Origin of the sequence: Pseudonocardia sp., from assembly GCF_025965585.1 — a bacterium.
Classification (GTDB): Bacteria; Actinomycetota; Actinomycetes; order Mycobacteriales; family Pseudonocardiaceae; genus Pseudonocardia.
On sequence record NZ_JAOPWR010000236.1, the window covers coordinates 1 to 44633 of the forward strand.

Here is a 44633-nt window from a genome sequence, read left to right on the forward strand (position 1 = left end):
CGTCTTCGGCGTCGTGCGCGTCACCCACGCGTTCCTGCCATTGCTGCAGCGGTCGGCCGCCCCGGTCATCGTCAACCTCAGCAGCGGCCTGGCTTCGCTGGCCCGGGTCACCGCTGCGGGCACCCCGACGTACGCGTACCCAGGGATCGCCTATCCAGCGTCGAAGGTCGCGGTCAACATGATCACCGTCCAGTACGCGAAGGCGTTCCCGAACATGCGGATCAACGCCGTGGAGCCTGGTTACACCAAGACCGACCTGAACGGGAACACGGGCACGCAGACTGTGGAGCAGGGCGCCGAGATCATCGTCCGCATGGCCGAGGTGAACCCCGACGGCCCGACCGGAGGCTACTTCGACACCGACGGCTCTCTCCCCTGGTAGGAGGAGGGGCAACCAGGTGGAGGGCACCCGCCTGGTCGGCCCCGCGTGTGCGTTCGGCATCGCCTCCGCTCGCTGATGGAGGTCGACGACCCGTGATCGGGGGTCGATCAGGCGCTGCGTTCGCGCAGCGTGTCTCGCGGGAGCTCGTTGAACCGCTCCTTGTACTGCTGTGCGAAACGGCTCTGGTGGAAGAACCCCCACCGCAGGGCGACGTCAGTGACCCTGGTCAGCCCCGGGTCGCAACGGAGAAGTTCGGATCGGACGTGGTCGAGCCTGATGCGTCGAAGGTAGGCCATGGGTGGCTCGCCGAGCTCCTGCTGGAACGTCGCATGCAAGGTCCGGACGCTCATGTTGCCGACCCGCGCGAGCTCCGGTGGGCTCAGCGGCTCGTCGGCATGCTGTTCCATGTACTCGATCACGGCCCCGAGCCGGCCCTTGCGGACCGGATCCCCGGGAGCCGCCAGTGCATCGGAGTACTGATGGCGTCCGGTGTGGAGCAGCTGCGTCATGACGAACGCCTCGAGCTGCTCACGGGCGATCGGCATGTCGGCCAGCCCGCCGGGTCGATCAAGTTCGCGTGCGAAGAACTCCACGGAAGACAGCAGGGTCATTCCCGCTGCAGTCGAGAGGTCGATGCCGAAGTCGAAGTCGAGAACGTCGTTCACGGGACGGTTGAGGTGTTCGCCCAGGTGGTTCTCGAGGCTCAGCCGCGGGATCTTCAGGATCAGCTGCTCGGCGTCGGGCGACCACCGAACCGTATTCTCCTGGTCGGGAAGCAGCACGATCCCGCTCATGCGGCCGGCGGTCGTCTCACGCTCGCCATCGGTCCGGGTGGCATCCGTGCGCCCGGCGATCGTCAGGTTCACGTGGTAGCAGTCCTCGGTCGGAGGCATCACCAGCTTGGCGCACGACTTGTAGGTCAGGTAGCCGAGGGTGAAGAGCCGGTCCGACGTCGCGTTGAGCGTCATCTCCAGCCGGTCGTCCGGCGCCGACAGGTCGTGGTCGAGATAGACGCGCGTGACAGCATCGCGGGCCTCTTCGAGGCTGCGCGTGCCCAGTACCGGGTAGCGCGCCAGCAATGCGGTTGGGCCGTGCACGAGCGGTTCTACCATCGTCCGACACCTCCACGTGTCGTCGTTCCGCGAGCTCGGCGCACCTCGCTGTCATGTACTACAGCAGTGCGCCCACTGCCCGCGTAGATCGCCGAACGATATTCGAAGCGGCGGCGGCCCACTAGCCGCTGGGAGCGGCGCGCTATCCGCTGAGTGCATGCGGGAGCCGCTGGGCTGTGGCTCGGGTCTCGCTCGCCTCGCGCAGAACGGATGACCAGCTGCCCTGTGCGGATATCCACACCGGTCATACCTGCTTAGCGTCTGCGGTCATCCCCTGCCAGTGAAGGCAGCTGACGGTGGGATCTGACGAAGGAGGTCATGAATGTCCACCTCATCCCCACCGTTGGAAGAGTTCAAGCTCTTCATCAACGGCAAATCGGTAGACGCGCGATCGGGCCGATCGTTCGAGTCGCAGAACCCGTACTCCGGCCAACCGTGGGCCCGCATGGCCGACGGCGGACCGGAAGACATCGACGAGGCGGTGGCCTCGTCCCGCGCGGCGTTCGAAGGCGAGTGGGGAGCCATGACCGGCTTCCAGCGGGCCGCGATCATCCGGAAGTGCGGTGACGCGATCGCCGCCAACGCCGAGCGGCTCGCCCGCCTCGAGGTGAACGACTCCGGGAAGCTTTACCGGGAGATGATAGGGCAGCTCAACGCGCTGCCGAACTGGTACTACTATTTCTCCGGGCTGGCCGACAAGATCGAGGGCCGCACCGTGCCGCCGGTGAACCCGAACTACTTCGGATTCACCACGCGCGAGCCGGTGGGCGTCGTCGGGGCCATCACCCCGTGGAACTCCCCGCTCCTGCTGCTCACGTTCAAGCTCGCCCCCGCACTGGCCGCCGGCTGCACGATGGTGGTCAAGCCGTCCGAGCACGCGCCGGCCTCGACCGTCGCGTTCGCTGAGATCCTGCACGAGGCGGGCCTGCCGGCCGGGGTGCTCAACGTCGTCACCGGGTGGGACCGCTCCACCGGCGAGGCGCTGGCCACCCACCAGGGCGTGGACAAGATCGCGTTCACCGGCTCGTCGGCGACGGGGGCCAAGGTCGCCCAGGCGGCGGTGGCGAACTTCAACCGCGTGACGCTGGAGCTCGGCGGGAAGAGCCCGCAGATCGTCTTCCCCGACGCCGACCTCGACGCCGCTGCGAACGGGCTGATCGCGGGCGTGTTCGCCGCCACCGGGCAGACCTGCATGGCCGGCTCGCGGCTGATCGTCCACGCCGACGTGCACGACGAGCTGATCGCGAAGGTCGTGGCGCGGGCGAACAGCATCAAGCTCGGCGACCCGAACGAGGCCGAGACGGAGATGGGCCCGGTCGCCAACCGGCCGCAGTACGAGAAGGTGCTCGGCTACCTGCAGGGCGCCGCGGCCGAGGGCGCCACGTTCGCCTGCGGCGGCGAGCCCGACGCCGAGCGCGGTGGCCTGTTCGTCAAGCCGACCGTGGTCACCGGCGTCGGACCGGAGAACACCATCGTCCGCGAGGAGGTGTTCGGCCCGGTGCTCTCCGCGTACACCTTCGCCGACGAGGACGAGGCCCTCAAGCTCGCCAACGACACCCCCTACGGTCTTGCCGGCGCCGTCTGGACGAAGGACGTGCACCGCGCCCACCGCGTCGCCGGGAAGCTCCGCGCCGGCACCGTGTGGATCAACGCCTACCGCGTGATCGCGCCGAACATGCCCTTCGGCGGCTTCGGCGCCAGCGGCATCGGCCGCGAGAACGGCATCGACGCGCTCGGCGAGTACACGGAGAACAAGTCGGTGTTCGTGGAGCTCACCGGCGGCACGCGCGACCCGTTCCAGCTCGGCTGAGCGCAGCTTGCGTAGCGAACATCAACGCTGAACCACCCATCCCCGGCAGAACCAGGAGACCATGATGACCGCCACCGTCACCGCCAACGAACGCCTCGGCCTCGCCCCCACCGACCCCCGCCCGGCCGCGGAAACACAGCCCGCGGCCGACCGCACCGAGACCAACCCGCTGTTCGGCGACCAGAAGATGAAGCTGGGTCTGTTCGGCACCAACTGCTCCTACGGGCTGATCATGAGCCACGCCCCCAGCAGCTACGAGATCACCTGGGAGCACACCAAGGAGATCGCGCAGCGCGCCGACCGGCTCGGGTTCGACGTGCTGGTCCCCGTCGCCCGCTGGAAAGGCTTCGGCGGGTCCACGAACTTCAACGGCAACTGCTTCGAGACCTACACCTGGGCCGCCGGGATCGCCGAGGCGACCGAGCGGATCGCGATCGCCGCCACCTCGCACCTGCCGACGATGCACCCAATCGTCGCAGCCAAGCAGGCCACCACGGTCGACCGGATCTCCGGGGGCCGCTTCGCGCTGAACATGGTCATGGGCTGGGTGCCGCCGGAGATGGAGATGTTCGGCTCCGAGCAGCGCGAGCACGACGAGCGCTATGCCTACGGCCAGGAGTGGCTGGACTTCGTGAACCGGCTCTGGACCGAGCAGGGCACCTTCGGCATCCACTCGACGTACTTCGACGCCGAGCTGCTCGAGGCCTACCCGAAGCCGCACCAGGGCCCACGGCCCGCGCTGATCAACGCGGGCAACTCGCCCTCGGGCATCGAGTTCTCCGCGAAGAACGTCGACTTCAACTTCGCCTCGCTGGACACGCTGGAGAACATCAAGGCCTACACGACGGCTCTGAAGAATAAGGCGCGCGAGGAGTACCAGCGCGAGATCCACGCGATGACCTACGGCCTCGTGGTCTGCCGGGACACCGAGGAGGAGGCAAAGGCCGCCTTCCAGCAGGTCGTCGACGAGGGCGACTGGGGCGCGGCCGGCAACGTCATCAAGATCGCCGGATCGGGCGCGAGCCAGTCCTTCGACCACGCCGTCAAGGAGATGCAGGAGCGCTTCATCGCCGGCTGGGGCGGCTACCCGATCGTCGGCACACCGGAACAGGTGACCGAAGAGCTCGGCCGTCTCAACGAGGCCGGGATGGAGGGCATGATCTTCGGGCTCATCGACTACAACGAGGAGCTCAAGTACTTCGGCGACAACGTCATGCCGCTCTTGAAGGAGGCCGGCCTCCGGCACTAATTCCCTCCCGACAGATGGGTCTCCGTACAACGTCGGCCGGGGCGGGGCGATCCGTCCCGGCCGACGACGAACGACATCTCCGGCATCCTGATCCTCGAGCACTGCCGACTCGCCGAGGAGAAAGCATGTGTGACAGCGACAAGATCAAACGTGACGATCCTGCCCACCGGGATCATGCACGCCGACCTCACCTGGCTACTGATCAGCCCAGTCGCGGATACCGGCCAGTGGGATGAAAACCGAGCGGATCGCGGATCACCTCCGGGCCGGCCGCATCACCGTCGACGGTGAGATCGCGCACGAACTGGAACCGCCAGCGCCTGAGCGGATCGTGTTCCACTAGCCTCACGCCCCGCCGCGCTCCCCCGCGGCGCAGCAATGTTTGCGTGCGAGCGGGGAGCCCCATGTCGTCGGATGCGGTGACCACGGCCGAGGAACTGGCCAACCAGCTCGCCCTCTACGCGGGCGACATCCACGTTGTCCTCCGGCAGCACGACGTGCACGCTGAGGAGCTCCTCCCCCACAACATCCTCGACGTGCGCGCCGTGCTCGATCCCGACGGGGAACGGACCAGCCACTCCTCCTGCAACGCCGCCGTTCCAGCCTCAGGCCTGGACCCGTCACACCCCCACGCCGGAGGGAGATCACGCAGGACAGAGGCTGAGCATGTGCCGGTGCCACCATCGGGAGCACGCTCGTGTGCGGGTGAGGCAGTCCGCGCGGTCAGGACCTGGCCCGGCCGGACAGCTCGTCGACGAGCAGCCGCAACGCGGAGTGGTCCAGCGATCCGTGTCCACGCGCACGCAGGGCTCCCATCAGCTGGGCAACGACTGCCCCGAGTGGGATGGCGACGCCGGCCTCGCGGGCCGCGGCGGTGACGATGCCGAGGTCCTTGTGGTGCAGGTCGACGCGGAACCCGGGTGTGTAGTCGCCGGCGATCATCCCGGCCGCCTTGCGGTCCAGGATCCGGTTTCCCGCAAGACCACCGGCGAGAACTTTCACCGCGGCCTCCGCATCGACGCCGTGCGCATCGAGGAACACCAACGCCTCGGCGACCAGCTCGATCGTGCCGGCCACGATGAGCTGGTTGGCGGCCTTCACCGTCTGACCGGACCCCGCGGGACCGACGTGCACGACGGTGGTGCCCATGGCCTCGAGGATCGGGTGGGCCGCGTCGACGTCGGCGGCCGCGCCGCCGACCATGATCGACAGGCTGCCCTCGATCGCCCCGGCCTCACCACCGGAGACCGGCGCGTCAACAGCACGGATGCCCTTGTCGGCTGCTGCGGCGGCCATGCGCACCGTGACGTCGGGCCGGATCGTGCTGGCGTCGATCCACAACGCCCCGGACGCGGCGTGCTCGAGCACGCCGTCCCCACCGGCCACGACCTGCTCGACGTCCGGCGAGTCGGGCAGCATCGTGACGATGACGTCGGCGTCGTGGACCGCGGCGGCGATCGTCTCCGCACCGCGTCCGCCCTGCTCGACGAACTTCGCGACCTTGGCGGGGCTTCTGTTGTAGCCGATGACGTCGTAACCGGCCCTGAGCAGGTTGTTCGCCATCGGTCCGCCCATGATGCCGAGACCGAGGACGGCGACGGCCGTGGACGACCTCATGTCTGGGACCGTTGGTCGGGCAGTGGGCGGTAGAGGCGCGGTTCGCGGCTCTCGAGCAACGGGAACAGCCCGTTGACCGCCAGCGTGGTGAAGTGCGCGGAACTGCGATGCGCTTCGAGTCCGGCGTCGTCGCGGTAGCGCTCGTAGAGCAGGAACTCCTGCGGGTCCTCCTCCGAGCGGTGCACGCGGAACGTCAGGCATCCCGGTTCCTGCGCGCTCGCGGCGGTGAGCTCACCGAACAGCGTGACCGCCTCGTCTTCCTGGCCGGGCCGAACGCGATAGGTGACGACGGCGCAGATCACGCCTTGTCCCACGCGACGAGCTGTTGACGCTGCCGCCCGAGCTTCTCGATCTCGAGCTCGACGACGTCTCCCTCCTGGAGGTAGGGGAACCGGCCGCCGAGCGCGACACCACCCGGCGTGCCGGTCAGGACGATGTCGCCGGGCTCCAGGATCATGTACTGCGACAGGTCCGAGACGAGCCACGCCGCCTTGAAGATCATGTCCTTGGTGTTGGAGTCCTGGCGGGGTTCCCCGTTGACGAAGGACCGGATGTCGAGCACCTGCGGGTCGATCTCGTCCGCGGGCACGAGCACCGGGCCGACGGGGCAGAACGTCGCGGCTGTCTTGCCCTTGGTCCACTGCCCACCGGACCTGTTGTTCTGCAGGTCGCGTTCCGACACGTCGTTGCTGATCGTATAACCGGCGATGTACTGCTGCGCTTCCTCGGGGGAGTCGACGTACTGCGCGCGGCGGCCGATGACCACCGTGAGCTCGACCTCCCAGTCGGTGTGCGTGCACCCGCGCGGTATCGCGACGTCGTCGTAGGGGCCGACGACGGTGTTGGGGTGCTTGAGGAACACCACCGGGTGTTCCGGGGTGGACAGGCCGCACTCGGCGACGTGTGCGGCGTAGTTCTGCCCGACGCAGATCACGGCGCCGGGCCGCGCGACCGGCGCACCGACGCGCTCGTTCTCCCAACCGCTGATGACCGGGAGCGACCCGTCCGCCAGTGCGGTTCGGGTGCGTCCGATCCCGCCGTCGTCGAAGAAGATGCCGTCGATGTCGTTCGTCAGCGAGGACATGTCGTGGACCGTGTCGCCCTGACGGACGACAGGACGCTCATGTCCGAGCGGACCGAGGCGCATGAATTCCATGGTGATCTCTCCGGGTCAGTGGGCAGCGGGGCCGAAGTAGAAGTTCAGCAGCAGGTCGGTGACCTCGACAGGACGTTCGAGGGTGAGCCAGTGCGCGCACCGGGACAGCACCTCGAGGTGCGAGCCCTTGATGCGGTCGGCCAGTGCTCGTGCGACCGGCGGTGGCCCGGTCAGGTCCTCGTCGCCGGTGATCAGCAACGTGGGGCAGTCGATGTGCTCGACCTCGGCGGGCTCACTCGCCGCCGTGGCTTCGCAAATCTGCGCGTAGCCCTCGGGGTCCTGCCGCATGACCAGTTCCCGGACGAACGCGGCGACCTCCGGCCGGTTGGTCCGGGTGCTGGCCGACGTGGCGACCCCGACGGTCGCGTCGGCGATGGAAACCATGCCCTGCTCACGGGCCGTCGTTGCGCGCTGCCGCAGTCCGGCGCGACCCTGCTCGGGCGGGGCACCGAGCGGACCGAGCAGGGCCAAGCTGCGCACCAGGCCCGGATGCCCGACGGCGAGGTGCTGGGCGAGGACCGAGCCGTAGGACCACCCGACGACGTCGACCGCCGCGCCGCCGCCGTGCTGGTCGATCACCGCGACGAGGTCCTCCACCAACGTCGCGGTACTGATCGTGCCGGTCGTCGCGCTGCGGCCGGAGCCGCGGAGGTCGGGCCGGATGACGGTGAAGAACCGGCTCAGCGCGCCCACCTGCGGGCCGAAGATGTTGCCGGTGGCCCCGATGCCGGGGATGAGGAGAAGCCCGGGGCCGGACCCGGTGACCTCGACTGCTACGTCGTGCACTGCCATCGTTCTAGACGATCCTCTCAGCGGTCGCGACGGTCGCGCCACGATCGGCGGCCGCCGGGTCGAAGTAGCGCAGGTCGCGCTTGTGGATGACGCCGTCCTTGAGCACCATCACGATGTTGTCGCGGTCCTGCAGGATGCGAATGTCGTCGAGCGGGTCGCCGTCGACGAGGAGGACGTCGGCGAGCCAGCCCTCCTTGATCATCCCGAGGTTGTCGATACCCATGCACTCGCCGCCCCACTTGGTGGCCGACATGAGCGTGTAGGTGGGGGAGAAGCCGAGCAGCTCGACGAAGTGTTCGAGGTCGCGGGCGTTGTTGCCGATCGGGTTCCAGGCGAACCCGTAGTCGCCGCCCGGCATGATGCGCAGCCCGCGCTTCTGCAGCTCCGCGTACACGCCGGGGCACGTATCGAGCATCTTCTTGTAGCCGATGACCTCGTTCACCTCGGGGGTCAGGCCCCACGGGCTGCCCTCGTGGACCGAGGCGTAGATCATGCCGATCGCCGGCGCGAGGAAGATCGAGTCCTTCTTCTCCTCCAGCAGATCGAACGTCTCACCTTCGATGTAGTCGCAGTGGTAGATGTTGCGGAACCCGTACTTGAGGGCCAGCTTGACCGAGCTGTCCGACCGGGCATGGGCCGCCATCCACAACCCACGCAGCTGCGCCTCCTGCGCGGCGGCGGCGACCTCCTGCTCGGTGTATGCGGTCTGCTCACCGTTGCCAGGGCGGACGAACCCGTCGCCGGACAGGTTCAGCTTGATCACGTCGACGCCCTCGCGCCAGGCCGTACGGATGATCTTCCGCAATTCCAGCTCGCCGTCGGCGATGAGGGAGAACGTGGTGCGGTTCTGGTGGTAGAGCCGGGCGTCGCCGAGCCCCCCGGTGCAGGTGATCTCCGGCGACGCGGCGCGGATGCGGGGGCCGGGGAACTGACCGGAGTCGATCGCGTTGCGCACGACCACGTCGGTGCGCATCCGGGCGGAGGCGGCCGAGTACAGCGAGGTGAAGCCGGACATCAGCATCAGCTCGGCGGCCTTGATCGTGTTGAGGACGTTCTCCTCGGGGGGGATGTCGCCCTGCTGCTCGAGCGTGGTCACGTTGCCGTAGCTCAGGTGCGAGTGCGCCTCGACCAGACCGGGCATCAGGAACGCGCCCTTGCCGTCGATCCGCTCGGCGTCGGGGGCCTCGATGGCGCCGACGGTGTGTTCGACCCGGGTGATGAGGTTGTCCTCGACGAGCACCTCGCCCGGCAGCGCCGGGCCGTCGGAGCCGTCGAAGACCTTGACGTTCGTGAACAACAATCGTGCCACGATGCACTCTCCTTGTTCTGTGGGCTTCCTGATGTGCGCTTACGGTCGTGCTGAGCTACGTGGGCCGCGCTTGGGGGCGACCCCCGAGATCGCTGGTCGAAGATCGGCCGGCACGTCCCACTCGCCGGGATCGCCGGTCGGGGACGCGTCGTAGGCGGCGCATGCCGTCCGCAGGTCGGCGACCCGTTCGGCGGCGAGCCCGGAGAACCGGACGCGCGACTTGCCGATGCCGTCCAGCGCGACATTGCCCGGCAGGTCGCAGGCGCCCAGGCAGTTCACGTACAGCGCCTTGGTGGGTGCCTCGTCGTCGACGGCCGGCGCGCGGGTGACGGCGCGGACCGCGTCTCCGAACGACCCGGTGTCGCGGTGATCGCGGGGGCACGTCCTGCAGACCAGAAGCATGCAGCTCCTCCTTGAGCTTCACTGACGACGACTCCGGCCACGGCCGCACTCGATCGATAGTTCAGAAGGTATGTGGCGGCCGACACGGCGGCAAGCATTTATCGATAATCGATGGTAAGTGATCTTGGGCTACCCTCGAGCCGTGAGCAGTGCAGACGAGACCCCGGGCGTGGGGCGGGAGACGCTCGCCAACCGCATCCGGGACGCCCTCGTCAGGCGCATCACCTCGGGTGGGATCGAGCCGGGCACCCGGCTCGTCGAGACCGCGATCGCCGCCGACTACGGCACCAGCCAGGCCCCGGTGCGGGAGGCGCTGCGCGCGCTCGAGGCCATGCGGATGGTCGAGGTCCGGCCCCGCCGTGGAACCTTCGTTCGCCCTTTCATCCAGCAGACCCTGCGCGAGAGCTACGTAGTGCGCGCAGCTCTCGAGGAGACGGCGACACGCTTGGCGATACTCAGCGGGTCGCTGCCGCTCGATGCGCTACACGCCGACATCGACGCCATGCGCGCCGCGGCGGAGTCCGACGACGCCGACGCCTCCTCGGCGGCGAGTGTCGCCTTCCACCGGCACATCGTGGAGGCGGCGCACAACGGGCTGCTGCTGCACTCGTGGGAAGCGCTCCAGATCGGCATCCGCACGTCGGCGACCATCGTGGCCGCGGATCTCGACCTCGGCGTCATCGCCGACGAGCACCAGGAGCTGCTGGTCGTGCTCGAACGCGGCGATCTCGAGGAAGCGTGCGAACACGCCCGCGACCATCAGTGGCACTACGCCGACCTCCCGCACGACGCGCGAGGACGGGCGAAGGACTCCCCGGCGGGGCGAGTCGGATGACGATACGAGACCCCCTGGTCGACGGCACGCGCACTTCCTCACCCGCGGGTACGTGGTGGCGGCGACCGCAGCCGGGCACCACAGCCCCGACGGGCTGCCCGCCTGGCCCAGGTGATCGATCGACGAGAAACTCGACCTCATGGACCGCACGGGCATCGAGGTCGCCATGCTGTCGATCTCCGGTCCCGGCACGCATTTCGGCGACGATGCCGCTGCCCGGGCCCTCGCTCGGCACGTCAACGACGACGACGCCGCACTCGTCGACCGACATCCGGGACGGTTCGGTCAGGAGGTGGTCGAGCAGGCCCGCGTGCACCGGCTGCATCCGCGGGCCGACGACCACGCCCGCGACCGGCCGACGGGCGTCGCGCGATGAGCCTGCAGATTCTCGCCGCAGTCGCTCTCGTCGTCGCGGTGGCGGCGTTCGTGCAGGGCACCACCCGGGCTGGGGCTCGCCCTGATCACCGCGCCGGTCATCGGCATCGTCGACCCCGGCGCGAACGGCGGTGTGGCGGGCCTTCGGGTCCAGCGTCGGCCCCCGCGGTACGGCCCAGCTAACGAGCACGCCGTCGAGCTCGAGGCGGAAGTCGTAGTGCAAGCGCCGGGAGCGATGGCGCTGCACGACGAACCGATGCCCGCCCCGCTGAGCCGGAACACCGGCGGGCGGCTCGGGGGTCCGGGCGAAGTCGCGCTTGCGGCGGTAGGTCTCGAGGGCCATGCCCATCGAGTACCCGCTCCGACAGGTTTCCCATGTGCCGCAGCGGGCACCCTCCGGGGAAGGATCAATCGACGACGGGAGAGACTGTCATGACCGACAGCGACCCGGTTCCGGACGGCACCCGCACCGACCGGACCAGCCCCAACCCTGCTGGGATCCCTCAACCGGACCCGCCCGTCGGCGGGCCGAACAATGATCCCGACGCCCCGGACCCAGCCGATCTGGCTCCCGGCTTCGGTGGGACATCGGAGACCCGGCCCGAGAGCGAGGCCTGACCGGGCCGGGCCGGGGCGGCAATGCTCGTGACCGCGAGCGCCTGCCGCCATGCCGTCTCGGCCGCGCACATCGCCTGCGTCACCCCGCACGGCGTACGGCAATCCTCGGCAGAGGTGCATCGGCCCATGCTGACGGATCTCGGTGCACCGGAACGCCGGCTCCGGGCCTCCAGTGCCAGCACCACGACGAGCAGGGTGATCTCTCGGCCGTCCGGGTCAGCACATGGCCGCCGTCCCGGCCCTCGACCGCGCTGACCAGGCTGGCCCTGCCCAGGCACTGGAGGTGCTCGGCGAGATGGGTCCGGACACTCCGGGCTGAGGGCGAGGCCGGAACAGCGATCAGAGGCGGTAGCCGTGGTGGCGGTACAGGCTGACGTGGTCATGGCCGTCGTTCGGGTCAAGGCTCCCGCCGAAGTCGACCCGTACCTGATTGGAGCCGAGCTGACCCGCGCGATTTTCAACCAGACGCTCCGGGATATGACCGCGGAGGTGACGCGCCCACATTGACACCACGGGGTTCTTACCGTTCGGCGGTCCGAGCCGTCCAAGATCGCCGGCCTGGCGTCGTTACCGGCGGATCGCGTCCGAGGCGCGACCGGTCTCCTTGTACAGCAACCCTTCGGCCAAGCCTCGGGAGATTTCCTCACGATCAGCCAACATCAACATCACACGCACCGCAGGGATCCTGTTCCACCGAACTCACAAGATCAAAGGCTTCGACCGGCTGAGCCCACGGTGCACCCGCCGAAGCGGATCGCGACAACGGTGACGTCGACGTTTCTCCTCATTGAGACAGAATTTCGATCCGCCTGTTCCGCACGTGCTCGGCACAGCCAGTCGAACGACGGTGGGAAGACGCAGGTAGCTGATGCTGCTCGCTGCGGCGCGGTCGGGCCGCAGCGAGATCGGACGGACTACTTGATGGCCTGCGGGTTGATGGGTGACCCCACGGCCTTGCTGATGGTCAGCGGCGGGGCGACGAACATGAACTCGTACACGCCATCACCTGCACAGTCCTCGGCGAGGGCTTCGAGATCGAACATCTCCCCGATGGTGATTCCGGCGTTAGCGAGCATGATCGCGTGGAGCGGCTGCCACATCTCCGGCAGGCTCTCATTCGGTTGCACCTCAAATCCCCAGGTGTCCGTTGCGACCGCGGCGACGTCGCGAGGGCAGAAGAAGTGTGCTGCGCTCACTCCGAGTCCGGGAGCGTGCCCTCCGGCGTACTCATCGCCCCAGCTCCCCCTGTCGCGCACGAAGGAGAGCCGCCCGGTGCGGACCAGGACGACGTCGCCCTCCCCGACGTCGACACCCTGGCTGTCAGCACATCCCGCGAGGTCCTCGTCGGAGATGGGTTCGCTGAGGTCGAGCCAGGGCTTGCCCTTGTACCGAGCGACGTCGAGCAGGACGCCGCGGGTGACGATCTTGTCCTTCATGCCGGTGATCGAGCACTTCTCCGCGCCTGCACTGGTGACCGAGCCCAGGCCGTGACCGTTGTACATGTGCTCGTCCATGAACACGTGTGCCAGGGCGTCCCACTGGGTGGCGCACTGCAGCACCATGTACACCGCGTCGTCGGTGTAGCCGAGGGGCGCCATGGCGGACTGCGCTCCGGAGGCGATGTCGCCGCCGTCCTGGAGCATGAGGTGCACGGGGTTGGTCCGCCCGAGCGCACCGGTCATCGGGCCGTCGGCGTCCAGCGGCAGGGAGAGCGAGAAGACGGCCCCCCGGCGCACCAGCTGCGCGGCGGCGGTCACCTTCTCCGGGGTGACGAGATTGAAGGTTCCGATCTCGTCGTCCGCGCCCCACCTGCCCCAGTTCCGGTAGCGGGTGCACAATTCCCGAATGTCGTCCAGGGAGTACATCGGTTGCGCGCTCCCCTTGGTTCCTGCGGCCTGCGTCATTGCTCCTCCACAAATTGCTCGTGCGACAGCGTTCCCACCGGGGCCGCCGGTAGCGACCCCGTCCCCGCGACTCGATCAGTGATGGATCTCGGTCGGGCTCTTGACCTCTTGCTCGAGGACGTTCTTCTTGATCTTCCCCGAGGGCGTCATCGGGAAGGCGTCGATGATCTTCACTACGGGTACCTTGTACGTCGACATCTGCGTACGAGCCCAGCTCTGGATGTCCTCGGGACCGGTTGATGAGCCGGGCTCGACCGTGACAAAGGCCAGTGGTCGTTGGCCTGCCTCCGGGTCTTCCACCGGCACGACCGCCACAGCGGTGATGTCCGCGTGCCGGGCGAGGATGAGCTCGACCTCGGCCGGGAAGACGCTCATCCCCTTGACCTTGATCATTTCCTTGGCCCGGCCCAGGTAGTGCAGAAATCCGGACTCGTCGAGCCTGCCGTAGTCACCGGTGTGCAGCCAGCCGTCGATGAGCTGCTCGGACGTGGCCTGCGCGTTGCGCCAGTAGCCGGTCATCACCGATGGGCTGCGCACCACGATCTCCCCGACCTCACCGATCGGCACCGGCTTCCCGTTCTCGAAGGAGACGACCGCGATGTCCGTCCCGGGAACGGGGATCCCGCAGAAGGTCGGCTCCGCGAGCAGGTCTTCATCACCGTCGGCGAGCCCGTAGGGCAGCGCATCCATGGTGTGTGTCTCGGTCATCCCGTAGGCGCACTCGCGCAGCACGCCGCCACCGACAGCCTTCGCCCAGCGGTGGCGCAGCTGCGGAGTCAGCTTGCCGACGAACGACACAACCTGTGGGTCACGCAGCGAGGTGAGGTCGTATCGGTGCAGGTCGAGGTGGTCGAGCAACTCCAGGTAGTTCTCGGCGGTGCCGACCATCGTGGTGGCCCGGTAGCGGTCGATGGCAGCGAGGACCGCGGTCGCGTTCCAGCGCGCCATGAGGACGACGGTCCCGCCGAGGACGAACGGGAACAGGATGCCCAGATCCTCACCGCCGATCCAGAAGATTGGCAGGAAGCACACCGTCACGTAGGTGTCGCCAGAATGCATTCCCGACGCGCCTGTGCCGGTAGCGGCGGTGTAGAGCATGTGCCGCTGGGTGTGCATGCAGCCCTTGGGCAGACCAGTCGTGCCGCCGGTGTAGTTGAGCGCAGCGAGCGCGTCCAGGTCGATCTGGCAGTCGTCCTGCGGCTCATGGGCGATGACGGTCTCCCAGTGCGTGACCGGCAGGCCGACCGCCGGCTCGGCACCTCCCACCAGGATCACGTGCTCGACGGCGATGTCGTTCCACGCCGCCGCGACGACGTCCTGCCAGGCCGCCGCGGTGACGATCACTCGAGCCCCGCTGTCCTGGATCTCGTGGGTGAGCTCGCCCGGGCGAAACATGGGGTTGATCGGGACGTGCACCGCGCCGAGCCGCAGGACCGCAAGGAACGCGATCACGAACTCCGGTCCGTTCCCGAGATGGACGCCGACCCGATCGCCGACCCGCACCCCCGCGTCGTGCAACCAGCCCGCGACGCGTCGGTGTGCGTCGTCGAGGTCGAGGTAGCTCAGCTCCCGCTCCTCATGGCAGATCGCGACCCGGTCCGGGACCGTCGCCGCCCAGTGCGAGACGTGCTCCGGAATGGTGATCTCACCCACCGGATAGGTCACTGTCCTAGGGGTGTCCGTTGGCCGGCGGGTCTCCTGGCGTGCCCGCAGGTCCGCCAGGTGGTCGGTTATGTCCACGTGCGCTCCTCTCACCCTCGTCACCAGGTGTCGATGTAGGACCGGGGCTGCCGGTCGGCATCCGGGCCCTGCCAGGCCGCGAGGGCATCGGTGATGACGCACCGCGTGTCGGCGGGGTCGATCACGTCGTCGATCTCGAATACCCGGGCTGCGTTGATCACCTTGCCGGCCTCGTAGTGCTCGGCGACCAGTTCGTCGTAGCGCCGCCGCCGCTCGTGCTCGTCGGGGATGGCTGCGAGCTCCTGGGAGTAGCCGAGCTGAACGGCTCCTTCAAGTCCCATGCCCCCGACCTCACCGGTCGGCCAGGCGACCGTCGCCAATGTCTCCCGGAAGCCGCCGGCTGCCATCGCCTGTGCGCCGAGGCCATAGCCCTTCCGGAGCACGACAGCGATCATCGGGACGCGCAGATGGGCACCGATCACGAAGAGCCGGGAGAAGTGCCGCACCGTCGCGCTCCGCTCGGAGTCGGGGCCGACCATGAACCCCGGGGTGTCGCACAGCGAGACCACCGGAAGCCCGTGCGCGTCGCACAACTGCAGGAAGCGAGCCATCTTGTCCGCCGCGTCGGCGTCGATCGCCCCGCCGAGGTGTCCGGGGTTGTTGGCCACGAGGCCCATCGGTCGTCCGTTGATGCGCACGAGCGCTGTGATGATTCCATGCCCGAATCCTCGGCGAAGCTCCAGCATTGAGTCGGTGTCGACGAGCCCGTCGATCACCTCGCGGACGTCGTAGGTCCGCATTCGGTTCTCCGGGACCAGGTGCCGCAGGACGCGCTGGTCCGCGTGGGTGTACTTCGCCTGATGGCCCTGGAAGTAGCCGAGATAGCGCTTGGCTACCTCGACGGCCTCGGCGTCGTCTTCCACCAGCACGTCGACGACCCCGTTGGCCACTTGGACCGACATCGGTCCGACCTCCTCTGGGGAGTAGCGGCCCAGGCCGCCCCCCTCGATCATCGCCGGGCCGGCTATGCCGAGCGTCGAGTCCTTCGTCGCGATGACGACATCGCAGCTGCCGAGAAGAGCCGCGTTGCCGGCGAAACAACGCCCGGTCAGCACACCGACGAGCGGAACCTGCCCGCTCAACCGCCCGAGGGCGGCGAACGTCCCGCAGTCCAGCATCGACGAGGTGATATCGGCGACGTCGACGTCACCTGGTCGCCCTCCACCGCCCTCGGCGAAGAGCACCACCGGCAGCCGCTGCCGCCCGGCGAGAGCCAGCATCCGGTCAGTCTTTCGATGCCCGAAGAAGCCTTGAGTGCCTGCGAGGACGGTGTAGTCGTACCCCATCACCACGCAGGGCCGCGGGTCGGCCATCGAGTCACCGTTCACGGTGGCCAGGCCGAGCACCATGCCATCGGCGGGCGTTGCTGCGGCGAGTTCGCTAACGGTGCGCCGCCGGCGCTGCGCGCCGATGGTCAGCGCGCCGTACTCGCGGAAAGACCGAGGATCGGCCAGCTCAGCGAGGTTCTCCCGGATCGTGCGGTGGCCAGTCCCGCGACGGCGCTGCACGGCCCCGGGTCGAGCAGCGTCGAGGACAGCGGCCTGCAGCTCCAGGAGCTCCGCGAGATCCGGTCGAACGTGCGCGAGGTCAACCTCTTCGACCTCCGGCCCAGAGTCGTCCGCGTCAGCGTTGACTTCGAGGTGGACGACGACCTGGCCCTCGCGCACCTGGTCTCCGGGTACGACGTTGACCTCGGTGATGACGCCGGCGGCCCCCGCGGTGACCACGTGTTCCATCTTCATCGACTCGATGACGGCGACCGCGGTCTTCGCTGTGACGGTCTCCCCCACCTCAATGGGCACGACCACCACCGTGCCGCCCAGGGGTGCGTGGACACCGCCTGCAGCGCCACTTCCGATGTGGACGGGTTCGGCTGTCACGTCCACGGGAAGCTCGTCGGCGATCTCGGTCATGAACGACGTGGTGGCCTCGCCGGACACGAAGGTCGGGTGGGTGAGCACCCCCTGCAGCAGGGCGGCATTGGTCGTCACCCCCTCGACGTGAAGCTCGGCGAGCGCACGGGCGGCGTGTGCCGCCGCGGCCGGGAAGCCACCGCAACGGGTGTGCGTGATGACCTTGGCGAGCAGCGAGTCGAAGGTGCCGTCAAGGACGAGCCCGGCCCGGGCGTGCGTGTCCACTCGCACCCCAGGGCCTCCCGGTGGCTCGAACCTGGTCAGGGTTCCGGTGGCCGCGTACGTCTCGCCGTCGGGCGCGCGCCGCTCCGCGTTGAGTCGGCTCTGGATCGCGAATCCGGCCGGGGCCGGCGCATTGTTCCCGGTCAGGCCCACATCCTCCAGAGATGCGCCAGTCGCGATACGAAGCTGTGTGGCGACCAAGTCGACACCCGCCACCTCCTCGGTCACGGTGTGTTCCACCTGCAGGCGTGGGTTCAGCTCGATGAAGGCCGCGTCGAGTTCGCCCGCCCTCAGCGCGTCGGCGTCGACGAGGAACTCCACCGTACCGAGGCTGGAGTAGCCGACCGCCTCCGTGAGGCGAACGGCCAGCGCACCCAGGTTGGCGCGCTGATTGTCGTCGAGCGACGGGCTGGGTGCGACCTCGATCAGCTTCTGATGGCGGCGTTGGACGCTGCACTCGCGCTCGCCCAGGTGGACCACCGTGCCACTGCCGTCGCCCACCACCTGGATCTCGATGTGCTTGGCTGCAGACATCAAGCGCTCGACGTAGAGTTCGTCATGGCCGAAGGCCAGGCTTGCCTCCGAGCGGCTGCGGGCGAACGCCTCGTCGAGTTCTGCGGGGTCGACAACCGCACGCATGCCTCGACCGCCGCCGCCGGCCACAGCCTTCACCATGATCCCACCGGGATTGTCGGCCAGGAACGCTCCCGCCTGCTCGAGCGAGACCGGGGCCGGCAAGGCGTCGAGCACTGGGACGCCGACTGACAGCGCGTGGGCGCGAGCTCTCGACTTGTTCCCGAACAGGGCCAGCACCTCGGGTGACGGACCCACGAACACGAGCCCCGCGTCGCGGCACAGTTCCGCGAAGTGGGCATCCTCGCTCAGGAAACCCGAGCCCGGATGGACGTGCGTGCAGCCCGCTTGCTTCGCGATCGCGACCATGGCCTCGCCGTCAAGATGGCCGGCGACGCCCTTGCCAGGCAGCGGCGACGACTCGTCGGCCAACTGCACGTGGAGGGACCCGGCATCCCCGCGCGTATAGACCGCGACGGTTGCTGCCCCGATACCGGCTGCCGCCCGCATGACACGCACAGCCACTTCACCCCGGTTGGCGACCAGGACCTTCATTCACCCACCCCACTGTCGGCGTCCTGGAGAGCATCGTTGACGTTGGCGTCACTGTCAACGCGGTCAGCCGTAGACTGCGCGAGTGACTGGGAAAGGCTGGGCGAAACGCGAGGCGCACTCACGGGAGGACGCCGAGCGACGCCATCAGCTCGTCGAGGCGGCTCGGAAGGTCTTCGAACGCCGTGGCTACCGGCTCGCCACGATCGCTGACATCACCGAGGAGGCGGGGTCGAGTCGCGCAACCTTCTACGTCTACTTCGCCAGCAAGATGGACGTCTTTCTGGTCCTCGCCGAGACAGTCCGCGCAGACTTCCTCGCAGCGCAGGACATATCCGACATTGACCCAGACGACCTAAAGCTGGTTCTGACGATCACGACTGAGAGGGCGCTCGCCGCGGCCGTGAAGCATCGGACACTGATCACGCTGCTGGATCACGAAGCCATCAGCGATCCGGACGTCAAGCGCATCTGGGGTGGGATTCGGGAGGGCACAATCGAGCGCACGGCGCGCTATCTGGCCGACGCCGGAAGTCGTGGCTTAGCCGATCTGCAGGCCGCGCCACAGACCATTGCGCGCATGGGCCTGGGGAGCATCGAGGCATTCGCGCTGCCCGTTGTCGATGGCCGGCTCGAACACACGGAAGCCGTGGAGGAGATCGTTCGACTGTACGTCCCCCTCGTCGGACTCAAGCGCACTGAGACGCTTCCAACTTGACGTCCTCGCAGGTGAGGCCACAGGGGCTGGGCAGCTGGCCGGTCGGGCGCAATGGCGTAACCTGCGGTCGAGACGGCGCATTCTGGTCGCGGCGCAGGTAGTTACCTACTTCGGATCCCAGCACACCGGACTACACGCTCCTGCACGTCACGGAAGGCATGGTCCCAAGCTCGCCACGGGCAGTCAATTTGCGCAGCCCATGACCGGACCTCATGCCGACAGCCCGCATTCCAACGGGTGACGTTCAAACGTCACCCCGCTGCCCCCGGAACCACCCTGGTGGACTGCAACACTCGGCTTGAGCCCGTCCGCGCCGACGACCTCCTTCCACGCGTCGAAGCCCGTCTGAAACGCGACGATCCCCGCCTCCGGCAGGCTGATCTCGATGGCCTCGAGGATCTCCTCGGGGCTGACGCCGAGGTCGAGCGCCACCCGGGTGTGGCTCTGGATGTGGCCCTTCGACGCCCGCATCACCGTGAGGCTGACGATCAAGATGAGCTCCTTGGTGCGCCGGTCGAGCCGGCGCAGATCCAGGTTGCGGCGCCGACAAGGCCGCACGAACGCGAGCCCAGGATGTCGGATACGACGCCGGCCCCTGAACGACTGGATCTCCAGCGACGGTCAAGCGCCACATCAAGTGCGGCCGCGCTGCGTAGCTACAGGGCGCCTTGCCTCTCGCCGATCTTGGTTGTCCCCCGGTCCGGGTCAGTCGGCGGCTGCGGAGCCCCACGTGGCCGCTTCGACGTGTCGCGCCGCGTCGCGGACACGAGAGCCGTGTAGCGCGCCAGGGCTCGGCGCCAGTCGCTGCAGGGGTCCGGACAGGCAGAGGGCGGCGACGATCTCGCCGTGGTGGTACACCGGCGCGCTCACCGAAGCGATGCCCGGGGTTCTAGTCCCGCTGGACTCGAGCCAGCCCTGGCCGGGTGGGATCGGAGCCCCGACCAGGACCTGCCCTGCAGACCCGTCCGGGAGGTCGAGGAAGCTCCCGACCGGGAGCGCGGTGCGTAGCTCTTCGCGCGATTCGACGCTGACTGCGCACATCCGCTGCGTCCCTCGGCGCACCCAGAGCTGGACCGATTCACCGGTGTCATCCCGAAGTGCCTCCAGCGCTGGGCCCGCGGTCTCGAGCAGCGGTGCGGTCGCGAAACGCGGCCCGAGATGGAAGCGGCCGTCTGCGTCCCGGCGCAACAGCTCGTGGGCCTGCAGTGCTCCCGTGAGCCGGTGGGTGGTGGACATCGTCATCGCGAGGGCTCGTGCGAGCTCGCTGGTGCTCATCGGTCTCGTCTCGACGGCGTCGAGGACCGAGACGGCCTTGTCGAGGACCCCGACACCTGTTGCTCTCGCCCCGGGAGTTGCCATAATACGAATCCTAACTTCCACATAGTGGCAATCGCAAGAGAGGGTCACCCATGGATCAGGACGGCACGCGACTCCCGGTGCTCGGCTGCATCGCTGATGACTACACCGGTGCGGGGGACGTCGCCAGCGCGCTACGACGCGTCGGCCTGCGGGTGGCTCTCCTGTTCGGGGAACCAGGCGGTGAGCTGGAGATCCCGGTCTGCGACGCCCTGGTCGTCGCCCTCAAGACTCGCACCGCACCGGTGCCGGTCGCCCTGGCGAGCTCGGGCCGGGTTGCGGCGTGGATGTCCGAACGTGGCGTGCAGACCGTCTACTTCAAGTACTGCTCAACCTTCGACTCCACCGATGCGGGCAACATCGGGCCGGTCGCCGAAGCCCTGGCCGAGAAGGCCCGGCACGTGACGGTCGTGTGTCCCGCCACCCCGGAGCACGGTCGCACCGTCTACGCCGGCCACCTGTTCGTCGGTGAGCGCCTCCTCGCGGAGACGAGCATGCGGGACCATCCGCTGACGCCGATGACCGACTCCGATCTGGTCCGCGTGCTGGGGCGGCAGGTCCGCGTCCCTCCCGCCCTGATCGGCCTCGACGTCGTCCGGCGTGGCCCCGATGCGGTGTCCCGTGAGCTCGCCGCCCTGACCGGCCGCGGCGTCCGTCTCGTCGTGGTGGACGCGACCGCGGAGCAGGACCTGCGAACGGTCGCCGAGGCCACCCGCGGGCACGCGGTGCTCACCGGCGCGGCGGGTCTGGCCCGCCAGGCAGGAAGCGTCCGTGCAGAACAGCTCGGGTTCGGGGACGGCGTCCCGGTTCGCCCGCTTCCAGGTGGACCATCGGTGATCGTGGCCGGCAGCTGTTCGGCGGCGACCCTGGAGCAGATCGCGCTCGCGCGGGAGCACATCCCGGCGTTCCGTGTCGACCCCCGCAGAGGGGTGGACGTCGGGGGCCTGACCGGTGAGGCAGTCGCCTGGTTGGACCGCAACCTGACCGACTCCCAGGACGCCCTCATCTACTCGTCCGTCCCTCCCGAGCAGCGCCGCGACGGAAGCGCCGACGCCGCCGTCGTCGAGCGGGTCCTGGCGAACGTCGCCGTGCACGCGGTGGAGCGGGGTGCACGTCGGCTCGTCCTGGCCGGGGGCGAGACCTCCGGAGCGGTGATCGAGGCGCTCGGGGTGCGGGCCGTCGAGGTCGTCGAGGAGGCCGACGTCGGCGTGCCCTGGACGAGGACGACAACCGATCCCGAGCTGGCACTCCTGCTCAAGTCGGGCAACTTCGGCGGCCCCGATCTCTTCCTGCGCGCAGTTGGCCGGTGACCCCGCACGACGAGCTGGCTGCCCGCGGCGCTTCGCTGTTCCGGCGCGGGCTCGCCCACGGGCGGACGGGCAACCTGAGCGTCCGGGTCGGCGACGAGATCGTCGTGACGCCCTCGGGTGTCGCGCTGGACGAGATCGATCCCGGGGCGTTGTCCACCGTCGCACTCGACGGCACTCATCTCGCCGGACCCGCCCCCTCCAAGGAGGCGTTCCTGCACGCCGCGGCGTACCGGGCTCGACCGGACGACTGTGCGGTCGTGCACCTGCACAGCGTGCACGCGGTGGCCGTCTCCTGTCTGCCCGACCTCGATCCCACCGATGTGCTCCCGCCGCTCACGCCCTACTACGCCATGCGGGTGGGGGTGATGCCGCTTCTGCCGTACCACGCTCCGGGCGACCGCACGTTGGAACCGCTCGCCGAGGCGGCGTCGACGGGGCACCGGTGCTACCTCATCGCGCGACACGGACCGGTCGTCGCGGGCTCTGACCTGGCCACCGCGGTGGATGCCGCGGAGGAGCTCGAGCACTCCGCGCGCCTGCATCTGATGCTGCGCTCCGAGCTCGTCCGGCCCCTGGACGACGCAGAGGTGCGGCGGCTGCGCGAACTCTGAGACGCCGAGGCCTTGTGCTCCGTCACTCGATGTAGCTACGTTGCATCTAGCCACAATATGGCATCCAGTTCCCAATATATGGCAGTTCTCGACGAGGAGGGTCTGTCGTGACCGCATCCGATGTCCGCGCCGCACTCGAAGCACCATTGCCGACCGACCCGGACGTGATCCGGACATGCACCCATGCGGAGGCCCGGGATTGCCTACGCAGCAATGAGCTGGAGTCGGCCCGCCACCTGACCGGGTGGCCGGTCATGGGCGGAGCCATCGTGACCGTCGACGGACCTGCGCACCGTTCCCGACGTCGCCTCGAGAGCGTGCTGTTCGGCCACACGCACCTGCGCCGCTACGAGTTCGAGATGCTGCAGCCGGCGGTCGACGCCGCATTGCGCCGGGCCGCGGCCGGACGCGACGACGACGGCATCGTGCGGGTCGATCTGGTGACGCTCGCCCGGCGCATCATGATCACGATCAGCGCCTCGATCGTCGGTCTCGACCTCGCCGATACCGACGAGGTCCGGCACCGACGGCTCGATGACTGCCTGGCCGGCCTCGTCCGCGGGGTGACCGTCGAGTGGACCCACGAGGACCGCGGCGCGGTGCTCGAGGACGCCATCGGCTGGAAAGAGGTGTTCGACCGGGAGTTCGTCGAGCCCGCCCTGGCGCGCAGGCAGGCGGCGCCCTCCGGCGCCACCGGAGAGGCCGAGCACTACCCCGACCTGCTGGCAGTGCTGGTAGCCGACGAGTCCCACGGCCTCGACCGGGCCGGGATCCTCACCGAGTGCGTGCAGTACCTCACGGCATCCTCGGGCACCACCGCCACCGCGGTCGTGCACACCGTTCACCACCTTCTGGCCTGGCTTAAAGCCCACTCCGAGGACGCGGGGCGCCTCGGCGACAGCGACTTCCTCCGCGCGGCCGCGATGGAGTCCCTGCGGTTGCATCCCGGGCCGCACCTGCTGCTGCGACGGGCCACCGCCGACGTGGAGCTGCGCGGACGCACCATCCCCACCGGGCGCCTCGTCGCCGTCGACGTCCGTGAGGCGAACCGCGACACCGAGGTCTACGGCGAACGCGCAGACGAGTTCGACCCCCGCCGCAGCACAGGCCCAGGTGTGGCCCCGGAGGGGTTCACCTTCGGGGGCGGCCGTCACGTCTGCATCGGGCGCCCCCTCGCCCTCGGCACCTACGGGCGTCGGGGAGAGGCCGAGGTCGACGGAACGATCGTCCGCATCCTGCGCAGCGTCTTCGCCGCCGGTGTGCGACCGAGCCCCGCTGCCGAACCCACCCGGGTCAACGGGGTCGAGGACCGCTTCGGTTCCTACCCCGTCCATCTCACCGCACTGTGACCGGATCGGAGAACCACGTGCCGGACTTCAGCGACTGCGTCGCGCTCGTCACCGGGGGAGGCGCTGGTATCGGCCGCGCCACCGCCGCGGAGCTCGCCGCCCGGGGAGCATCGGTGTCTATATTGGACATCGACCCGTCCGGGGCGCCCGAGGGCGTCCGCGGCATCGTCGCCGACCTTCGCGACAGCGACTCGGTGAACCGAGCCGTGCGCTCGGTGGCCGAGTCCGCCGGGCGTCTGGACGTGCTTGTGAACAACGCCGGCGTGAGTCATGTCGGGGGAATCGAGGACGGCGACCTCGACGAGTGGCACGCCCTGCTCGACATCAACCTTCTCGGCTACGTCCGCGCCACCCGCGCCGCCCTGCCCTATCTGCGCCGCTCCCCGCACGCCGCAATCGTCAACGTCGCCTCGTGCAGTGCCGCGTCGGGTATCCCGCGGCGGGCGCTGTACAGCGCGTCGAAGGGCGCGATCGCGTCGATGACGCTCTCGCTGGCCGCCGACCTGATCAGCGAAGGCATCCGGGTGAACGCGGTGAACCCCGGCACCGTCGACACCCCGTTCATGGACGACCTCGCCGCACGCACCGACGACCCGACCGCCGCCCGGGCCGCATTCCACGCCCGCCAGCCCACCGGGCACATGGTCGACCCGTCGGAGGTCGCGGCCGCGATCGCCTACCTCGCCCACCCGAGCAACCGCTCCGCGGTCGGCAGCGTCCTGACCATCGACGGCGGACTCGAGCGGCTGCGCACCACTCCAGCCGCCACCCCCGTGGAGGAGCCGTCACGATGACCCGAGCCGCCACCGACTCCGTCCAGACCCTGTCCGGGATCCGCGTCCTGGAGCTCGGCAACTTCATCGCCGCACCGACCGCGGGCCGCCTGCTCGCCGAGTTCGGGGCCGACGTGGTCAAGGTCGAGCGCCCCGACGGGGGGGACGAGCTCCGCCGCTGGCGCTTGCACGCAGGCGACACGTCCCTGCTGTTCCGCAGCATCGGGCGCAACAAGCGCTCGGTCACCCTCGACCTGCGGCACGCCGAGGGCCGGGATCTCGCCCTCTCGCTGATCGCCCAGTCGGACGTGGTGCTGGAGAACTTCCGGCCCGGCACCCTCGAGCGCTGGGGCCTCGGGCCGGAACAGATGCGGGCGGTCCGCCCCGATCTCGTCCTGGTCCGGATCTCCGGGTACGGCCAGACCGGGCCCTACCGCCAGCGCGCCGGATTCGGCGCCGTGGCCGAGGCCGTCGGCGGCATCCGTCACCTCACCGGCTATCCCGACATGCCCCCCGTGCGCACCGGCGTGGCAATCGCCGATTCGGTCGCAGGCCTCTACGCGGTGATCGGTGCACTGATGGGTCTGCTGCGGCGAGGCAGGGTGGGCGGCGGCGAGACCGTCGACGTGGCGCTGTACGAGGCCGTCTACTCGCTGATGGAGTCCCTGACCCCTGACTACGACGCGTTCGGGATCGTACGGGAGGCCACCGGCACCAGCATCCCCGGGACGGTGCCGTCGAACACCTATCGGTGTGCCGACGGGAAGTTCATCGTGATCGCCGGCAACGGGGACGCCATCTTCGCCCGGCTGATGCACCTGATCGGCAGGACCGACCTCGCCGACGACCCCGACCTGAAAGCCAACGCCGGGCGGGTTCCGCGCGTGCAGGAGCTCGACGACGTGATCGGGGAATGGACCGCGACGCTGGACGCCGGCTCCGCGCTCGAGGCGCTGGCCGAGGCCTTCGTGCCCAGCGGCCCCATCTACGACGTCGCCGACATCCTCGCCGACCCGCATTTCGCCGCCCGAGGGATGCACGAGGTCCACCCGGTCCGAATCGACTCGGACACCCCACGTCCGGTGACGTTCCCGGGCACGGTCCCCCGGTTCGAGGCCGGCGCGGGCACCACCCGCTGGATGGGCCCCGAGCTCGGGGAGCACACCGACGAGGTCCTCGCCGAGCTCGGCCTGGACGCACCCACCATCGCGGCTCTGCGCGAACGAGGAGTGATCTGACGTGCCGGAACAGGTCCATGTCACCGAGGTCGCGCTCCGCGACGGCCTGCAGATCGAAGCGATCGTCGTCCCGACCGACCGGAAACTCGAGCTCGCCCGAGGGTTCGTCCGAGCGGGAATCACCCAGCTCGAGGTGGGCGCTTTCGTGCACCCCCGGCTGGTGCCCACGATGGCCGACACCGCCGATGTCGTCGCCGGTGTGCGGGAGCTGCCCGCCATGGCGCACGCACTGGTCCTCAACCAACAAGGAGCCCGGCGCGCCGTGGCAGCAGGCGCGCAGTCGGTTCGCCTTGTCACGTCCGCCAGCGAAGGACACAGCCGCTCCAACGCCGGTGTCGGAACCGAGGAGGCGATGGACCGAATCAGGGCGGCCGCGGAGATCCTGAGCGCCGCCGGGATCCGGATGGAGGGGTGCGTGGCGACGGCATTCGCCTGTCCCTTCGACGGCGACACGCCCGTCGAGCGGGTCGTGCGCGTCGTGCAGAACTACGTCCGCATCGGCGTCGAGGTCGTCCACCTCTCCGACACCATCGGCGCCGCCTCGCCCGGTGACGTGCGCCGGGCGGTTACCGCCGTGCGGGAGCTGGTGAGCGAGCAGGCGCTGAGCCTGCACCTGCACGACACCTACGGCATGTCCGCGGCGTGTGTCTGGGAAGGCCTCCAGCTGGGGGTCCGCCGGTTCGACGCCGCCCTGGGCGGACTCGGGGGGTGCCCGTTCGCGCCGGGCGCCACCGGCAACATCGCCACCGACGACCTCGTACACCTCCTGCACCGCGAGGGGTTCGACACGGGCATCGACCCGAGCGCACTGGTCGAGCTGCGCGACGAACTCGCCATGGTCGTCGGCCACCCGCTCGACTCGTCCCTCGCACGCGCGTCGGCACGTCCCCAGGCGCGCAGGCTCCTCCCCGTCTGATCCCCTCCCCAACTTCATCGGAGGCCACGGCATGAGTGCTCTCGACAAAGACGTCGAGGTCGACCGGGCGACGCTGCGGCGCGTCATCGCGTCGAGCTTCACCGGAACCACGCTCGAGTACTACGAGTTCTTCGTCTACGCGACCATGGCCGCGTTGATCTTCAACCATCAGTTCTTCCCGACGATCGATCCCGTCACGGGCATGCTCGCCTCGTTCGCCACCTTCGCGGTCGGTTTCATCGCGCGGCCCATCGGCGGCATCCTGCTCGGGGCGCTCGGCGATCGTCTCGGCCGCAAGAAGACCCTGGTGTGGTCGCTGCTCTTGATGGGCGGCTCCACCGTCGCGATCGGCTTCATCCCCTCCTACGCGACCATCGGCGTGTGGGCGCCGGTGCTGCTGGTCCTGATGCGCATCCTGCAGGGCCTCGCCCTCGGCGGGGAGTGGGGCGGGGCGGCACTCATGCTGGTGGAGAACGCCCCGCGGGGCCGTCGCTTCGCGATGGGCAGCGTGGTGAACATGGGAACCCCCGGCGGACTGGTTCTGTCCACCGGCGTCATCGCGATCTGCGTGGCCGCCACCGGCGACGCCTTCGACCAGTGGGGCTGGCGGATCCCCTTCCTGTTCAGCGCCGTGCTCATCGCCATCGGCTGGTACATCCGCAATAAGGTCGGCGAGACCCCCGAGTTCCGTCGCGTGATGCAGGAGGCCGAGGTCCGCAAGCCGGCGCGCACCCCGATCCGTGAGGTCCTGAGGTCGCACTGGCGCGACATCGCGCGCATCTTCCTGATCTGCTCGCCGTCCAATGCGGTGTACTTCATCGTCGCGACCTACACCCTGAACTACGCGACCTCCGCGCAGGGCCTGAGCCCCGACTCGCTGATCGCGGCACAGTTCGTCGCGGCCGCGATCTACCTGGTCGTGCTCCCGTTCTGGGGCATGCTCGCCGACCGGGTCGGCCCCCTGAAGGTGATCATGGCCGGGTGCGTGATCTCGGCGCTGTTCGCCTTCCCCTACTTCATGCTGCTCGAGTCCGGGTCGTTGTTGCTGACCTTCGTGGGGATGGCGTTCGCCCTGATCTTCATCCACGGCACGTTGCAGGCCCCGCAGGCCGGGCTGTTCGCCGAGCGCTTCGACGTCCGGATCCGCTACAGCGGGGTCGCCTTCGGCCAGGCCATGCCCACCGCGATCGTGGGCGGGACCGCCCCGTTCATCGCCACGCTGCTGTACTCGCTGACCGGCACCACGTACCTCATCTCGGCCTACATGCTCTTCTTCGCCCTGGTCGGGGCCGTGACGACCTATCGCTGGAAGCGGAGTCCGGGCCCCGCTCCGCAGGGCACGCCGGCCGCCGTGGTGCGCGAGGCCACGCCGTGACCGCCACCAGCCCGGCGGAGGTCCGCTACGCCGCCAACCTCACGCTTCTGTTCGCCGAGCTCCCGCTGCTGGAACGTCCTGCCGCGGCCCGGGCCGCCGGGTTCGAGCAGGTGGAGTTCTGGTGGCCCTTCGCCACCGACCCGGCGCCGCCCGCGGCGACCGTCGACGCCTTCGTCGACGCGGTGGGCGCCGCCGGCGTGTCGCTGCTGGCGATGAACCTGTTCGCCGGCGACATGCCGGCCGGCGAGCGCGGGGTCCTGTCCTACCCCGCGCGCACTTCCGAGTTCCGGGAGAGCGTCGGGGTCGCGATGGACATCGCCCGGCGGCTAGGCGTCCGCCTGTTCAATGCGCCCTACGGTCACCGCAGTTCCGATGTGGACACCGATATCCAGGACCGGACCGCGACCGAGAACCTCGTCTTCGCCATGACGGCCGCTCGGGAGCTGCACGGGACGATCCTCCTGGAGCCGCTCAGCGGGATGCCCCGCTACCCGCTCAAGACCCTCGACGACGCCGTCGGCGCGCTCGACCGCGTCCGCGCGGCCGGTGGTCCGAACAACCTGCGCCTGCTGCTCGACCAGTACCACCTGGCCGCCGGCGGGCATGACCTGGCAACCGGTATCGACGCACACGGTGACCTGATCGCGCACGTCCAACTCGCGGATGTCCCCGGCCGGGCGGAGCCCGGCAGCGGGTCCTTCGACATCGTCGGCACGGTGCGGAAGCTGCTCCGCCGCGGTTACGACGGTGCTTTCGCCCTCGAGTATGTGCCGCCGGACTCGACCTCTGCGTCGCTTGCACGGTGGCGGGACGAGCTTGGCCGTTGGGCGGACACCACAGCTGACGAGAAGGGATAGGACCGTGGAAGGTGTGCACAACTCCGCGCCACGCGAGATCATCTCCGGTTCCGGGTTATACCGTGCGCGCCACGGAAATCGGATCGAGCTCGTGCTGGCCCGCGGGCATGTCGGGAACACCCTCGACGCGGTGGCGCTGCACGCGGCGAACACGGTCCTGCGGGAGGCGCGGGACGACGACACCATCGCCGGGCTCGTCCTCCGGTCGACCGCCACCAACTTCTGCTCCGGGGGCGACTTCTCCGACCCAGGTCGGCCCGGCGAGCTGTCGCCCGACTACGGACCACAGATCGAGGAGTTCACCCGACTCTGGTGCACCCGGCAGTATCCGGTCCTTGCCGTCGTGGACGGGCCAGCCCGAGCATTCGGATGTGCGATCGCGCTGACCGCCGACCTGGCGGTCGTCCGGCCGGAGGCAACCTTCGCACTGCCCGAACTCGGCAACGGCCTCGTCCCGGTCTACGCCATCGCGCTGCTGCGCCACCGTCACGGCTCGGCGTTCATCCGCGGCCTGACACTGACGCGCCGCGCCCTGAGCGCTGGAGAGGCCCACGCGTCGGGCATCGTCAGCGACCTCGCAGACGGGGCGGAGGAGTCCGCGGCCGCCGTGGCGGCGTACGTGGCCTTCTGGGACGCCGTCGGCCCGACCGTGACCCGGCACGCGATGCGGACCATGGCCCGCTTCGACTCCGCAGCCTCCCTCGAAGAGACGCTCCACATCGCGCGGGAAGGCCTCACGGGACTCCTCGAGCGGGTCCGGCGCCGAGAGTCGAGCCAGAGCTATCTCGACGCGGACCGCGCACCATCCCCGGCCGCCGAGTGACGCGAGGAGTGCCCGGCGGTCATCTGTTGCCGGTCGAACGCTAGGTGTGGTGTCTCGGGACCTTGGTTACACGAGGTCCTCGAAGGTGAGCTGCTGCGGGATGTCCGCAAGTGGTTCGGGCGGCAGGTCGAAGGCGATTCGGTAGTCGCTCCCGGCGGTCCGGCTGATTGGGGGGGTCGGCCGCCGAGCGCGGTGTGCGGCCGCTCGCGGTTGTAGTTGTTCACGAATTCCGCGAGCGCGAGGCGGCGTTCATGCTCGGCTGTGTAGTCGCGGACGTACGCCCACTCGGGGGTGAGCGTCCCGTTATACCTTTCCACCTTCCCGTTCGTGCGCGGCGTGTGCGGCCTGGTCCGCTTGTGCTTCGTACCGGTCGCGGCGAGTGCGTCAGCCCAGGTCGTAGACCGGTAGCACGCGCCGTTGTCGGTGAGGCAGCGGCGGATCGGTGTGATGCCGTGGGCGGCGAAGAGGGCAACGGCCCGGTGCCAGAAGGCGACCGCGGTGACGGCCTTCTCATCGTCCAGGGCCTCGGTGTAGGCGAGCCGGGAGTGGTCGTCGAGCGCCGAATGCCGGTACGTGTATCCGACCTTGCCTGTGCCGGGACCGGTGCGTTCGGAGGCGCGGGCGGACTCGGTGCCGACGCCGTGCATCCGCCAGCCGCCGCCGGTCGGGATGCCTCCGAGCTTCTTGACGTCGACGTGGACCAGGTCGCCAACCCGGTCGTGCTCGTAGCGGATGACCTCGCGCAGCTGCTCGCCGGTTGGTGGATCGAGGTCCCGGAGCCGGTTGAGTCCTCGCCTCACCAGGATGCGGTGCACGGTCGCCGGCGCGACGGTGATGCCGTGCAGCTGTTGAAGGTCGGCGGCGAGTCGCGCGGGGCCGTACTTGGTCTGTCGCCGCAGTGCCTCCACCAGGTCAGCGATGTCCTCGAGGGTGCGGGCGGTGCTGGTGGCGGGCGGGAGGAGTGGTCGAGCAGTCCGTTCTCGCCGTGCGCGCGCCAGCGGGCGTACCACTTGGCCAGGCAGTGGCGGGAGATTCCGGCTTCCGTAGCGACGTGTGCGATCGGACGTCCGGCGTCGATCCGCAGGCACAAGCGCAGACGTCCTTCGGGGATCAGCGGTGCGTTCCGATGTCCCCTGTTGATGGCGCTCCTGGACTCGGCGACCGCGTTCACCGGGAGCCCTGGGATCTCATGGCTCCCGCGTGAGCGGCAGTGCGTGGTGTCAACGTGCGAACTTTTCGATGGCCGCCGGGGTGACGGGGGTGAAGAAGTTGACGAGGTTGCCGTCGGGGTCGCGGAACAGCAGCGACCGGTTGCCCCAGGGCATCGTGGTGGGCTCGGTGACGAAGTCGGTGACGAAGCTGGTCAGGTTCTGGTGAACGCGGTCCACGTCGTCGACGAGGAACTCGGTGATCACGCTGTGGTTGTCCGCCGGGCGGGCGGAGCCCGGGGCGAACAGCGGGACGGTGCGGGTGCCAGCGATCGCGAGGGTGGCGCCCGCGGTCTTGAGTTCGGCGAAGTCTTCGGTGGCCCACGTCGCCCGCGCCCCTGTGGCTCGCTCGTAGAACTCGACGAGGCGCGCGACGTCGCTGGTGATGATGCGGATCGAGACGAAGTCCATGGGAATCTCCTTGGCTGTGCTGGAGGCGTGCACGTCGCAGGCTAGGGGGAATAGTGGACAGGATCGGTCCTGTATTCGCGTTAGGCTGTGAACATGCCTCGCTCCACCGGCCGCGTGCTGACACTCCTGGAGCTGCTGCAGTCGGGCGGCACCCGGACGGTGGCCGAACTCGCCGACCGGCTCCGCGTCGACGGGCGCACCGTGCGGCGGTATGTGGACCAGCTGATCGACCTGGACGTGCCCGTGGAATCGGTGCGCGGCCGCTACGGCGGGTACCGGCTCGCCCCCGGGTACCGCTTGCCTCCGCTCATGCTCAGCGACGACGAGGCGCTGGCCGTGCTGCTCGGCCTGGTCGCCGGCCGCCGAGCAGGGTTGACGACGACGGAGCACACGGCAAGCGAGACGGCATCGGCGAAGATCCGGCGGGTGCTGCCTAAGCACATCGCCCGTCGGCTCGACACACTCCTGGGAGCTCTCGCCTTCACGGATCAGCCCGGTGATTTCGACACCCCGGACGCCGAGGTCCTGCTCACCGTCGCCGATGCGGTGCGCCACCGCCGACCGGTCTCGATCCGCTACACCGACCGCGACGAACGGCGCAGCGAACGCACGCTGCACGCGTACGGGATCGTCGCCCATGCGGGCCGGTGGTACGTCACGGGCAAGGACGCCCAGATCGGCGAGGACCGAACCTTCCGGCTCGATCGCATCGCAGACGCGAGGACCCTGCCCGGCTCATTCGAAATGCCCGTGGCCCCCGGTCCGGCACAGCGGGTGTTGTCAGCGTTCGCCACCGCCGAGTACCGGCATGAGGTGACCTTGCGGATCCACGGGACGGTTGGGCAGATCCGCGCCCACCTTCCCGCCAGCGTCGCGAGCCTGGAGGAGTGCGCGCCCATGGCAGGCGAGGACCGAACGACTGAGCGCTGGCTGCGCGTCGAGCTGCGGGTGGAGCGGCTCAACTGGTTGCCTCCGGTACTCGCCTCACTCGACCGGCCGTTCGTCATCGAGCGCCCCGATGAACTGCGCGACCTCGTCACCGCGCTCGCCGATCGCCTCACGTCCTGCGCCCGCCAAGCCTGACAGCGAGGAACCAATGTCATGAGATGGCGACGTCCACACCCCTCGAGGCCGCCGGGCCCCTCATCCTCGGGCGCCAGCTCCCGCACGGGCTGGTGCTGATGCCCGCGACGACCGATCCCGCCGTCGTCCGCGCCTGGCTCACGCGTCATTCCGCCGCCGGCATCGAAGGGGTGGTCGCCGAACGCCCCGACCAGCCCTACCGGGCCGGGGCCGGACCTGGCGCAAGATCCGAGGTTGTCATGAGGAGCCGGCGCCCGCCGCTGGATCACGGCACGGCCTGCGCCGCAGGCCATTCTCGCAGGACCAGCTCTTGAAACCTCGTCGGCGCCCGGTTGATGAGCTGGGCAAGGGTCCACGACCCGCCTGTGAGTCCATACGCGTCGTAGTGACCGAACATCGCAGCCAAATCGTCGATCACATGTGCTGGCATACCCGTCGCCACCGCGTTGGCACGCCAGGCGGCCAGTGGTTGGGGTTCGGCGCGGACGTCTCCCACGCCTGCCTCCCTCAGCACCTCAGCCATGTCCTTCGTGCTCAACAACTCTGGCCCGGCAAGTTCGTAACTTGCGTGTTCGTGCCCGCTCTCCACCACGACACGGGCGGCGGCCTCAGCGACATCCAGCAGGTCGACCGGGCTGAAAGGGGCGTCGACCGAGTACGGGACACGCACGACACCGACCGTCCGACCGAGAGTCAGCACGCCGAAGATGTTCTGCATGTAGGACGCAGGCTGCAGGATCGTCCACCGCATCGCCGACAACCTGGCCATCTCTTCGGAGCGGGCTTTGCGGAGGTGGTGGGGCATCGACGGCAGGTACGGGGCCAGCACGGAATGGAGCACGAACCGCTCCACCCCGGCCGACTCGGCGGCGGCGATCACCCCGGCGGTGAGCTCGTCCTCGCGCGGGTGCATATTCGGCGGAATGTGATAGACCGCCGAGACGCCCTCCAACGCCGCACACAACGGCTCCGCCGGACCGTCGAGAGCGACCACCAGCACCTCGGCCGTAGCTGCCGACCGCACCGACGCCTCCTGCCCGGCATTGCGCACCAGTGCCCGGACCGGCACGCCCCGGCCGGACAGTGCGCGCAGCACTGCCCGGCCGGTCTTGCCCGCAGCGCCGGTGACGGCGACCAGGGACGTGCGATTCACAGCCAGTCGACCTCGGCCGAGGTGGCGCCCGCAGCGAGCATGGCGTAGCCGGGTCCGCGGTCGAAGAACGGTGCCGGTGAGTCCGCGGCATCCTCCCGCCGCTGGGCCCGCAGCGCGGTGGAGGCCTCGACGTCCAACTCGAAGCGGAGGTCCAGCCCCGCGCCCGAGCTCGTGACCACTGCGGCGTAGTCAGCCCTGGCGCTCTCGATGGAGACCTTGCCCCACTGCACGTCCTGCAGAACCTCCCCCAGCGGGCGTTCGAGCGGGTCACCCCAGCCGCCGCCGCCGGTGGTCCGGATGCGGATCACCTCGCCGGCCACGACCGGCTCGGAATCGGTCAGGGCCTCGACCTCACGCTCGTCGGGGCCGCCTGGGTCGATCACCACCGAGAAGGGTTTGCCCGCCTTACCGCCCTTCAGGCCCCAGCACGCCAGGATGGAACGGTCGGCAATGGACATGAAGTACCCGTCCTTGAGCATCCGGATCTGCTTCTCGTAGCCGAGACCACCGCGGTAGCGACCAGCGCCGCCGGAGTCCACGGCCAGGCTCAGGCTCTCCACCCTGAACGGGAAGCGCGACTCGGTGAACTCGCTCGGCAGGTTCCTCGAGTCGGGCACCACGTGGATGGTGTCCTCGCCGTCGGAGTAGTACCGACCGCCGGACCCGCCGCCGAGCACCTCACGCATGGGATAGGGCTTGCCGGCGGCGTCCTCTCCGTAGACCCCGGTGTAGCGGATGGTCTCCTGGTCGGCCGGCATCCGGCCGTCCACCGCCTTCGCCACGACCCCGGCCAGCACCCCGAGGAGACGCAGGATGACGAAGGTCCGCGCGTTGGTGGGAGCAGGGAAGATCGGGGTGAGCAGCGTGCCGGGCGGAGGGAAACGCATCTCGATGAGGGGGACGATGCCCTCGTTCACGTCCAGCTCCGCCATCCGCTCCGGCGTGTCGGCCAGGTTGCGCAGAATCGGTGCCAGCCATTTCTTGAGGAAGTTGCCCTCTGCGTAGTCACCGCAATGGTTGATCGGCCCCTTGGCCTGTGGCGCGGTGCCGTCGAAGTCGATGATCAGCTTGGCGCCCTCCGGGGAGTCGTCGGGCGTGCGGGTCAGCGTGATCGGCTGGGTGTGCAGCTTGGGTTCGTCGACGCCGTCGTGCTCGGCGTAGTCCTCCCAGGTCCATGTGCCCACCGGGATCTTGCTGAGAATCTCGCGCCGGTAGGTCTCGGTCGTGCGCTCCGCTGCCGAGATGAAGTGCTCGCGCCGGTCTTCGATGAACTTCACCGGCCGCTCGAGTCGCCGGGCGGCCCAGGCCACCATGACCTCCTCCGGCCACGGATGCACGATCTTGACCCCGAAACCACCACCGACATCCGGGGTGATCACCGTGACGTTGACCAGGTCCAACCCCAGCTTGGAGGCCACCGCGGCGCGCACACCCGTGGAGGACTGGGTGGAACTCCAGATGCGCAGCCGACCGGAGTCCGTGTCCCAGCGGGCGAGGACGCCACGGCCCTCCATCGGCGTGGCGGCCGACCGCTCGATGGACAGGTCGAGCTCCAGCACGTGCGGTGCCGCATCGATCGCGGCCTCGGCGTCACCGACCTGCTGCACGACGTTCGCCGCCACGTTCCCGGGCACGTCCTCGCGTACGAGCTGAGCCGCGGCGCGGGCGTTCTCGATGCCCACCACCGCCGGCATCGGCTCGTACTCGACGGTGATGCGCTCCGCGACGTCCTCGGCGACGTACCGGTCGACCGCGACCACCATGACGACGGCCTCACCGACGTAGTTCACCTCATCCTTGGCCAGGATGTGCTGCGTTCTGCCGTGGGACAGCGCCGGGTGCGGGATGAGCAGCGGGAGGCGGTCGGCCATGGGGCCTTCGAGGTCCTCGTAGGTGTAGATGGCGATCAGTCCGTCGACGTCCAGCGCGCCTGTGACATCGATGTCGATGACCTTTGCGTGGGCGTGCGGTGAGCGGACCACCGCCATTGCGAGCGCATCCCGGCCGAGGTCGCCGACGAAGGCGCCGTTGCCGGACACCAGCCGTTCGTCTTCCACCCGGGCGACCCGCTCGCCGAACATTCTCGTGGTCATGAGCGGGGTCCCGTCTGCGGGCACTCGGCCCTCACGAGTTGGCCGCCGTCCGGTCGTTGGCGCCGGTGAGCGCCGCGGCCCGCAGTACCGAATCGACGATGTTCTGGTAGCCGGTACACCAACACAGGTTGCCGGCGACCATGTCCCTGGCCTGCTCCCGCGAGGGATCGGTTGTCCCGCAACCTGGCGGTGATGGTGGTGAGGAAGCCGGGGGTGCAGAAACCGCACTGAAGGCCGTGGCAGTCACGGAAGGCCTGCTGCACCGGGGACAGGCGCCCGTCCGGCAGGATGAGCCCCTCGACCGTCGTGACCTCGTGACCGTGGACAGAGACAGCCAGCAGCAGGCAGGCTCGCACGGGCTCGCCGTCCAGCAGCACCGTGCAGGCACCACACACGCCGTGCTCACACCCGACGTGGGTGCCGGTCAGCTGAAGGTCGTGACGCAGGCAGTCCGACAGCAGCCGTCGAGCCGGCACCGAGACGTCGTGCGGTGCGCCGTTGACGATGATGCGGATCTCGTGGAGCTGCTCACTCATGCTGTTCTCCCTGGGTCAGCGGCGGCGTGTGCCGCCTCACGAACGGCGCGCTGGGTGAGTACGCCGGCCAGATGGCTGCGGTAGGCGGCCGTGGAATGGATGTCCGGTTCCGGGTCGATTCGCGCCTGCACGAAAGCAGCCAGGTCCTCGGTCTGGGTGTCGTCGAATGAGCGCCCCTTGAGCACCTCTCCCAGGTCGAGGACGAATGGTGTCGCCGAGACGGACAGGAAGGCGGCGCGAGCCGTGGAGATGCGCTGGGCGTCATCCAGCTCGAGCACGGCACCCACCCCGCAGACGGCATAGTCGCCGTGCCGCCGGGAGATCTCGGCGAACGAACTCCCCGAGCCGGGGATGCGCGCCGGGAAGAACACCTCTACCGCGAGCTCGCCCGGTTGCACAGCGGACTCCAACGGCCCGAGGAAGAAATCCTCGGCAGCCACCGTCCGCAGCCCCCGTGCGCCGGCCACCCGCACCGTGCCTCCCAGCAGGCTGAGTACGGCAGTCATCTCCCCAGAAGGGTCGGCGTGCACGATGCTCCCCACCGTGGTGCCGCGATTACGGATGGTCGGGTGGGCGACAAGACGGACTGCCTGACGGAGCAACGGCTGCACTCTGGCTGCATCAGTGCTGCGCTCGAGCCTGGCGTGCCGGGACAGCGCTCCGACGCGCACCCCGTCGTCTGTCACGCGCAGGTAGTCCAACTCCGAGACGGCATTGATGTCCACGAGGTGTTTCGGGCCAGCCAACCGCATGTTGAGCAGCGGCAGCAGGCTCTGACCACCGGCCAACACCTTGCCGTTCTCACCCAACCCGGCCAGGAGGTCCACCGCCTCCTGCACGGATGTCGGTCGGGAGTAGTCGAATGCAGGCGGCTTCACCGGGTGGAACGTCCTCGTGGCTCGACGGGATTCGCGTGGATGCTCGCAGGTGCCGGTAAGGGGACCTCGCCGGCGTCTTGTGGCACGCCCTCGGGCTGCGGAGCGAAACGATTGACCGTGTGGTAAAGGACGATCGCGACGATCGTGCCCAGGGCGATGCCACTCAGCGAGAAGGTGTCGGAGAAAACCAGGCTCACGTCGCCGATTCCGATGGTGAGTCCGGCCGCCAGCGGGACAAGGTTGGCCGGATTGGAGAAGTCGACCCGGTTCTCCACCCAGATCTTGGCCCCGAGCAGCCCGATCATGCCGTAGAGCACGACCGTGATCCCACCGAGCACGCCACCGGGAGTAGCGCTGACGATGGCGCCGAACTTCGGGCACAAACCCAACAGAATCGCGACGAGCGCCGCGATGTAATAGGCCGCAGTGGAGTACACCCTGGTCGCGGCCATCGCCCCGATGTTCTCCGCATACGTGGTGGTCGGTGATCCACCCACCGCGGTGGCGACCACCGTCCCCACTCCGTCCCCGATGAAAGCCCTCCCGAGGTAGGCATCGAGATCCTCCCCGGTCATCTCCGCGACGGCCTTGACGTGACCGGCGTTCTCAGCGATGAGGACGATGACGCTGGGCAACATCAGCACGATGAAGGCGGTGGCGAAAGTGGGCGCGTGCCACCCGACCACGAGATCGTGGCCGTCCGCAGTGAAGGTGGACTTCGCCGGGAAGCCGAACCATTTCGCTGAAGCGACCGCCGACCAATCCACGCGGAGATGCGTGACCGGAGTGGTCGAGCTACATGTGATGGACGTGATGGGGCCGATCAGCCGGTCGAACACCCACGACAAGGCGTAGCCGAACAACAGTCCCAAGAAGATGGCGATGCGGGAGGCGAACCCGCGGAAGACGACGGCGGCGATGATCACGAAGGTTGCGGTGAGCAGCGCAATCCACTGATCCTGGGGCCAGTAAGCCTTGGCGACGACCGGGGCAAGGTTGAACCCGATCAGCATGACGACCGCACCGGTGACCGCAGGCGGGAGCAATCGCCGAACGATTCCGCCGCCGGACAGATGGACGATGACGCCGACAGCCACCAGGATCAGCCCCGCGATCAACGTCGCCCCTGTGATGTTGGCAGAGTTGCCGCCCTGCTCCCGGATTGCCGCGGCACCGGCGACGAACGCGGCGGACGTGCCGAGGTAGGACGGGATCCTGCCCTTGACGATCAGCAGGAACAGGATCGTGGCAACCCCGGACATCATGATCGCCAAGTTCGGGTTGAGCCCCATGATCACGGGGAAGACGAAGGTCGCACCGAACATCGAGACGACGTGCTGGGCCCCGATGCCTGCGGTCCGGCCCCAGGACAACCGTTCGTCGGGTCGCACGATCTCGCGGCTGCCCGGCGTTTTGCCTCCGTGCACCATGGTCCACCTGAAAGCTGCCACGTGCACTCCTCTTCCTTGGCCGGACACGCATCGTCCGGGCTGCGAACCTGGAACGTATGGGGGTGATGGACGTCGCAGCGGCGGGTGTCCCTGCGGGTGAGCTGCTCGGAGCGGGTGAGGGTGCCGGAGCGAGACGCCGGGCGCGAGTGATCGACTGAAGGCCTGGGGCCTTCACGATCCGTGATCACGACCGAGTGCTCACGACCGTGAAGGGACCCCTAGGGATGGAGAACGGTACTGCGTCGATGACGGCTGCGCTCGTGGCGGGGCTGCTCCGCCTGGACGGGTTCACCGTGCTCGGCCAGGCTGAGATCGACGGCGAGCGCGAGCTGCTGGTGGAGACCACCGCCGACTTGGTCCGTTGCCCGGGCCGCGGGGCGGTGGCCGGGCGAAGGACCGCCGGGCGACGTGGGTGCGCGATCTGCCGCTGGCCTGTCGAGGACCTCGCCGAGCCGGACCACGGGCGGTTCTGTCACGGGCACACCGCACCACAGCGGAGCGCTCCGCGGACCGGAACGGGCGAGAGTTCCCGACGGTGAACGCGCGACGCCCGGATCTTCCCGACCCGCCGCACGACGGCCGGTGCCCGTGCTGCTGGCCGCCGACGTGACGGTGCCGATCGGCTGGTGCGTCTGATCCGCTGGACCTGGCTGCTCGTTGCCCTCGTCACCATCGCGACGCTCGCGCACCGCTTGCCCTTCGACCTGGCGCTCCAGCCGATCTTCGGGCTGATCGCCGGCCCAGCCCGGGCCCGGCACTGAACGGTCAGGACGGCTCGCGCACTACAGGCCCGACGGCTGCCCGCGGCTCCCCGAGGGCAGCCGTGTGGTGCGGGTCGAGCAGGAACACGGCCTCCACGTTGCAGCCCTCACCTGCAGTGGTATCGGTGTCGCACCGTGGGGGACATGGCGATGACGGTCCGGTTCACCGACGAGGAGACAGAGGCGCTGCGCGCTGCCGCGGAGGCCGAGGGCCTGTCGATGAACGACTACGCGCGGCGTGCGGTCCGCGAGCAGATCAGCCGGCGCGCCCACAAGACCAAGGTGGTCGCCTCGGCCGAGCGGGGCGCCGCGCTCTACGGCGAGGCTCTGGAGCGGCTGGGCAACCTGTGATGGTGCCCGAGACGATCTTCCTGGATTTGGAGGATCTGGTGAAGATCGCGCTGGGCGGGCGGGTGCTGGTGCACGACTACGGCCTTCTGGAGTCCGCCGCCGCGGTCCAGGATGTGCAAACCTCGATCGACTTCTACACCACCCACCTCGAGTTCACACTGCGTTCCAGTGCCGCACCCGCGTTCGCCGACGTCACCCGCGGGCATCTGCGGCAGTTGTGAGCAGGTCGGCCAGCTCCGCGGGACGACCCATACCCGACGGGCGCCTGCCAGCCCCCGGCGGCTGGAACCGTATCCATCTCACCGGTGACGCCCAGCTCGGTCCGCTGCACCGCCGCGGAACGCCCGGCCTGCTGATCCGTCAGACGACGAACGACGCGATGTAGGCGATCGCCATGTCCAGCGCAGCCTCCAGCGGGGCGGTGTCCCTGCGCACCTGCGTGAGCAGCAGCCCGCCCTGCAGCGCGGCCAGCGTGGCCGTCGCCAGCCGGGCCGGGTCGGCACCGGCGCGCAGCTCGCCTCGGTCGCGCATCGCAGTCAGGCCGTCGCGGATCGCGCCCTCCCACCGGGCGAACCCGGCGGCGAGCTCGCCACGGGCCGCCGGATCGATCTCGGACAGCTCGGAGGCCAGCGATCCGATCGGGCACCCGCCCTCGCAGTTGCGCCCGGCCTGCAGATCGACCACCAGGTCCCGCCAGGCCTGCAGCGCCGCGACGCTGTCGAGCCGGCTGAGCACGGGCTGCTGGGCAGAGAGGACCGCCTCGGTCTGGTGCGCGATGACGGCGTGCACGAGATGCTGCTTGCCGTCGAAGTAGTGGTAGAGCTGCGAACCGCTGATCCCCGACGCCGCCTGCACGTCCTCGGTGCTGGTGCCGGCCACGCCGCGCTCGAACATCAGCTGCGACGCGGCCGCGACGATCCGCGACCGGGTCGCGAGGCCTTTCCGGGTCAGGCGCGGGGACGACACGGCGTCCACTCTAACCCGTTTCTGGAGTTGACAGTCCAGAACAAGCGGCGTAGAGATTGGGGTGATCAGTCCAGAATCTTTCAGGCGATGGAGCAGACCATGACCAGCACGCACGAGACCATCGCCACCCGGGTGGCCGCCCTCCAGGCCGGGATGGCCGGGCAGCTGTCCGCCGACGTCGGCACCGCGTTCGCCGCCGAACAGACCGCCCTGCAGGCCGCGGGCGTCCCGGCCGGGGTCCCGACCGCCGGCACCGCGTTCCCCGACGCGGAGCTGATCGACGCCACCGGGCAGCCGACCACCGTCGCCACCGTCGCGGCCGCGCGAGCCGCGGTGGTCGTGTTCTACCGCGGCGCCTGGTGCCCGTACTGCAACGTGGCGCTGCGCACCTACCAGGAGCAGCTCGCACCCGAGCTCGACCACCGCGGCATCGCGCTGGTCGCGATCAGCCCCCAGGCCCCCGACGGTTCACTGACGATGCGGGAGAAGAACGAGCTGGGCTTCCCGGTCCTGTCCGACCCGGGCAACCGGATCGCGACCGCGCTCGGCATCCTCACCGGCCCGTCCGACGACGCCCGGGCCGCCCAGAACGCACTCGGTCTCGACCTCACCGTGGTGAACGCCGATGGCACCACCGGCCTGCCGATGCCCACCGTCGTGCTGCTCGACGCCGACGGAATTCTCCGCTGGATCGACGTGCATCCGGACTACACCACCCGCACCGAGCCCGCCGAGGTGCTGGCTGCGGTCGACCGCGAGCTGGTCTGATCCACTGGTGCCCCGGACCATCGCGGATCTGCCCGCCGACGTCGCCGCCCGCTACCCGTACCGGTCGCGGTTCACCACCGTCAACGGGCGGCGGATGCACTACGTCGACGAGGGCCCACCCGACGCGCCGCCGGTGCTGCTGCTGCATGGCAACCCGGCGTGGGGCTACCTGTGGCGCGACACCGTCGTACCGCTGCTGGCGGCCGGGTACCGCGTCGTGGTGCCCGACCAGATCGGGTTAGGGCTCTCGGAGAAGCCGCACGACCACCGGGTGCACACCCTCGACAACCACACCGCAAACATCGTCGCGCTGCTCGACCGGCTCGACCTGCGCGGCGTCCTGTTCGTCTGCCACGACTGGGGCGGCCCTACCGGGCTCGGCGCACTGCTCACACGCCCGGAGCGGGCCGCGGCGGTCGCGGTGATGTCGACGTGGGCGTGGGCGTCCCCGTCCTCGGAGTTCCACCACCGGGTCCTGCCGTGGCGGCTCATGCACGCCCCGCTCGTCGGGCCTTACCTGCTCGGCACGCACGCGGCGATGCCCGGCCGCGGCATGTACCTGTCGGTCGTCGACCGCGCCCGCTACGCCGAGCAGGCCATGGGCGCCTACACCGCTGTCCTCGACGATCCCGACGAGCGCGCGTTGACCTGGATCTGGCCCCGGTCGATCCCGCTCGGGCTGCCGTCCGACACCACCACCGGGCGTTTCGCGTGGTTGGAGGCCGGCGTGCGCGACCTGCGGCTGCCCGCCACCGTGATCTGGGGACGCGAGGACGACGTGTTCACCCCGGACGTGTTCGCCGCCCGCTGGCACGAGGTCTGGCCGCACGCCGAGGGCACCCATCTCGTCACCGGCAAGCACTTCCTGCAGGAGGACTCGGGCACCGAGATCGGCGCGCTGCTGGTCGACTTCGCGGACCGCACCGTGGGGGCGAACCGATGACACCGACACCGATGCCGCACACCGACCGGCCGACCGGCCACCGTCTGGTGCCCCTGCTCGCCGAGCACGACCTGGGCCACTACCCCGAGTTCCGCACCTTCCTGGGCACCATCTTCGGACTCGACGACGACCCGTTCGGCCCGCCCGGGCTGCTACGGGTCGGCGACCGCATCTACGAGTTCACCTTCGTCGGGCGGTCCGGCCGACCGTTCCCGGACGGGACCGAGATCGGCGCACTCGTCCCCGGCCTGGAGCCGCTCGACGAGACCGCGGCCGACCGCGACCTCTGGGCGATCCTGGCATGGCTCGTCGACGGCGTCGGCGGCGAATGGAACAGCGATGCGCTGGCCACCACCGGACGGATCTACCGCATCCCCGCCACCGAGGAGACATCGTGAAGATCAGTGACCGCAGGGTCATCGTCACCGGCGCGGGCAGCGGGATCGGGCGTGAGCTCGCCCTGCGGTTCGGCGCGGCGGGCGGAACGCTCGCCCTCGTCGGGCGCCGTGCCGACGCACTGGAGGACACCGCCACACAGGTTCGCGCGAGCGGCGGGACGGCGCACGTGATCCCCGCCGATCTCGCCGACCGGTCCGCGCCCGACCGCGTCGTCGCCGAGGCCGTCCAGCTCCTGGGCGGCCTGGACATCCTGGTCAACAACGCCGGCAACGTCCGCGCCGGCGACCTGGAGTCGTTGTCGCAGAACGACATCGAGGCGATGGTCGACATCGACCTGCTCGCCCCGATCCTGCTCACCCGCGCCGCACTCCCCCACCTCCGCGCCGCCGGGGAAGGGCTCGTGCTCGGGATCGCCTCGGGCATCGCACTCGTCGCCCTGCCCTACTACTCCGTGTACTCGGCGGTGAAGGCCGGGCTGGCCCACTTCGACGAGTCCCTGCGCCGCGAGCTGCTCGACACCGGCACCCGCGTGGTCACCGTCTACCCCGGCGCCACCGCCACCCCGATGATGGACAGCAGCGACGCCGGCGAGGACCTCGGCTTCGGCCGCCGCCCCGTCTCCGACGTCGTCGACGACATCGTCGCCGGCATCGAGGCCGACCTCCTGGAGATCAACACGGCGCTGGAGTCCCGACGGGCGATGCAGGAGCTCAACCGCACCGACGTCGCCGCCGTCGACAAGGCGCTGCAGCCCCGGCTGGCCGCGTTGCGGGCCGCGGTGTCGGGCCACCGCAGCATCTGACCTCAGGAGCGGTATTGGGGGTTCGGGAAGTCGAAGCGGGCACCCGCGTCCCACTCGCGGCGCTGGTTGCCGTACGCGGGGAACCCGGCGACGTCGCGCAGCATCCAAGCCAGGTGCAGGAGGTCCCACGTCATGAACGTGGTGTTGCGCTGGGTGAACTCGTTGTCCACCCCGGCGCGCGTGCCGTCCTCGAGCTCGTCGCCGTAGCTCGGCCCCGGCCCGGCCTCACCGATCCAGCCGGCGTCGGACTGCGGCGCAACGGTGTAGCCGATGTGCTGCATGCTGTAGAGCACATTGGACGCGCAGTGCTTGATCCCGTCCTCGTTGCCGGTGATCAGGCACCCGCCGACCTTGCCGTAGTACAGCCACTGCCCGCACTCGTTGAGCTCGCCGGAGTGGGCGTCGAGCCGCTCGATGGCCTTCTTCGTCTCGCTGCTGTTGTCCCCCAGCCAGATCGGCCCGGCGATGACGAGGATGTCGGCGGCCAGCACTCGCGCGAACAGCTCCGGCACGCATCGACCTCCCACCCGTGCTCGCGCATGTCCGGATACACCCCGCTGACGATGGGATGGTCGACCGCCCGGAACTGGTCCACCCACACCCCCGGAGGCGAAGGACCTGGTCGAGCGGGTCAACGGCTACTTCGAGACCTCGTTCCTGCCCGGACGCAGCTTCACCGGCCCGGCGGATTTTGAGGTTCCCCCCGGTAGCTCGGAGACCGACGATCATGGCCGTAGGCCGTGAAGGGAGTCTCTGTGGCAGCACCGAAGAAGTACCCCGACGAGCTGCGTGAACACGCTGTCCGTCTCTACCGCAAGACGCACCCGCGCCCGGTGATCCGCCGGCTGGCCGAGCAGCTGGGCGTGCACCACGAGGCGTTGCGGAACTGGATCCGCCAAGACGAGGCCAACCGCGGCGAGCGCACCGACCGGCCCACCACCGA

Annotated in this window: 46 protein-coding genes and 3 pseudogenes; 26 read left to right on the forward strand and 23 right to left on the reverse strand. The window is 69.3% G+C overall.

What is annotated here, in order from left to right; translation table 11 throughout:
- The coding region (locus JWR81_RS15140; RefSeq protein ID WP_297651988.1) for an SDR family NAD(P)-dependent oxidoreductase at window positions 1-382 on the forward strand (382 nt) is incomplete at its 5' end.
- Between the two features lie 107 nt (window positions 383-489).
- On the opposite strand, the gene JWR81_RS15145 is transcribed toward JWR81_RS15140, so the two are convergent.
- Window positions 490-1494 (reverse strand): AraC family transcriptional regulator, encoded by a 1005-nt coding sequence (locus JWR81_RS15145; RefSeq protein WP_297651999.1) that lies wholly within the window; start codon window positions 1492-1494, stop codon window positions 490-492.
- Between the two features lie 322 nt (window positions 1495-1816).
- Here JWR81_RS15145 and JWR81_RS15150 point away from each other — a divergent pair, with 322 nt between their 5' ends.
- Window positions 1817-3304: an aldehyde dehydrogenase gene (locus tag JWR81_RS15150; protein ID WP_297652002.1), complete on the forward strand. Its 1488-nt coding sequence runs from the start codon at window positions 1817-1819 to the stop codon at window positions 3302-3304.
- Between the two features lie 64 nt (window positions 3305-3368).
- Window positions 3369-4553 carry an LLM class flavin-dependent oxidoreductase gene (locus JWR81_RS15155; protein WP_297652005.1) on the forward strand — a complete coding sequence of 395 codons (1185 nt, stop codon included), beginning with the start codon at window positions 3369-3371 and terminating at the stop codon, window positions 4551-4553.
- 202 nt (window positions 4554-4755) lie between these two features.
- Here the strand turns inward: JWR81_RS15155 and JWR81_RS15160 are convergent, their stop codons facing one another.
- The 7 genes from JWR81_RS15160 to JWR81_RS15190 form a co-directional block, all read right to left on the reverse strand.
- A complete protein-coding gene (locus JWR81_RS15160; protein WP_297652008.1) occupies window positions 4756-4893 on the reverse strand; it encodes a hypothetical protein in 138 nt (45 codons plus the stop codon).
- Between the two features lie 383 nt (window positions 4894-5276).
- The gene (locus JWR81_RS15165; RefSeq protein ID WP_297652011.1) at window positions 5277-6170 is read right to left on the reverse strand and encodes a 2-hydroxy-3-oxopropionate reductase; all 894 of its coding nucleotides are present in this window, start codon (window positions 6168-6170) and stop codon (window positions 5277-5279) included.
- Entirely contained in the window at window positions 6167-6484 is a 318-nt protein-coding gene (locus JWR81_RS15170; RefSeq protein WP_297652014.1) for a putative quinol monooxygenase, read from the reverse strand. Before JWR81_RS15170 ends, JWR81_RS15165 begins: the two co-directional genes overlap by 4 nt.
- Entirely contained in the window at window positions 6469-7326 is an 858-nt protein-coding gene (locus tag JWR81_RS15175) for a fumarylacetoacetate hydrolase family protein (protein WP_297652017.1), read from the reverse strand. The genes JWR81_RS15170 and JWR81_RS15175 overlap by 16 nt, the downstream gene beginning before the upstream one ends.
- Window positions 7327-7341: 15 nt before the next feature.
- On the reverse strand, window positions 7342-8118 hold the full coding sequence (locus JWR81_RS15180; protein WP_297652021.1) for an alpha/beta hydrolase: 777 nt from the start codon (window positions 8116-8118) through the stop codon (window positions 7342-7344).
- A gap of 4 nt (window positions 8119-8122) precedes the next feature.
- Window positions 8123-9427, reverse strand: coding sequence for an amidohydrolase family protein (locus JWR81_RS15185; RefSeq protein ID WP_297652024.1), 1305 nt, complete (start codon window positions 9425-9427; stop codon window positions 8123-8125).
- Window positions 9428-9466: 39 nt separating this feature from the next.
- On the reverse strand, window positions 9467-9829 hold the full coding sequence (locus tag JWR81_RS15190) for a DUF1636 family protein (protein WP_297652027.1): 363 nt from the start codon (window positions 9827-9829) through the stop codon (window positions 9467-9469).
- 142 nt (window positions 9830-9971) lie between these two features.
- On the opposite strand from JWR81_RS15190, the gene JWR81_RS15195 reads away from it, so the two are divergent.
- Together JWR81_RS15195 and JWR81_RS15200 are read left to right on the forward strand one after the other, a co-directional pair.
- On the forward strand, window positions 9972-10664 hold the full coding sequence (locus JWR81_RS15195; RefSeq protein WP_297652030.1) for a GntR family transcriptional regulator: 693 nt from the start codon (window positions 9972-9974) through the stop codon (window positions 10662-10664).
- Window positions 10665-10803: 139 nt separating this feature from the next.
- Entirely contained in the window at window positions 10804-11040 is a 237-nt protein-coding gene (locus tag JWR81_RS15200) for a hypothetical protein (protein WP_297652129.1), read from the forward strand.
- Between the two features lie 123 nt (window positions 11041-11163).
- On the opposite strand, the pseudogene JWR81_RS15205 reads toward JWR81_RS15200, so the two are convergent.
- Window positions 11164-11382, reverse strand: a pseudogene (locus JWR81_RS15205) (DNA polymerase ligase N-terminal domain-containing protein); the annotation flags it as partial.
- Window positions 11383-12011: 629 nt separating this feature from the next.
- Here JWR81_RS15205 and JWR81_RS15210 point away from each other — a divergent pair.
- A complete protein-coding gene (locus tag JWR81_RS15210; protein ID WP_297652033.1) occupies window positions 12012-12164 on the forward strand; it encodes a hypothetical protein in 153 nt (50 codons plus the stop codon).
- A 407-nt stretch (window positions 12165-12571) separates the two neighbouring features.
- On the opposite strand, the gene JWR81_RS15215 is transcribed toward JWR81_RS15210, so the two are convergent.
- The 3 genes from JWR81_RS15215 to JWR81_RS15225 form a co-directional block, all read right to left on the reverse strand.
- Entirely contained in the window at window positions 12572-13522 is a 951-nt protein-coding gene (locus tag JWR81_RS15215; protein WP_297652036.1) for a cyclase family protein, read from the reverse strand.
- 114 nt (window positions 13523-13636) lie between these two features.
- The gene (locus tag JWR81_RS15220; protein ID WP_297652039.1) at window positions 13637-15226 is read right to left on the reverse strand and encodes an AMP-binding protein; all 1590 of its coding nucleotides are present in this window, start codon (window positions 15224-15226) and stop codon (window positions 13637-13639) included.
- Window positions 15227-15321: 95 nt separating this feature from the next.
- On the reverse strand, window positions 15322-18564 hold the full coding sequence (locus tag JWR81_RS15225; protein WP_297652042.1) for a carboxyl transferase domain-containing protein: 3243 nt from the start codon (window positions 18562-18564) through the stop codon (window positions 15322-15324).
- 82 nt (window positions 18565-18646) lie between these two features.
- On the opposite strand from JWR81_RS15225, the gene JWR81_RS15230 reads away from it, so the two are divergent.
- Window positions 18647-19279: a TetR/AcrR family transcriptional regulator gene (locus JWR81_RS15230; RefSeq protein ID WP_297652045.1), complete on the forward strand. Its 633-nt coding sequence runs from the start codon at window positions 18647-18649 to the stop codon at window positions 19277-19279.
- A gap of 210 nt (window positions 19280-19489) precedes the next feature.
- On the opposite strand, the gene JWR81_RS15235 is transcribed toward JWR81_RS15230, so the two are convergent.
- Both JWR81_RS15235 and JWR81_RS15240 read right to left on the reverse strand, forming a co-directional pair.
- Window positions 19490-19771, reverse strand: a complete 282-nt coding sequence (locus tag JWR81_RS15235; RefSeq protein ID WP_297652048.1) for a carboxymuconolactone decarboxylase family protein — start codon at window positions 19769-19771, stop codon at window positions 19490-19492.
- Between the two features lie 213 nt (window positions 19772-19984).
- Entirely contained in the window at window positions 19985-20638 is a 654-nt protein-coding gene (locus tag JWR81_RS15240; RefSeq protein WP_297652050.1) for a helix-turn-helix domain-containing protein, read from the reverse strand.
- A gap of 50 nt (window positions 20639-20688) precedes the next feature.
- Here JWR81_RS15240 and otnK point away from each other — a divergent pair, with 50 nt between their 5' ends.
- From otnK to JWR81_RS15285, 9 genes are all read left to right on the forward strand, one after another.
- Window positions 20689-21945 carry a 3-oxo-tetronate kinase gene (gene otnK / locus JWR81_RS15245; RefSeq protein ID WP_297652052.1) on the forward strand — a complete coding sequence of 419 codons (1257 nt, stop codon included), beginning with the start codon at window positions 20689-20691 and terminating at the stop codon, window positions 21943-21945.
- On the forward strand, window positions 21942-22556 hold the full coding sequence (locus JWR81_RS15250; RefSeq protein WP_297652055.1) for a class II aldolase/adducin family protein: 615 nt from the start codon (window positions 21942-21944) through the stop codon (window positions 22554-22556). The genes otnK and JWR81_RS15250 overlap by 4 nt, the downstream gene beginning before the upstream one ends.
- 269 nt (window positions 22557-22825) lie before the next feature.
- On the forward strand, window positions 22826-23905 hold the full coding sequence (locus JWR81_RS15255; protein WP_297652058.1) for a cytochrome P450: 1080 nt from the start codon (window positions 22826-22828) through the stop codon (window positions 23903-23905).
- 17 nt (window positions 23906-23922) lie between these two features.
- Entirely contained in the window at window positions 23923-24699 is a 777-nt protein-coding gene (locus JWR81_RS15260; protein ID WP_297652061.1) for an SDR family NAD(P)-dependent oxidoreductase, read from the forward strand.
- Window positions 24696-25916, forward strand: a complete 1221-nt coding sequence (locus tag JWR81_RS15265; protein ID WP_297652065.1) for a CaiB/BaiF CoA-transferase family protein — start codon at window positions 24696-24698, stop codon at window positions 25914-25916. The genes JWR81_RS15260 and JWR81_RS15265 overlap by 4 nt, the downstream gene beginning before the upstream one ends.
- Before the next feature lies 1 nt (window position 25917).
- A complete protein-coding gene (locus tag JWR81_RS15270) occupies window positions 25918-26832 on the forward strand; it encodes a hydroxymethylglutaryl-CoA lyase (RefSeq protein ID WP_297652068.1) in 915 nt (304 codons plus the stop codon).
- Between the two features lie 31 nt (window positions 26833-26863).
- Window positions 26864-28207 (forward strand): MFS transporter, encoded by a 1344-nt coding sequence (locus JWR81_RS15275; RefSeq protein ID WP_297652071.1) that lies wholly within the window; start codon window positions 26864-26866, stop codon window positions 28205-28207.
- Window positions 28204-29064, forward strand: coding sequence for a TIM barrel protein (locus JWR81_RS15280; protein ID WP_297652074.1), 861 nt, complete (start codon window positions 28204-28206; stop codon window positions 29062-29064). The genes JWR81_RS15275 and JWR81_RS15280 overlap by 4 nt, the downstream gene beginning before the upstream one ends.
- A gap of 4 nt (window positions 29065-29068) precedes the next feature.
- On the forward strand, window positions 29069-29887 hold the full coding sequence (locus tag JWR81_RS15285; RefSeq protein ID WP_297652077.1) for an enoyl-CoA hydratase/isomerase family protein: 819 nt from the start codon (window positions 29069-29071) through the stop codon (window positions 29885-29887).
- Window positions 29888-30051: 164 nt separating this feature from the next.
- Here the strand turns inward: JWR81_RS15285 and JWR81_RS15290 are convergent.
- Together JWR81_RS15290 and JWR81_RS15295 are read right to left on the reverse strand one after the other, a co-directional pair.
- Window positions 30052-31028 (reverse strand): annotated as a pseudogene (locus JWR81_RS15290) (IS481 family transposase); the annotation flags it as partial.
- Between the two features lie 79 nt (window positions 31029-31107).
- Entirely contained in the window at window positions 31108-31506 is a 399-nt protein-coding gene (locus JWR81_RS15295) for a VOC family protein (RefSeq protein ID WP_297652079.1), read from the reverse strand.
- A 93-nt stretch (window positions 31507-31599) separates the two neighbouring features.
- Here JWR81_RS15295 and JWR81_RS15300 point away from each other — a divergent pair, with 93 nt between their 5' ends.
- Window positions 31600-32589: a YafY family protein gene (locus JWR81_RS15300; RefSeq protein ID WP_297652082.1), complete on the forward strand. Its 990-nt coding sequence runs from the start codon at window positions 31600-31602 to the stop codon at window positions 32587-32589.
- A 265-nt stretch (window positions 32590-32854) separates the two neighbouring features.
- On the opposite strand, the gene JWR81_RS15305 is transcribed toward JWR81_RS15300, so the two are convergent.
- The 5 genes and pseudogenes from JWR81_RS15305 to JWR81_RS15325 form a co-directional block, all read right to left on the reverse strand.
- Window positions 32855-33742, reverse strand: a complete 888-nt coding sequence (locus JWR81_RS15305; protein WP_297652085.1) for an SDR family oxidoreductase — start codon at window positions 33740-33742, stop codon at window positions 32855-32857.
- Entirely contained in the window at window positions 33739-35835 is a 2097-nt protein-coding gene (locus JWR81_RS15310; RefSeq protein ID WP_297652088.1) for a hydantoinase B/oxoprolinase family protein, read from the reverse strand. Before JWR81_RS15310 ends, JWR81_RS15305 begins: the two co-directional genes overlap by 4 nt.
- A 31-nt stretch (window positions 35836-35866) precedes the next feature.
- Window positions 35867-36371: pseudogene (locus JWR81_RS15315) on the reverse strand ((2Fe-2S)-binding protein).
- Window positions 36368-37249: a xanthine dehydrogenase family protein subunit M gene (locus tag JWR81_RS15320; protein ID WP_297652091.1), complete on the reverse strand. Its 882-nt coding sequence runs from the start codon at window positions 37247-37249 to the stop codon at window positions 36368-36370. The pseudogene JWR81_RS15315 and the gene JWR81_RS15320 overlap by 4 nt, the downstream one beginning before the upstream one ends.
- A complete protein-coding gene (locus tag JWR81_RS15325; RefSeq protein WP_297652094.1) occupies window positions 37246-38706 on the reverse strand; it encodes a solute carrier family 23 protein in 1461 nt (486 codons plus the stop codon). The genes JWR81_RS15320 and JWR81_RS15325 overlap by 4 nt, the downstream gene beginning before the upstream one ends.
- A gap of 218 nt (window positions 38707-38924) precedes the next feature.
- Between JWR81_RS15325 and JWR81_RS15330 the strand changes: the two genes are divergently transcribed.
- The 4 genes from JWR81_RS15330 (at window position 38925) to JWR81_RS15345 (ending at window position 40033) form a co-directional block, all read left to right on the forward strand.
- Window positions 38925-39239: a hypothetical protein gene (locus JWR81_RS15330; RefSeq protein WP_297652097.1), complete on the forward strand. Its 315-nt coding sequence runs from the start codon at window positions 38925-38927 to the stop codon at window positions 39237-39239.
- A gap of 87 nt (window positions 39240-39326) precedes the next feature.
- The gene (locus tag JWR81_RS15335) at window positions 39327-39461 is read left to right on the forward strand and encodes a hypothetical protein (RefSeq protein ID WP_297652100.1); all 135 of its coding nucleotides are present in this window, start codon (window positions 39327-39329) and stop codon (window positions 39459-39461) included.
- A gap of 144 nt (window positions 39462-39605) precedes the next feature.
- The gene (locus JWR81_RS15340) at window positions 39606-39812 is read left to right on the forward strand and encodes a DUF6290 family protein (protein WP_297652102.1); all 207 of its coding nucleotides are present in this window, start codon (window positions 39606-39608) and stop codon (window positions 39810-39812) included.
- A gap of 2 nt (window positions 39813-39814) precedes the next feature.
- Window positions 39815-40033, forward strand: a complete 219-nt coding sequence (locus JWR81_RS15345) for a hypothetical protein (RefSeq protein ID WP_297652105.1) — start codon at window positions 39815-39817, stop codon at window positions 40031-40033.
- Between the two features lie 139 nt (window positions 40034-40172).
- On the opposite strand, the gene JWR81_RS15350 is transcribed toward JWR81_RS15345, so the two are convergent.
- On the reverse strand, window positions 40173-40778 hold the full coding sequence (locus tag JWR81_RS15350; RefSeq protein ID WP_297652108.1) for a TetR/AcrR family transcriptional regulator: 606 nt from the start codon (window positions 40776-40778) through the stop codon (window positions 40173-40175).
- 99 nt (window positions 40779-40877) lie between these two features.
- On the opposite strand from JWR81_RS15350, the gene JWR81_RS15355 reads away from it, so the two are divergent.
- The 4 genes from JWR81_RS15355 to JWR81_RS15370 are packed head-to-tail and all read left to right on the forward strand — an operon-like array spanning window position 40878 to window position 43690.
- On the forward strand, window positions 40878-41546 hold the full coding sequence (locus tag JWR81_RS15355; protein WP_297652111.1) for a peroxiredoxin-like family protein: 669 nt from the start codon (window positions 40878-40880) through the stop codon (window positions 41544-41546).
- 7 nt (window positions 41547-41553) lie between these two features.
- Window positions 41554-42489 carry an alpha/beta fold hydrolase gene (locus tag JWR81_RS15360; RefSeq protein WP_297652114.1) on the forward strand — a complete coding sequence of 312 codons (936 nt, stop codon included), beginning with the start codon at window positions 41554-41556 and terminating at the stop codon, window positions 42487-42489.
- Window positions 42486-42887, forward strand: a complete 402-nt coding sequence (locus JWR81_RS15365; RefSeq protein ID WP_297652117.1) for a hypothetical protein — start codon at window positions 42486-42488, stop codon at window positions 42885-42887. Before JWR81_RS15360 ends, JWR81_RS15365 begins: the two co-directional genes overlap by 4 nt.
- Complete coding sequence (locus JWR81_RS15370; protein ID WP_297652120.1) at window positions 42884-43690, forward strand: SDR family oxidoreductase; 807 nt, start codon at window positions 42884-42886, stop codon at window positions 43688-43690. Before JWR81_RS15365 ends, JWR81_RS15370 begins: the two co-directional genes overlap by 4 nt.
- A 2-nt stretch (window positions 43691-43692) precedes the next feature.
- Here JWR81_RS15370 and JWR81_RS15375 read toward each other — a convergent pair whose 3' ends face one another.
- Window positions 43693-44202 (reverse strand): flavodoxin family protein, encoded by a 510-nt coding sequence (locus tag JWR81_RS15375; protein WP_297652123.1) that lies wholly within the window; start codon window positions 44200-44202, stop codon window positions 43693-43695.
- Window positions 44203-44445: 243 nt separating this feature from the next.
- Here JWR81_RS15375 and JWR81_RS15380 point away from each other — a divergent pair.
- Window positions 44446-44633, forward strand: a 188-nt coding sequence (locus JWR81_RS15380) for a transposase (protein ID WP_297652126.1), incomplete at its 3' end; no start/stop codon positions are given.

What these genes read in the sequence shown, in the direction of transcription:
- JWR81_RS15265 (WP_297652065.1), top strand. Translation starts at nt 24,696, where the DNA reads ATGACCCGAGCCGCCACCGACTCCGTCCAGACCCTGTCCGGGATCCGC.
- JWR81_RS15155 (WP_297652005.1), top strand. Translation starts at nt 3,369, where the DNA reads ATGACCGCCACCGTCACCGCCAACGAACGCCTCGGCCTCGCCCCCACC.
- JWR81_RS15340 (WP_297652102.1), top strand. Translation starts at nt 39,606, where the DNA reads ATGGCGATGACGGTCCGGTTCACCGACGAGGAGACAGAGGCGCTGCGC.
- JWR81_RS15145 (WP_297651999.1), bottom strand. Translation starts at nt 1,494, where the DNA reads ATGGTAGAACCGCTCGTGCACGGCCCAACCGCATTGCTGGCGCGCTAC.
- JWR81_RS15310 (WP_297652088.1), bottom strand. Translation starts at nt 35,835, where the DNA reads ATGACCACGAGAATGTTCGGCGAGCGGGTCGCCCGGGTGGAAGACGAA.
- JWR81_RS15175 (WP_297652017.1), bottom strand. Translation starts at nt 7,326, where the DNA reads ATGGAATTCATGCGCCTCGGTCCGCTCGGACATGAGCGTCCTGTCGTC.
- otnK (WP_297652052.1), top strand. Translation starts at nt 20,689, where the DNA reads ATGGATCAGGACGGCACGCGACTCCCGGTGCTCGGCTGCATCGCTGAT.
- JWR81_RS15295 (WP_297652079.1), bottom strand. Translation starts at nt 31,506, where the DNA reads ATGGACTTCGTCTCGATCCGCATCATCACCAGCGACGTCGCGCGCCTC.
- JWR81_RS15200 (WP_297652129.1), top strand. Translation starts at nt 10,804, where the DNA reads ATGGACCGCACGGGCATCGAGGTCGCCATGCTGTCGATCTCCGGTCCC.
- JWR81_RS15165 (WP_297652011.1), bottom strand. Translation starts at nt 6,170, where the DNA reads ATGAGGTCGTCCACGGCCGTCGCCGTCCTCGGTCTCGGCATCATGGGC.
- JWR81_RS15190 (WP_297652027.1), bottom strand. Translation starts at nt 9,829, where the DNA reads ATGCTTCTGGTCTGCAGGACGTGCCCCCGCGATCACCGCGACACCGGG.
- JWR81_RS15275 (WP_297652071.1), top strand. Translation starts at nt 26,864, where the DNA reads ATGAGTGCTCTCGACAAAGACGTCGAGGTCGACCGGGCGACGCTGCGG.
- JWR81_RS15240 (WP_297652050.1), bottom strand. Translation starts at nt 20,638, where the DNA reads ATGGCAACTCCCGGGGCGAGAGCAACAGGTGTCGGGGTCCTCGACAAG.
- JWR81_RS15180 (WP_297652021.1), bottom strand. Translation starts at nt 8,118, where the DNA reads ATGGCAGTGCACGACGTAGCAGTCGAGGTCACCGGGTCCGGCCCCGGG.
- JWR81_RS15225 (WP_297652042.1), bottom strand. Translation starts at nt 18,564, where the DNA reads ATGAAGGTCCTGGTCGCCAACCGGGGTGAAGTGGCTGTGCGTGTCATG.
- JWR81_RS15355 (WP_297652111.1), top strand. Translation starts at nt 40,878, where the DNA reads ATGACCAGCACGCACGAGACCATCGCCACCCGGGTGGCCGCCCTCCAG.
- JWR81_RS15300 (WP_297652082.1), top strand. Translation starts at nt 31,600, where the DNA reads ATGCCTCGCTCCACCGGCCGCGTGCTGACACTCCTGGAGCTGCTGCAG.
- JWR81_RS15330 (WP_297652097.1), top strand. Translation starts at nt 38,925, where the DNA reads ATGGAGAACGGTACTGCGTCGATGACGGCTGCGCTCGTGGCGGGGCTG.
- JWR81_RS15150 (WP_297652002.1), top strand. Translation starts at nt 1,817, where the DNA reads ATGTCCACCTCATCCCCACCGTTGGAAGAGTTCAAGCTCTTCATCAAC.
- JWR81_RS15215 (WP_297652036.1), bottom strand. Translation starts at nt 13,522, where the DNA reads ATGTACTCCCTGGACGACATTCGGGAATTGTGCACCCGCTACCGGAAC.
- JWR81_RS15365 (WP_297652117.1), top strand. Translation starts at nt 42,486, where the DNA reads ATGACACCGACACCGATGCCGCACACCGACCGGCCGACCGGCCACCGT.